Annotated in this window: 55 protein-coding genes and 2 pseudogenes (2 of these 57 cut by a window edge); 25 read left to right on the top strand and 32 right to left on the bottom strand. The window is 68.0% G+C overall.

What is annotated here, in order from left to right; translation table 11 throughout:
* Window positions 1-1178, bottom strand: partial view of a penicillin acylase family protein gene (locus tag IU452_RS26925; RefSeq protein WP_195111967.1) — the 5' portion only. 1039 nt of this gene lie to the left of the window's left edge; only the first 1178 of its 2217 coding nucleotides appear in the window; its start codon is at window positions 1176-1178; its stop codon lies off the left edge, out of view.
* A 186-nt stretch (window positions 1179-1364) separates the two neighbouring features.
* Window positions 1365-2009, bottom strand: a complete 645-nt coding sequence (locus tag IU452_RS26920) for a hypothetical protein (protein ID WP_195111966.1) — start codon at window positions 2007-2009, stop codon at window positions 1365-1367.
* Between the two features lie 128 nt (window positions 2010-2137).
* Between IU452_RS26920 and IU452_RS26915 the strand changes: the two genes are divergently transcribed.
* Together IU452_RS26915 and IU452_RS26910 are read left to right on the top strand one after the other, a co-directional pair.
* The gene (locus IU452_RS26915; protein WP_195111965.1) at window positions 2138-2407 is read left to right on the top strand and encodes a hypothetical protein; all 270 of its coding nucleotides are present in this window, start codon (window positions 2138-2140) and stop codon (window positions 2405-2407) included.
* A 331-nt stretch (window positions 2408-2738) separates the two neighbouring features.
* Window positions 2739-3005 carry a hypothetical protein gene (locus IU452_RS26910; protein ID WP_195111964.1) on the top strand — a complete coding sequence of 89 codons (267 nt, stop codon included), beginning with the start codon at window positions 2739-2741 and terminating at the stop codon, window positions 3003-3005.
* Window positions 3006-3193: 188 nt separating this feature from the next.
* Here IU452_RS26910 and IU452_RS26905 read toward each other — a convergent pair whose 3' ends face one another.
* Window positions 3194-3610, bottom strand: coding sequence for a VOC family protein (locus IU452_RS26905; protein ID WP_195111963.1), 417 nt, complete (start codon window positions 3608-3610; stop codon window positions 3194-3196).
* 214 nt (window positions 3611-3824) lie between these two features.
* On the opposite strand from IU452_RS26905, the gene IU452_RS26900 reads away from it, so the two are divergent.
* Entirely contained in the window at window positions 3825-4409 is a 585-nt protein-coding gene (locus IU452_RS26900) for a GrpB family protein (RefSeq protein ID WP_195111962.1), read from the top strand.
* Window positions 4410-4453: 44 nt separating this feature from the next.
* Here IU452_RS26900 and IU452_RS26895 read toward each other — a convergent pair whose 3' ends face one another.
* Window positions 4454-5593: an IS30 family transposase gene (locus IU452_RS26895; protein WP_195111961.1), complete on the bottom strand. Its 1140-nt coding sequence runs from the start codon at window positions 5591-5593 to the stop codon at window positions 4454-4456.
* Between the two features lie 178 nt (window positions 5594-5771).
* Between IU452_RS26895 and IU452_RS26890 the strand changes: the two genes are divergently transcribed.
* The 3 genes and pseudogenes from IU452_RS26890 (at window position 5772) to IU452_RS26880 (ending at window position 8378) form a co-directional block, all read left to right on the top strand.
* Window positions 5772-6314 carry a GNAT family N-acetyltransferase gene (locus IU452_RS26890; protein ID WP_195111960.1) on the top strand — a complete coding sequence of 181 codons (543 nt, stop codon included), beginning with the start codon at window positions 5772-5774 and terminating at the stop codon, window positions 6312-6314.
* Window positions 6315-6519: 205 nt separating this feature from the next.
* Window positions 6520-7256 (top strand): annotated as a pseudogene (locus IU452_RS26885) (alpha/beta hydrolase).
* Between the two features lie 306 nt (window positions 7257-7562).
* Window positions 7563-8378, top strand: coding sequence for a class I SAM-dependent methyltransferase (locus tag IU452_RS26880; RefSeq protein ID WP_195111959.1), 816 nt, complete (start codon window positions 7563-7565; stop codon window positions 8376-8378).
* A 12-nt stretch (window positions 8379-8390) separates the two neighbouring features.
* Here the strand turns inward: IU452_RS26880 and IU452_RS26875 are convergent, their stop codons facing one another.
* Both IU452_RS26875 and IU452_RS26870 read right to left on the bottom strand, forming a co-directional pair.
* Window positions 8391-8732 (bottom strand): hypothetical protein, encoded by a 342-nt coding sequence (locus IU452_RS26875; RefSeq protein WP_195111958.1) that lies wholly within the window; start codon window positions 8730-8732, stop codon window positions 8391-8393.
* A gap of 244 nt (window positions 8733-8976) precedes the next feature.
* Window positions 8977-9276 (bottom strand): hypothetical protein, encoded by a 300-nt coding sequence (locus IU452_RS26870; protein WP_195111957.1) that lies wholly within the window; start codon window positions 9274-9276, stop codon window positions 8977-8979.
* 389 nt (window positions 9277-9665) lie between these two features.
* On the opposite strand from IU452_RS26870, the gene IU452_RS26865 reads away from it, so the two are divergent.
* A complete protein-coding gene (locus tag IU452_RS26865) occupies window positions 9666-10151 on the top strand; it encodes a GNAT family N-acetyltransferase (protein ID WP_195111956.1) in 486 nt (161 codons plus the stop codon).
* Between the two features lie 145 nt (window positions 10152-10296).
* Complete coding sequence (locus IU452_RS26860) at window positions 10297-11052, top strand: hypothetical protein (RefSeq protein ID WP_195111955.1); 756 nt, start codon at window positions 10297-10299, stop codon at window positions 11050-11052.
* A gap of 185 nt (window positions 11053-11237) precedes the next feature.
* On the opposite strand, the gene IU452_RS26855 is transcribed toward IU452_RS26860, so the two are convergent.
* Together IU452_RS26855 and IU452_RS26850 are read right to left on the bottom strand one after the other, a co-directional pair.
* Window positions 11238-11999: an SDR family NAD(P)-dependent oxidoreductase gene (locus IU452_RS26855; protein WP_195111954.1), complete on the bottom strand. Its 762-nt coding sequence runs from the start codon at window positions 11997-11999 to the stop codon at window positions 11238-11240.
* A gap of 206 nt (window positions 12000-12205) precedes the next feature.
* Window positions 12206-12481, bottom strand: a complete 276-nt coding sequence (locus IU452_RS26850) for a helix-turn-helix domain-containing protein (protein WP_195111953.1) — start codon at window positions 12479-12481, stop codon at window positions 12206-12208.
* Between the two features lie 98 nt (window positions 12482-12579).
* Here IU452_RS26850 and IU452_RS26845 point away from each other — a divergent pair, with 98 nt between their 5' ends.
* Window positions 12580-13206, top strand: a complete 627-nt coding sequence (locus tag IU452_RS26845; RefSeq protein WP_195111952.1) for an alpha-ketoglutarate-dependent dioxygenase AlkB — start codon at window positions 12580-12582, stop codon at window positions 13204-13206.
* Window positions 13207-13256: 50 nt separating this feature from the next.
* Window positions 13257-13970: an HD domain-containing protein gene (locus IU452_RS26840; RefSeq protein WP_195111951.1), complete on the top strand. Its 714-nt coding sequence runs from the start codon at window positions 13257-13259 to the stop codon at window positions 13968-13970.
* A 58-nt stretch (window positions 13971-14028) separates the two neighbouring features.
* Here the strand turns inward: IU452_RS26840 and IU452_RS26835 are convergent, their stop codons facing one another.
* Complete coding sequence (locus tag IU452_RS26835) at window positions 14029-15258, bottom strand: FAD-dependent oxidoreductase (protein ID WP_195111950.1); 1230 nt, start codon at window positions 15256-15258, stop codon at window positions 14029-14031.
* Window positions 15259-15327: 69 nt separating this feature from the next.
* Entirely contained in the window at window positions 15328-15885 is a 558-nt protein-coding gene (locus IU452_RS26830; protein ID WP_195112041.1) for a DUF4334 domain-containing protein, read from the bottom strand.
* A 134-nt stretch (window positions 15886-16019) separates the two neighbouring features.
* On the opposite strand from IU452_RS26830, the gene IU452_RS26825 reads away from it, so the two are divergent.
* From IU452_RS26825 to IU452_RS26815, 3 genes are all read left to right on the top strand, one after another.
* Window positions 16020-16469, top strand: a complete 450-nt coding sequence (locus IU452_RS26825; protein ID WP_195111949.1) for an SgcJ/EcaC family oxidoreductase — start codon at window positions 16020-16022, stop codon at window positions 16467-16469.
* Between the two features lie 70 nt (window positions 16470-16539).
* Window positions 16540-17709 (top strand): serpin family protein, encoded by a 1170-nt coding sequence (locus IU452_RS26820; protein WP_195111948.1) that lies wholly within the window; start codon window positions 16540-16542, stop codon window positions 17707-17709.
* Window positions 17710-17828: 119 nt separating this feature from the next.
* A complete protein-coding gene (locus IU452_RS26815; RefSeq protein WP_195111947.1) occupies window positions 17829-19202 on the top strand; it encodes a serine hydrolase domain-containing protein in 1374 nt (457 codons plus the stop codon).
* 19 nt (window positions 19203-19221) lie between these two features.
* Here the strand turns inward: IU452_RS26815 and IU452_RS26810 are convergent, their stop codons facing one another.
* From IU452_RS26810 to IU452_RS26795, 4 genes are read right to left on the bottom strand one after another with little or no spacing between them, the layout of a single operon-like run.
* Window positions 19222-19479 carry a YciI family protein gene (locus tag IU452_RS26810; protein WP_324192839.1) on the bottom strand — a complete coding sequence of 86 codons (258 nt, stop codon included), beginning with the start codon at window positions 19477-19479 and terminating at the stop codon, window positions 19222-19224.
* Entirely contained in the window at window positions 19480-19986 is a 507-nt protein-coding gene (gene nusB, locus IU452_RS26805; protein WP_195111946.1) for a transcription antitermination factor NusB, read from the bottom strand.
* A gap of 10 nt (window positions 19987-19996) precedes the next feature.
* Entirely contained in the window at window positions 19997-20560 is a 564-nt protein-coding gene (efp, locus tag IU452_RS26800; protein ID WP_195111945.1) for an elongation factor P, read from the bottom strand.
* 54 nt (window positions 20561-20614) lie between these two features.
* Entirely contained in the window at window positions 20615-21736 is a 1122-nt protein-coding gene (locus IU452_RS26795) for a M24 family metallopeptidase (RefSeq protein ID WP_195111944.1), read from the bottom strand.
* A 198-nt stretch (window positions 21737-21934) separates the two neighbouring features.
* Between IU452_RS26795 and IU452_RS26790 the strand changes: the two genes are divergently transcribed.
* The 5 genes and pseudogenes from IU452_RS26790 to IU452_RS26765 all read left to right on the top strand — a co-directional run bounded on the left by IU452_RS26790 (window position 21935) and on the right by IU452_RS26765 (window position 28023).
* Window positions 21935-22384 carry an A24 family peptidase gene (locus tag IU452_RS26790; RefSeq protein ID WP_195111943.1) on the top strand — a complete coding sequence of 150 codons (450 nt, stop codon included), beginning with the start codon at window positions 21935-21937 and terminating at the stop codon, window positions 22382-22384.
* Window positions 22385-23154: 770 nt separating this feature from the next.
* A complete protein-coding gene (gene aroC, locus IU452_RS26780; protein ID WP_324192843.1) occupies window positions 23155-24360 on the top strand; it encodes a chorismate synthase in 1206 nt (401 codons plus the stop codon).
* Window positions 24357-24875, top strand: a pseudogene (locus IU452_RS38430) (shikimate kinase); the annotation flags it as partial. The gene aroC and the pseudogene IU452_RS38430, both read left to right, overlap by 4 nt.
* A gap of 1031 nt (window positions 24876-25906) precedes the next feature.
* Window positions 25907-27025, top strand: a complete 1119-nt coding sequence (aroB, locus tag IU452_RS26770; protein ID WP_195111940.1) for a 3-dehydroquinate synthase — start codon at window positions 25907-25909, stop codon at window positions 27023-27025.
* A gap of 149 nt (window positions 27026-27174) precedes the next feature.
* Window positions 27175-28023, top strand: coding sequence for an alpha/beta hydrolase (locus tag IU452_RS26765; RefSeq protein WP_324192838.1), 849 nt, complete (start codon window positions 27175-27177; stop codon window positions 28021-28023).
* 3 nt (window positions 28024-28026) lie between these two features.
* On the opposite strand, the gene IU452_RS26760 is transcribed toward IU452_RS26765, so the two are convergent.
* On the bottom strand, window positions 28027-29178 hold the full coding sequence (locus tag IU452_RS26760) for a cytochrome P450 (RefSeq protein WP_195111939.1): 1152 nt from the start codon (window positions 29176-29178) through the stop codon (window positions 28027-28029).
* 147 nt (window positions 29179-29325) lie between these two features.
* Between IU452_RS26760 and IU452_RS26755 the strand changes: the two genes are divergently transcribed.
* On the top strand, window positions 29326-29805 hold the full coding sequence (locus tag IU452_RS26755; protein ID WP_195111938.1) for a MarR family winged helix-turn-helix transcriptional regulator: 480 nt from the start codon (window positions 29326-29328) through the stop codon (window positions 29803-29805).
* Window positions 29806-29830: 25 nt separating this feature from the next.
* Here the strand turns inward: IU452_RS26755 and IU452_RS26750 are convergent, their stop codons facing one another.
* The 8 genes from IU452_RS26750 to IU452_RS26715 form a co-directional block, all read right to left on the bottom strand.
* The gene (locus IU452_RS26750; protein ID WP_228818784.1) at window positions 29831-30301 is read right to left on the bottom strand and encodes a B-4DMT family transporter; all 471 of its coding nucleotides are present in this window, start codon (window positions 30299-30301) and stop codon (window positions 29831-29833) included.
* A 38-nt stretch (window positions 30302-30339) separates the two neighbouring features.
* Window positions 30340-31185: a shikimate dehydrogenase gene (locus IU452_RS26745; protein WP_324192837.1), complete on the bottom strand. Its 846-nt coding sequence runs from the start codon at window positions 31183-31185 to the stop codon at window positions 30340-30342.
* On the bottom strand, window positions 31166-32800 hold the full coding sequence (mltG, locus tag IU452_RS26740) for an endolytic transglycosylase MltG (protein WP_195111935.1): 1635 nt from the start codon (window positions 32798-32800) through the stop codon (window positions 31166-31168). The genes IU452_RS26745 and mltG overlap by 20 nt, the downstream gene beginning before the upstream one ends.
* Window positions 32797-33399 (bottom strand): Holliday junction resolvase RuvX, encoded by a 603-nt coding sequence (gene ruvX / locus IU452_RS26735; protein ID WP_195111934.1) that lies wholly within the window; start codon window positions 33397-33399, stop codon window positions 32797-32799. Before ruvX ends, mltG begins: the two co-directional genes overlap by 4 nt.
* Window positions 33399-36065, bottom strand: coding sequence for an alanine--tRNA ligase (gene alaS / locus IU452_RS26730; protein WP_195112037.1), 2667 nt, complete (start codon window positions 36063-36065; stop codon window positions 33399-33401). The genes ruvX and alaS overlap by 1 nt, the downstream gene beginning before the upstream one ends.
* 64 nt (window positions 36066-36129) lie before the next feature.
* A complete protein-coding gene (locus tag IU452_RS26725) occupies window positions 36130-37476 on the bottom strand; it encodes a replication-associated recombination protein A (protein ID WP_195111933.1) in 1347 nt (448 codons plus the stop codon).
* Between the two features lie 286 nt (window positions 37477-37762).
* Window positions 37763-38854 carry a methyltransferase gene (locus IU452_RS26720; RefSeq protein ID WP_195111932.1) on the bottom strand — a complete coding sequence of 364 codons (1092 nt, stop codon included), beginning with the start codon at window positions 38852-38854 and terminating at the stop codon, window positions 37763-37765.
* Between the two features lie 130 nt (window positions 38855-38984).
* Window positions 38985-40154, bottom strand: a complete 1170-nt coding sequence (locus IU452_RS26715; RefSeq protein ID WP_195111931.1) for a phosphotransferase family protein — start codon at window positions 40152-40154, stop codon at window positions 38985-38987.
* A 252-nt stretch (window positions 40155-40406) separates the two neighbouring features.
* Between IU452_RS26715 and IU452_RS26710 the strand changes: the two genes are divergently transcribed.
* The gene (locus tag IU452_RS26710; protein ID WP_195111930.1) at window positions 40407-41663 is read left to right on the top strand and encodes a hypothetical protein; all 1257 of its coding nucleotides are present in this window, start codon (window positions 40407-40409) and stop codon (window positions 41661-41663) included.
* Here IU452_RS26710 and IU452_RS26705 read toward each other — a convergent pair whose 3' ends face one another.
* A complete protein-coding gene (locus IU452_RS26705) occupies window positions 41664-42623 on the bottom strand; it encodes a DUF389 domain-containing protein (RefSeq protein WP_195111929.1) in 960 nt (319 codons plus the stop codon).
* 75 nt (window positions 42624-42698) lie between these two features.
* Window positions 42699-44492 carry an aspartate--tRNA ligase gene (gene aspS, locus IU452_RS26700; protein WP_195111928.1) on the bottom strand — a complete coding sequence of 598 codons (1794 nt, stop codon included), beginning with the start codon at window positions 44490-44492 and terminating at the stop codon, window positions 42699-42701.
* A gap of 197 nt (window positions 44493-44689) precedes the next feature.
* Between aspS and IU452_RS26695 the strand changes: the two genes are divergently transcribed.
* Window positions 44690-45595, top strand: a complete 906-nt coding sequence (locus tag IU452_RS26695; RefSeq protein ID WP_195111927.1) for a neutral zinc metallopeptidase — start codon at window positions 44690-44692, stop codon at window positions 45593-45595.
* 1115 nt (window positions 45596-46710) lie between these two features.
* Here the strand turns inward: IU452_RS26695 and IU452_RS26690 are convergent.
* Window positions 46711-47163, bottom strand: a complete 453-nt coding sequence (locus IU452_RS26690) for a hypothetical protein (RefSeq protein ID WP_195111926.1) — start codon at window positions 47161-47163, stop codon at window positions 46711-46713.
* A 32-nt stretch (window positions 47164-47195) separates the two neighbouring features.
* Here IU452_RS26690 and IU452_RS26685 point away from each other — a divergent pair, with 32 nt between their 5' ends.
* Entirely contained in the window at window positions 47196-47603 is a 408-nt protein-coding gene (locus IU452_RS26685) for a hypothetical protein (RefSeq protein WP_195111925.1), read from the top strand.
* 45 nt (window positions 47604-47648) lie between these two features.
* Here IU452_RS26685 and IU452_RS26680 read toward each other — a convergent pair whose 3' ends face one another.
* The 4 genes from IU452_RS26680 to IU452_RS26665 form a co-directional block, all read right to left on the bottom strand.
* On the bottom strand, window positions 47649-48728 hold the full coding sequence (locus IU452_RS26680; protein WP_195111924.1) for a 2-oxoacid:ferredoxin oxidoreductase subunit beta: 1080 nt from the start codon (window positions 48726-48728) through the stop codon (window positions 47649-47651).
* A complete protein-coding gene (locus IU452_RS26675) occupies window positions 48728-50647 on the bottom strand; it encodes a 2-oxoacid:acceptor oxidoreductase subunit alpha (protein WP_195111923.1) in 1920 nt (639 codons plus the stop codon). Before IU452_RS26675 ends, IU452_RS26680 begins: the two co-directional genes overlap by 1 nt.
* 141 nt (window positions 50648-50788) lie before the next feature.
* Window positions 50789-51817, bottom strand: a complete 1029-nt coding sequence (locus tag IU452_RS26670; RefSeq protein WP_195111922.1) for an Rv2578c family radical SAM protein — start codon at window positions 51815-51817, stop codon at window positions 50789-50791.
* Window positions 51818-51848: 31 nt separating this feature from the next.
* Window positions 51849-52841, bottom strand: coding sequence for an NAD-dependent epimerase/dehydratase family protein (locus IU452_RS26665; protein ID WP_195111921.1), 993 nt, complete (start codon window positions 52839-52841; stop codon window positions 51849-51851).
* A gap of 191 nt (window positions 52842-53032) precedes the next feature.
* On the opposite strand from IU452_RS26665, the gene IU452_RS26660 reads away from it, so the two are divergent.
* Entirely contained in the window at window positions 53033-53356 is a 324-nt protein-coding gene (locus tag IU452_RS26660) for a type VII secretion target (RefSeq protein ID WP_195111920.1), read from the top strand.
* A 3-nt stretch (window positions 53357-53359) separates the two neighbouring features.
* On the top strand, window positions 53360-55018 hold the full coding sequence (locus tag IU452_RS26655; protein WP_195111919.1) for a hypothetical protein: 1659 nt from the start codon (window positions 53360-53362) through the stop codon (window positions 55016-55018).
* A 75-nt stretch (window positions 55019-55093) separates the two neighbouring features.
* On the opposite strand, the gene IU452_RS26650 is transcribed toward IU452_RS26655, so the two are convergent.
* Entirely contained in the window at window positions 55094-55855 is a 762-nt protein-coding gene (locus IU452_RS26650) for an SDR family oxidoreductase (RefSeq protein WP_195111918.1), read from the bottom strand.
* A gap of 176 nt (window positions 55856-56031) precedes the next feature.
* Between IU452_RS26650 and IU452_RS26645 the strand changes: the two genes are divergently transcribed.
* Window positions 56032-56904: a TIGR03619 family F420-dependent LLM class oxidoreductase gene (locus tag IU452_RS26645; protein ID WP_195111917.1), complete on the top strand. Its 873-nt coding sequence runs from the start codon at window positions 56032-56034 to the stop codon at window positions 56902-56904.
* 24 nt (window positions 56905-56928) lie between these two features.
* On the opposite strand, the gene IU452_RS26640 is transcribed toward IU452_RS26645, so the two are convergent.
* Window positions 56929-57077, bottom strand: the end of a protein-coding gene (locus tag IU452_RS26640) for a malate dehydrogenase (RefSeq protein ID WP_195111916.1). It continues 856 nt past the right edge of the window; the window shows 149 of its 1005 coding nt (coding positions 857-1005); its start codon lies beyond the right edge, outside the window — the gene reads right to left on this strand; the stop codon is at window positions 56929-56931.

Here is a 57077-nt window from a genome sequence, read left to right as displayed (position 1 = left end):
TTCGAGCTGTTGGCCTTGAATTCTGCCACCCGGATGTATTCCGCGTAGTCCCGAACCTTGGTGCGCAGAAAGCTTTGCTGCAGCGCCTCCACGGGTTTGTTCATCAGCGCGAACGCGATCCACTTGCCCCCCGCCGTGCCCACGATCGGGCCGTGATGCGTGGCGAAGGTGGTGAAGCTGCGATGGGCCCGTCCGCCGTCCGCCGTGCGATACGTCAACGTAATCGTCTTCGTCGTCACCGGCCGCAGCTCGGCGCCATACCGGTAGGAAAGGCTGCCATCCGCCGCCGTCACGATCGTCTCGGCGAACTCATCGACGTTATCGGCGCCGGTCGATGTGTGCATCCAGCCCACGTTCGCGTTGAAGCCCTGATAGAGGAAGAACTGCCCCCAGGTGGCTGCGCCGTAGGCGTTGAGTCCTTCGCCGCTCGTCACATGCTGTTCCGAGCGGAAGTAGAAGGTGGTGTGCGGGTTGATCAGCAGCAGCGCATTGCCGTCCTGCGTGTGGCTCGGCGCAATCGCGATACCGTTAGAGCCCGTGGGCTCGCGGAGCGGCAGCCCGGGCTCCGCGTCGGTTGGCGCCACCGCTTGGTTGCCGTAGAAGGTCTGGAGCCGGGTGAGCGACACCCGCGTGATGTCGCCGCCGATGCTGCCTTCGGTGAAGCTCAGCGCCATCCACGGCTCAAACCGCGTGATCACGAGTGGATGCACCTCGGGGTGCGTCGCGAGATAATAGTTCAGCCCGTCCGCCCACGCCTCCATCAGCTTGCGTAACCAGGCCGGGCTACTCGGATAGAGATCGCTCTTCAGGACCTCGGGGTCGACGAACAGCCGCTGGCGCAGGTCCTGCCAGATCGCGCTCTCGCCCTCGGCCTCGGCGAGCCGGCCAAGGTTGGTCAGATAGTTGGTTTCGATCCGGTTGAAGTCGTCCTCGGCCTGGGCATAGATCATCCCGAACACCGCATTGGCATCGGTCCTGCCATCGACATGCGCGATCCCCCAGTCATCGCGGGTGATCGTCACGTGCGCCGCTTGCATAAGCCAGCGGGCGAGATCGGGCGGGGTTCGCGCGGGAGCGGCGGTCGCGTGGGCGGAGGGCAGGCTCGCCACGACGGCGGCGCCTGCTGCTCCGCCCAGGAACTGGCGTCGGCTCAGCCCTTCGTTCTGTGCGTGGTTCATGAGGTGGTCCACTGATCGGTTGTCCGGCAACAATATCCGGCTCGGCTACCCCAAACGCCCGTAACCAGCAACCGAATCCGGATCGGCGTCGACCTCGCTGCGCACGAACTCCGCCTGGTCGCAGCACGTCCTCAATGGCCGCCGTGCAGGCGTTGGGAGCCCGTAGCCGTTGGCTCCCAGTTAGGTCTAGCCGCACATGTGGGAGTGGTTGATGCTGTGGCAGTCCTCCCGAGAACCGGGCGACGAGGAGTCAGGCATCACATAGTCCCAGCGATCGGGTACATCCGAATTCGGGACGGCCGCGCCGATACCGGCGCCAATGGCGGCGCCGATCAATGCTCCGGCGAAGCCGGTGACGATGACCAGCGGGCCCCCGACGATACCGATGGCCATACCGATGATGGCGCCGACGAACCCGCCGAGGGCGGCCCCTGCCCAGGTGCTGCGCTCTCTGGGCGAGCTTTGCTTCCAGTAGCCGATCGGTTCGGCCGTCAGGTGCGTGCCGGTTGCGTCGACCCGCGGCCGTAGCTCGACGGTGCCCTGCTCGAGTTCGACGGTCAGCGGCATACGGGCGACGATCGCACCCGTCCGATCGACGACATTCACAGCGTTTTCGGTCACCGTGAACCTGCCGCCGAATAGGTTGGCGGCCAGGCTCTTTCCGTCGGCCGACTTCGAGACTTCGAAGGTGACGCCGTGCTCCGCGCCGTGCACCGTATCCGGAAGTGCGCCGGCCGGTGCGGGTGCCGGCTCGGCGTGCGCGACGCTTCCCGCGGCGCCCGTGGCCGCGATGGTGAAGATGGCTGCCGCAGCAATCTTCTTGATTCTCATTGTGTTCCTCTGGCTCGACCCATCGTCGCGCGGAACGAAATCCTCTATCCGCAACGGAGAGCGGCTTTTTCGATCGCCTCTAGTCTCAACGAACTCTAATTTAGTGGCTCATCGTAGCGAAATGCACTGTGCTGCCCCGAATTTCATTGGCATCGGAAGGTCTGGCATATGCCGTCGGCTCCGCGCAAGACGTGTCGAACCCAGTCCACTCCATCGACAGCCATATGCCACTGCTGCCGTTGAATCGAGCCGAGGGGTCCGGCTCTGTTTGCTGCCGTCCTGGCGCAGCGAGCAGCTCGAACCTCAACGGCGACGGCAAAACGGACCTGATCACCGGACACGTCGGCACCGTTGTCGGCGCCGACGGTATCGCTGTACTGCTGAACACCACCCTCTGAACCCGGGCCACCATCGAGCCACGGGAGCCCGCACCCGTATCGGGGACGGCGTGAAGTGTCGCTGCGGACTCGTCTCGTCGGTCGGGCAAATCGCCCCGCTCGCAGTCTTTGCCGGGTAGAACCAAAGATCCTGCGCGGCGTCGACCTCGACAAACTCTAGGCTTCACGCCATCGTCAGACGTCAAGCTCGGTGAACGAGCGCCTGAGGCATACCGATTGGGCTTTAGGTTTTGGGTGCAAGAGGTGAGCACGTGGCGACCCGAGCGGGATCGACAACAGGGGATGCGCCATGCCGTGATGGATCCGTAGTCCCCGCAGATATTGGCCGGTGATGACCTACGACAAATGGCTACTCGACCACTGGCCCTCCTACGGCCGTAATCCGGAATACCTACGGATCACGTTCGGCTGGTCCTTGCTGCTCATCGTCGTGTTCTGCGTCCTCACCGACCCATGCCTGAGCGCTCGCCGCGACAACCGGCTACCCGACCTCGACCCCGCAGATCTGGCCCCGGATTACCCACCCACCGACATACCACCAAGGCCGATCCACCCACCCCACGCAAACCGGGAACCAGCAGCAGCGCAAAGAAACTGACACAGCTCGGCCCGCTGGCTACGCTGGCGAATTCCGACGTCGTCCCTCGGCGAACCGTGGCGTCGGTCGGGGGATCTGAGATCGGTTGATATCGGCGGAATCCGACGCCGCTGACCGGCGTGTCCCATCAGCTCGGCGTGGCTGCTGAACGCACGCTCATGCCCCGAATATCGTGCGCCGTCCCCTCGCTACTGGGCCGTGATGTTGAACATCCAGCTGATCCCGAACTGGTCCACGAGCGAGCCCGCCTCGTCGCCCCACACCTGCTGTTCGAGGGGCAGTGTTACGGTGCCGCCGACCGAAAGCTTCTCGAAATAGCCGCGGAGTTCGTCGTCGTCGCCACCGATGAAGACCGCAACGTTGTTACCTGGCCGATAGGGCGGGTGGCCGGGCCGGTCATCCGGGAAGTCCCATCCCATCAGCGTGTAGCCGGCCTGCGTGTCGAGCCGGGCGTGCATGACTTTGTCTGCGTGGGGCGATTCCGGTGAGCCGAAGTCCGCGACCGTTCCGATCGCCAACTCGCCGCCGAAGACCTCCCGATAGAACTCCATCGCTCGCCGCGCGTTGCCGTTGAACACGATGCATGGATTGACTCCAGAACTCACGTGACTCTCCTTCGTGACGCGACCGATCGGGCCGTCCGACGGTCACCAAGCCAACCTTTCAGATAAACACGACACCTTCTGTCGTGATTGTTGGTGAACCTCGGCACATGCATCGATCGATTGGGCTCTCGTACTGCTGCTGCGCCCGCAGGAACGCACTTGTGCTGCCGATTACCGCGCTGTCAGTCGGAGGAGACCGCCGATATGGTGGGGCATGGCGACTTCGGGCTCGGACGATGACCTTGCCGCCGCGACGATCGGCGAGTTGAAACCGTATGCGGTCCCGGTGGTTGTGGAGGATTACAACCCGGAATGGCCGGCCTGGTATGCCGCCGAAGCGGCGTCGGTGCGCGACACGCTCGGGTCGCTCGTGTTGCGCATCGAGCACACCGGTTCCACCTCGGTGCCTGGGCTGGCGGCCAAACCGGTCATCGATATCCTGCTGGTCGTCCCCGACACCACCGATGAGGCTGCCTACGTACCGCCGCTCGAGCGCGCGGGATACACGCTGCGCATTCGTGAACCGGACTGGTACCAGCATCGGTGCCTCATCCGACGGGTAGAAGACGGCGCACCGTACGACGTCAACCTCCATATCTTCTCACCGGAGCTCGGGGCTGCGGAGATCGAGCGAATGCTCGCCTTCCGCGACTGGCTGCGTACTCACGACGACGATCGCGCGTACTACGAAGCGGCCAAGCGGGAACTAACCCAACGCCGGTGGAAGTACGTGCAGCACTACGCCGACGCCAAAAGCGATGTCGTCGAGGAGATCCTGACCCGTGCCTTGGAAGGCTGATCATCTTGTCCACAACGCACTGTTCTGCCTGCGGCTTCAGGCGGTCATCGCAACGCGTCGTTGAGTGCTTCTGATGGTGTCTTGTAGCCGAGGGTTTGTCGAGGTCGTTGGTTGAGTTCGTCGGCGATGGCGTCGAGGTCGGCTTGGGTGTAGTCGCGCATGTCGACGGTGCGGGGAAGGTATTGGCGGACAAGACCGTTGGTGTTCTCGTTGCTGCCGCGCTGCCACGGGCTTTTCGGATCGCAGAAATAGACCGGGACCCCGGTAGCGACGGTGAACCGGGCGTGCTCGGCCATCTCGTGGCCCTGATCCCAGGTCAGCGTGCGCCGCACCGCGGCCGGGAGGGTGGTGATCTTCGCCGCGAGCGCGGCCGCGACGAGATCGGCGCGGTGCCCGTCGGGCAGCGCGACCAGCATCAGGAACCGGGTCGAGCGCTCGACCAGCGTCGCGATCGGGGTCATACCGCGGCCGAAGACCAAATCTCCTTCCCAGTGTCCGGGCACCGCACGATCATCGGCCTCGGCTGGCCGTGCGGAAATGCTGAGCACGCCGGGACGGCCCCCACGGCCGTCGGGCAGCCGGGCACCGACCGGGCGCCGCATCGCCCGGCGGGTGCGCAGATACCGGGTCAGCTCGTGGCGCAGGTCGCCGCGGGCCTGGACGAACAGCGACCGATAGATCGTCTCGTGCGACACATAACCCAGGGTGCTCTGCGGGTTTCGCCGCAGCCAGCCCGCGATCTGCTGCGGCGACCAGCGCCGCGCCAGCCGGTCGGCCACCAACGCCGCCAGCTCCGGCTGCTGGGACAGTTTCGTCGGTTTCGGCCGGACCGCCCGCGCCCACGCGGCCCGCTCTGCGACCAAGACCCGATACCGATCCCGGCCACCGTTGCCAGCGACCTCACGCGACACCGTCGACGCCGCCCGCCCCAGCCCGGCCGCGATCGACCGCAGCGACTCGCCGGCGGCCAGACCCCGCGAGATCTCTTCACGCTCAGCCAAACTCAACCGCAACCCACCGCGGCGGCGCGGTGCCGGCCGCACGCCGCCACACCGTTTGAGCAAGTCGCGGACGGTCGAGGGATGCCGGCGCATCTCGCGGGCCAGCACCTTCACCGCCTGCCCGGACCGCCACCGCCGCCACACCTCCTCGACCTCCGCCTCCGACAACGGCGATCTCGCCATCGCACACCACATCCCTCGACATCCGGAGAAACACAGCGTTGCGATGATCCCTTGAGAGCACACCGCATATCGCACGTTGACAGAACGAGAAGCCAGGAACCCGGCAAGACCCTCCTCGTCCTCGGCGACGAAGCTGGTGTGCCAGAAGTGATCGGGAACAGCGATCCAGAATGATTGGATGGTCACGCTCGAGACTCCCCGTTTGATCCTGCGTCGCTGGCGCGAGGAAGACGTTGCGCCCATGGCTGCCATCAATGCCGACCCCGAGGTCATGCGGTGGATCCGTGACGGTAGCGTCCGTGACGAACAGCAGACTCGCGACGGAGTCCGGGCATGGGAGAGCGAGTGGGAGTCACAGGGTTTCGGCCTGTTCGCCGTGGAGATCCGCTCCAGTGGCGAGCTGGCCGGGTTCACCGGCCTTTCGGTGCCCGCCTTCCTGCCGGAGGTACTGCCGGCGGTTCAGGTCGGCTGGCGGCTGGGACGTTCCCACTGGGGGCAGGGCTTGGCCACCGAGGCGGCTGCGGCCGCTGTACGGTTCGGGTTCGAAGAGCGAGAGCTGGAGCGGATCGTCAGCATCACTCAAGTGGGCAACGACGCCTCCGAACGGATCACGACCAAACTGGGGATGCATCAGATCCGGGAGACCGTCAATCCCACCTGCGGTCGGCGAGTACGGGTGTTCGAGTTGTCGTCGGACCGGTACGTCACAGCCACTCGTTGATGACGGCAACGAGAACGGTCGGAGCCACCGCAAAACGCGTTGGCGGACGACTGCGACCACTGCTACCTTTCCGGAGGCCGTGCCAGGGAACGAGGAGGTGGTATCCGTGAACGAAGTATCGACATGGGTGCTCTCCTCAGGGGTCGCGGTCGGGCGATAGATCGTCCGGGAGCGCCGTTCAACAGCACTCCCGAAAGGCACTCCCGTGCAATTCATTTCCGAACAGCGCCTCGACGAGGACAGTATCCTCGAGCGCAAATTCACCCTCGATGAGATCCCCGGCATCCTGTGGACACCCGCATCCGCATCCACACCGGTGCCGCTGATCCTGCTCGGCCATTCCGCCGTCGGACTGCAGAAGATGTACCCGCGATTGTGGCCAGGGCCCGGTGCGCCGTGGCGCAGGGCTACGCGGCGGCCGCCATCGAGCTCCCCGGCAGCGGTGAGCGGCCCCGTTCCGCCGCTGTCGATCAGACCCGCGCCGACCTGCACCGGGCGCTGGCCGCTGGCGATCCGGTCACCGACGACATCGTCGACCGACTCATCCTCCCACTGGTCGACCAGGCGGTCCCGGAATGGCGGGCCGCCCTCGACGCCCTTCTCGCGCTGCCCGAGATCGGCGGCCCGGTCGGGTATTCAGGCGGGGTGGTCTTCATCGGCACCCGGCTCGCGGTGGTCGAGCCGCGCATCACGGCCGCCGTCCTGTTCGCGGGGAGTTACGTGCCCCGCACCATCTTCGAGGAGGCCCGGCAGGTCACCATTCCGCTGCACGTTCTGCTGCAGTGGGACGACGAGGGAAACGATCGGCAGATGGCCCCGGACCTGTTCGACGCCTTCGGCTCCGAGGAGAAGACGCTGCACGCCAATATGGGCGGGCACACCGGCGTCCCGCAGCACGCAGGGGAAGAGGGGAACCGGTTCTTCGCCAGGCACCTGAAGTGAGGCGGGGCCGTCAGGCCACCTGCAGACAATAGAGCCGTCGGCCAGGATGCCGCTATCGAGGACAGGTCCCGGCCTCCTCGATAGCGGTCGCCGCAGTCAACGCACTGGCATGCCGCTGGTCGCGCGTTGACCAGTTGCCCATAGTGGTTGGCTGGCACGGCTTGCGAACGTACGGAAATGCCGATGAGCGGAAGTTCCAAAGCCCCTCGTTCGAAGTTGTTCTAGCAGTGTGGATTCGATCACGTTGCACCGGCGAAGCCCGGTAAACCAACCCTCGGCTCATGACACCGGGCATAGCGTCTGGGCATGAGCTGGTCTTCACCAATTTCCTCGCCGGGTGACCCGTACTACACGCTGCCGAACGAATGGGATTTCGCCGACGAACGCCTTGCCCTGCTCGGCGCGGCCTATGACCCAGGCAGTATCGCGCTCGCGCAACGGCTGGGCGTGAGTGCGGGATGGCGATGCCTGGAAGCCGGAGCTGGCGGCGGGTCCTTCGCACGATGGCAGTGTAGTGCCGTACTGCCCGGCGGTCGGGTGCTCGCGGTCGATGCCGACCCGCGCCATCTCGCCGACCTCCCCGGCCTCGGCGGTGAAGTGGCCCAGCTCGACCTCGTCGCCGACGACATCCCCGAACGGGCATTCGATTTCGTCCACACCAGATTCGTACTGCTGCACATTGCCGACAGGGACATTGTGGTGGAGCGATTGGCCCGAGCGCTGGCACCGGGCGGCGTTCTCATGCTCGAAGAAGGCGATGGGCTCGGCGTACTCGATGAGATGCCGGGTGCATTCGGCGAAGTCTGGCGTGCCTTCGCGCGCTCGACCGAAATCGCGGGCGCGAGCCAATCGTGGGCCCGGAACCTGCCCGCGCAGTTGGAGGCGCTCGGACTCGTCGATGTTCATGCCGAGGCGGAGATCCCGATGTTTCGCGGAGGCTCACCGATGGCGCGCATGTGGAACCTCACCTGGGGACAAGCCCACGACACCTTGGTCGCTCTTGGTGTCCGACCCGAGGTGATTGCCGCCGCGCAGGCCGAGCTGGAAGACGAACAGCGATGGCTGTACGCCCCACCCACAGTCCGTGCATGGGCCCGCCGAGACGACATACCCGATCTGTGAGCGGACCGTCCGCTATTGCCGCTGGGCGCGCGGTCCGGAGCAGCCGCGCGGGACCGCTTCGGCCAGCCCTCCCCGGCTACTTGCGGGCTGCCGCCGCGACAGGGCGAGCACGAGCCCGCGGATCGCGGCGGCGACCAGCAGGAACGCGGCCGCGATCCCGGTGCCGAGAAATGTTCCCCAGAGGATGACGAAGGGACCGATGTAGCCGACCTGCGGCCAGAATCCGCACGGCCCGACGTCTCCGGGGATCGTGGCGCACTCCGGGTGGTCGTTCATGGCGAACACGATGATCGCGAGTATCGACAGGCCGAGTGCCCCAAGCAACGCGAACAACAGCCCTTTGAGCAACCACATGGGGGCCACTGTACAAAAGGCCCGCGCTAATGCACGGACCTTCGTCGTACCATTGGATTCGGTTGTCAGACAGCGGGTTCCGGGTCGGCGTCCCCGCTCGAGGTCCTGCGGAACACAGCGAGATTACCCCCGTCGGACGTCCTCCTGCCGCTTGCGGTCGAGCAAGGGTGGGTCGATCCTTTGCACGGCCAGCGCTCGATGGCCGTTACAGTTTCAACGGCCACATGTGAGTCAGGCGGCAAGTCTAATTGCCCGACATGTCCTGGCCCTGCTGGCCAAGGACGAAGCCCCCTTGGCCGTTGGCGTCCACTCCTGTGTCGAGGATCTTGTCGTCCAGGAGGGCGGCGGCCTGCTGGTCCAGGAAGACCCGTGATCCTTCAGCAGTCACGACCTGGTCTTGTTCGGCCGGTGCCGCGGTGACCGCGGCCTGCAGCGTCTGGGCGTCGTCCGCCACGAAGAATCGCAGTCCGGCATCCTCTGGTGCGCCCTGCGCGGACGTGATATTGCGAACGGCCTCGATGGCGGTGGGGGTAAGTATCAACATGGTGTCCGGTTCCTTTCGCTGTCGTGACAGTCAGCCAGGTCGATGGCGAACTACGGTTCCGCAGGCCAGTCTCCAACCCCCGATGACCGTCCGTGTCGGCAGCTGACACCGGCGATCTTCCCGGGAGTAGCCATTGGCTGCTTCGTGAAACTATCTTTTTTTGTGCCGGTCTCATTTCCCCTGCTCCGGGGCAGATTGTTCCTCGTCACACCCTCTCGACCAGCGGTCGGCGGTCTGAGCTTCCCTGAACGGTAACTGTGACCATCGCCGGCGGACCTGGGCCGACTCGACGAGTTCGAAGACCATCACCGGGTGGTCGACCGAATACTCAGCAGCCCAAGGGATTTAATGAGTGGGATCGCATGTAGGTCCGAGATAGCTTCTGGTCCATGAGGATCCGCGAGTACAGCCCGTCCGACTGGCCCCAGGTTTGGCCCATTATTCGTGACATCGTGCGCTCCGGTGAGACGTTCGCCTACGACCCGGCGATGACCGAGGAGCAGGCGCACGACATCTGGGTGATGGGGCCGCCTGCGACCACCGTCGTCGCCGTGATCGGCGACCGTGTGGTGGGCACCGCCAACGCGTATGCGAATCGGCCCGGGCCGGGCGCGCACGTGTCGACTGCCAGCTTCATGGTCGCCGCCGATGCCCGCGGCCGAGGCGTTGGTGCGGCACTGTGTCGGCATGTGATGGGGTGGGCGGAGGACCGCGGCTTCGCCGGCATGCAATTCAATGCTGTGGCCGAATCCAATCACCGGGCGGTCGATGTCTATAAGCGGTTGGGCTTCGAGATCGTGGGCACCGTGCCTGGGGCGTTCCGCCACCCCACGCTCGGCAGAGTCGGCCTGTATGTCATGTACCGCGAGTTCTGAACTGTCGGGCGTGAGCAGGGCGGCCACTCGGCCCTCTCGACGCGCTAGAGGGTGTCCTGCGTCAAGGTGTTGGCGCGCTCGCTGCTGTGGTTGTCTTCGAAACCACCCGGCGCCCCATCCGCTCCGCGGTCGGGAACGAATGACGATGGTGACTTTTCAGACTCGTGGCCGCAGCGCCATCGCACTAGCCGCCGCGGGGGCACTCCTCGCCTTCCCGACGGTCCTCATCCCCGCTGCCGACGCTGCCCCCGTGTCCGCTTGGGTCCACACCCAGTCCCAACGCCAAGGCGAGTCCCCGCTCGGCGGCATCGGGATGACCCTTGACTTGGACTCGGCGATCGACCTCGCCGCCCACGGCATCAAGGTCGACCGCGACATCCGCCTGACGGTCGGCAAGGGCAGCAAGATCACATACGGAAAGAAGGTCACCGGTGGCACGGTGCGCCTTCATGGCCGTATTCAACTGTCCAAGGACAACAAAAAGACCACGATCTCGAACATGGTCTACGACCTCGAGACCGGTGTCCTGGCTGGCAAGTTCGGATCCAAATCCAACGTTCACATCGCGACGGTCAGGCATCCGGGCAGCGTCCAGGTCGTCACGCACGAGGGCCAAGCGACAGCCACGCTGAAACTGGTGGACCAAGGCACGATCGAACTTTCGCCCGATTTCTTTGCCGCCCTCGACGAGGCTCTCGGCACCACCCTGTCCACCGACATGGACGTCAGCACCGGAATCGACGTCGACGCCACCTTGGATGTAGACGTCAACCTGGCGAACGGGCAAGAGCTCAACACCGATCTGATCACCGCGCTCGGCCTGGACGACGATATCGACACCAGCCTCGGCCTCGAAGCCCTACTGGAGACCGACCTCGACGTTGACACCGAATTGTTCTAACAGCGAGAAGGCTGGTAGACAGCAGCCAGGAACCCTTGACGCTCTAGACCGGTGTCTTGCGTCAACAATTTGGCAGGATTCGGACGGGGTTGGCAACCTATCGGATTGGCGACTCCCTTCACGTCGAAGCCGACGCGCCCCGGTCTGGGTTGTCGCCGTCGGCGTGGGGCCGAATGGGTTACCGGTCAGACTTGTTCGGTGGGGCGAATCACCATCTCGTTGACGGCCGTCCCGCGTGGCCGGCTCACGACGTAGTGGACCGCGTCGGCGATATCGGTGGCCTGCAGCGACTCCGCGTCGCCGGACTGGCGGAGGATGGTCGATCTGATCTCCGGACGGTTGTGGTCGACCAGTTCCGTGGCGACCCTGCCCGGCTCGATCAGTGAGATCCGCACGTGGCGTCCGGTGACCTCCTGTCGCAGCGCTTCGCTGAACGCGCCGACGGCATGCTTGGTGGCGGAGTAGACCGCGTTTCCCTGCACGGCTTTCCGCCCAGCAGTGGAGCTGATGTTGACCATGTCGGCGACCTGCCGGGGACCGGTCTCGGCCGCCCGCAGCAGGTGCGGCAGCGCCGCCTGCGCGCAGTACATCGTGCCGAGCAGGTTGATGCCGACCATCTGCCGCCATTCGGTGACCGGCGCATCCAGCACCGGGCCCACCAGCGCCACGCCGGCGTTGTTGACCAGGATGTCGAGACGGCCGAACTCGGTGACGGTGCGTTCGACGGCGCCACGGGCCTGCTCCTCGTCTGCTACGTCGGCACCGAGCGCCAGCGCCGAGCCGCCGCCGTCACCGATCTTGGCCGAAAGCGCGGTCAACCGATCGAGCCGCCGCGCCACGAGCGCCACCGCCGCGCCCTGCTGGGCAAGCAGGAGCGCCGTCGCCTCGCCGATGCCGCTGGATGCGCCGGTGACCAGGGCGACCGTTCCGTTCAATGAGCCCGCCATGATTCCTCCCAGATGTACGACCGCGGTGTGTCTGCTCCCGTGCGGTATTCGGTCCGGCTGAACATCACAATGTGCCGAAAGGAGCTCCTGCGCTCCTCCTGATGCGTACTCCATGCGCCGTTAACCAGTATGTTGCCGCATCGAGTCCAGGGAAAAGGGAAAGTTCTTCCTGGGAACGCCAGTACCATCCGCTGCGCGGGCGTTCTTCAGCTGGATCGACCCTGTAGGTACACGGTCTTGGGTGTTCGGTCGCCGAGGGTTTGGTGGGGGCCGCTGGGGCGCGGTTCGAGGGCTTTCGCACCCGCGTCCAGGAATGCCTGCTTCCACTTGGTCACCGCCATTGCGGACACCCCGCGCCGCCGCGCGGCCTCCGACACGCTCATCTCACCTTTGAGCACCGATAGCACGATCCGGACCTTGTCCTCGACCGGAATCCTCGCCTTCGCCGTCCGTGCCGTCTGCGCGTCTCCTTGTCGGCTCATGAAGCCAGGACCTCAAACCTGGCGACCCTGCCACGAAGCTCGACGCACTAGAAGGGATATCACTTGAACATATGTTCGAAGCGTCGTAGATTCGGGGCATGTCGATACCGCTGCAGGGGTCGCTGCTGGACGGCTTCGGTGATGTCGGAGTCGGATCGCTGGCCGGGCTGCGTCGGACGGTCCTCGGGGACGGGGCCTGGGTGGATGTGCTTCCCGGGTGGCTGAGTGGGGCGGATCTGTTGTTCGAGCGGTTGGCCGCGGGGGTGCCGTGGCGGGCGGATCGGCGGCAGATGTACGACCGGATGGTGGATGTGCCGCGGTTGCTGCGGTTCTACGGCGAGGACGAGGTGCTGCCGGATCCGGTTCTCGATCAGGCGCGCGAGGCATTGGGCGCGCACTATCGCGACGAACTCGGTGAGCCGTTCCGCACCGCGGGGCTGTGCTTCTACCGCGACGGGAACGACAGCGTGGCATGGCACGGGGATACCGGTGGACGGGGCTCGACCGTCGACACCATGGTGGCGATCGTGTCGGTGGGGGCGGCGCGGGCGTTGCTGCTGCGGCCGCGCGGTGGTGGGTCGAGCGTTCGCTATCGAGTCGGGCATGGGGATCTGATCGTCATGGGCGGGTCGTGCCAGCGCACGTGGGAGCATGCCGTGCCGAAGACCAGACGATCGGTGGGTCCGCGCATCAGTATTCAGTTCCGCCCGCGTGGGGTGCGGTGATCAAGGGATCCATTGGCGAAATCGTCGGTGGTGCCCGATAGATTGGCGGTATGAGCACCGTTGGGGCGGGAATCTTGTCCGTGATGCCGTTGCACACCATCAGTGAGGTCCACGGGGAAAGCGGGCTGCGACAGCGCCTGGAGCTGGAGACCGAGAAACTGCCCGCGCCCGAAAAGGTCGCCGATGCTTTGGATCTGGCCACCGAACTGCATCGAGACGACCGGTACGGTCGCGAGCCCTATCTGAACCACCTACTGCGCGTGGCGATCCGGATCGTCAGTCACTACGAGGTCCGCGACACCGAGGTGGTGGTGGCGGGCCTGCTGCACGATTCGGTGGAGGACCACGCTCCCGAACTGGCCGGTGAGCGCTCGGGCTCCCCCGTCGATGCCGCCTTGGCCGAGGTGCGCGACCGCTTCGGCGATCGCGTCGCGAATCTCGTGGCCGCCGTGACCAATCCGGCCCGCGAGCCGGGCGTGGACCGGCACGTGCAGTACCGCGAGCACGTCGCCGCCAGCCTGGATCGCGAGCCGTGGGCGCGGGTGGTGAAGATTTCCGACTTCACCGACAACGGCGTGGGCATCCTCTACGCCACCGGACCGGTCATGCACCGCCTGGCCACCAAATATCGCCCGCTCACCGACATCTACCGCGACCTGGTGACCCGCCCGGACACTCCGCTGGTCGACCACGTCAAACAACACATTCTCGACCAACTCGACCGCGCCGACGAGAGATTCCACGCCATCCTCAGCGACGCCTGAATCCCCTGAGGCCTTGGGTAAGCAGCGTGGTCCGCATCCCGATCGAGCAGGATCGTTCTCAGGGGCGGCGGGCGAAATCCGGTGCGTGCTCGGGCAATATGCCGCGCGCGACAAGGAACGGGGGAAGGCTGCGGATCACCGGTAGGCGGCGGAACACCCGCAGCGGCACCGGGGTCCGGTCGGAATTGGAGACGTTCAACCGGCCGGAGACCGCGGGGCCGATGGCCACGGCGTGCATGAAGCGTTGCATCCGCTGCGTGACGACGGTCGGTAGGGTGCGCCGGCGCTGCACGCGCGCCAGATCGGCCACACTCACCTGATGGGACAGCAGTTTCGGAACCAGGATCCGGGCCGCCGCGACGGCGTCCTGCACGGCCAGGTTGATGCCGACGCCGCCCACCGGTGACATGGCATGGGCCGCATCGCCCAGACACAGGAAGCCGTCGGTATACCAGCGGTCGAGCCGGTCGAGCTTCACGTCGAGCAGCCTCACCTCATCCCAGTCCCGCACCGCCTCGATCCGGTCGGCCAGCCACGGCACGGCGTCGGCCATGGTGCGCATGATCTCGGTGACCGGGCCGCGGCGCAGTGCGGGATCGCTGCCCTTGGCGATGAGGGTGGCGCACTGCCAGTAGTCGCCGCGGTCGAGCATGATTGCCACCCGGTCGGCCGTCAGCACCGGGACCGCGCCCGCGGGGTCGGTATCGTGGCGCGGAATCCGGAACCACCACACATCGAACGGCGTTGCCCACCTGTGGGATCCGAGCCCCGCGGCGGCCCTCAGCACCGAGCCGCGACCGTCGCAGGCCAGCGTCAGATCGGCGCGGATCTCGCCGGTATCGCCGTCGTCGGTCCGATAGCGCACGCCGACCACGCGGCCGCCCTCGCGCACGAGATCGGTGGCCTCGGTGTGCATCCGCAACCGGAAACTCGGCTCCTGGTCGGCGGCGCGGGCGAGCAGATCCAGCAGATCCCACTGCGGGACCATGGCGATGTATTTGTGCCTGCCCGGCAGATTCTCGAAGCTCGCGAAGGTGAACATCCGCCCGCGCAAGGGCAGTTGGACCGCGGTGAGCCGCCGCTGCGGCAGCTTGGCGAACTCCTCGCCGAGACCCAACTCGTCCAACAGGTCCAGCGTGGTCGGATGGACGGTGTCGCCGCGGAAATCTCGCAGGAAGTCATCGTGTTTCTCGAGCACGGTCACGTCGACCCCGGCACGGGCCGCCAACAGGGCGAAAACGATTCCGGCAGGGCCGCCGCCGGCGACCAGACAGGTCGTGCGTTCCATCGGGACACCCTCTTCGGTCCGCGTCGCAAATACCGGTTCCCTCGATGGTAGGCGGCGCGGCGGGCCGGATCAGGTGTTCTCGCGGCGCAGGATGAAAAAGTAGGGGGCCGTCATGCCGCGCAGATCCATGACGCCGAGCAGGGTTTCGTCGTCCACGAGACGAAAGATGTCGATGATCGGCAGGTGATCGTAAATCATTGCGGCGCTGACCTTTCCGCGGTACTCCAGATCACGCAGCCGGGCCCGGGGCGTGCGGGTGCGCAGCAGCGGGCGCAGAACGGGCAGCAGGGCGCGGGCCGCCCGGATACCCGCCATCGGGATGCGGCCCGCGAGGGCAAGCGGGACGCGGCGCGGATCGATCGGGAACACGGCCCCGTCCGAACCCGCGAACAACAGCGGCTGCACGGCCTCGGACCCGTCGAATTGCTTACCGTACCAACCCGATTCGAGCAGCACTCCGGCCCACGGGTGACCCGTGTCCAGTTCGTCGCCGCGCCAGCGCCCGGTGGTGATCTCATCGACACGCACCGCGGGCAGGCTGTCGAACAATTCCCACGCCTGCTGCGGCGTGCAGCCACCGACCTGCAGCCCGCGCAGACGCGCGGCGGGCGTTTCGACGCGGGCCATCTCGTCCTCCTCGACGTAGCGACCGAATGACACATTCGCCCTCACGATATCTCACGACGGGTCCGATGACGGTGATCGAGACCACTGGAATCGCCGCTGGACCTGAAGTGTGGTTGAGGAGCAACGATGAGTGCATGACCGCAGTACGCAGCAACGCCCCTCGCGTCGAGGACACCACCGTCGACCACACCGACGATATCGCCGCCATCCGCGCGATCGTCGGCAATGTCGAAGCGGGCTACAACACCAACGACGCCGAGCTGATGATCGCCGACTTCACCGCCAACGCCGCCGTCGTCAATGCGGTGGGCACGCTGCTGACCGGACGCGATGCGCTGCTCGACAGCAGCCGCGCCGGGCTGGCCGGATTTCTGAAGGACGAGTACGTCCGCTACGACGTCATCGATGTGACGTTCCTGCGCCCGGACGTCGCCCTCGCCCACAAGGTCGCCCGCACCACCACCGCAGAGGGCGAGCTCATCGACCAGGAGCCCGCCATGATCGCGCTGTATGTGCTGGTGAAACAGGACGGCCGCTGGTGGGCAGCGGCACGTCAGAACACCCTGATCCCCCGGGCTGCCTGAGGCTCGGGCATGCCCCCGCCGGTTTCCGTACACCCCCGGCGGGGGCATTCGGCGTCGGTAGGCTGGTCTTGTGCAGACGAGCCTGCAGCCGCATGTGGCCGCCGCCAATGATCTGACCGGGCGGTGGTGCGCGGTGGCGGGCACCGACGATTTCGTGCTGTCCGGATGTGGCCTGTGGCCGCTGCTGAGCGTGCTGGCCGGGGCCGCCGATGAATCGGCGCGGTCGGAACTGGCTGCGGCGGTGGGGCTTCCGGCCGACGCCGCACAGGACGGTGCGCTGCGGCTGCTGGCCGAATTGCGAGACGCCGAAACCGTGGCGGCCGCCCTCGGTGTGTGGGTGCGCGCGGATATCGAGTTACACCGGGAGTGGGTGCGGGCGCTGCCCGCCGGGACCGTCGACAAACTCACCGGACAGGAGGCGCTCGATGCCTGGGCGGCTCGGCACACCGATGGGCTCATCCGGCGCTTCCCGCTGCAACTGACCCCGCAGGAGCTGATGGTGCTGGCCACCGCGGTAGTCGCGCGGACCGCATGGTTGCAGCCGTTCCACGACGATGTGCTCGAACCGCAGGACGGGCCGTGGCGGGGGCATCGCGGGCCGGGACTGTCGCGCGATTCGAAACGGCTCGACGACGCCGCGATCCTGGCCGGACCGACGCCGGTGACGCGGGTCGTGGTGCGGGGCACCGGCGACCTCGACGTGCATCTGTTCCTGGGCGACGGCACGCCGGGCGAGGTGCTCGGCATCGGGCTCGCCGCGTTGGACGGAACGATCGAGGCCCGTTCGGATCTGCCCGTCGGCACCGAGGGGCCGGGCCTGATCGTGCGCGAAACCCGTGCCGTCGCCGACACCCTGCGCATCGAACTGCCCCCGTTCGAGATTCGCTCCTCGCATGGGCTGCTCCAGCACGCCGACCTGTTCGGCCTGCGCACCGCGACCGACAGCAGCCGCCAACATTTCCCGGCCATCTCCCCCACCCCGCTCTACGTCGCCCAGGCCGGTCAGGATGCCTTGGCCCGCTTCACCCGGGAGGGTTTCGAAGCCGCCGCGGTCACGGCGATCACCCTGGCCCGAGCCGCCGCATTCCGCCCGCACACCACCAGAGAAATCTCCGCAACCTTCGATCGGCCCTTCGGCTTTCTCGCCGTACACCGCCCGACCGGACTGGTCATCGTGGCGGGCTGGCTCGCACAGCCACCGACTCGAGTTCCGGAGTCGTCGATAGGCGGCACGGATTAGTTCGTCGCCCATCTCGCACACCCTGGGGATCCATGTCTGCCTACCCGCCACTTGGCGAACAGTGTGCGGTATAGCGCACAGTGTTCGAATAAGGAACACTGTACGGAAAGGATGTCCTCATGACCTTCGATATCGAGCGCTGGCAGGCCCGGCTGGATGATCTACGCGCCGCCCACCACGTCCCGGGTGCGACGCTCGCCGTGCTCGTCGACGGCGAGGTCCACGAGTTGGCCACCGGGGTGCTCCACCGCGGGACCGGTGTCACGGCGACACCGGATTCGGTGTTCCAGTCCGGTTCGATCGCCAAGCTCTACACGGCGACGCTGGTGATGCAGTTGGTCGAATCGGGTGCGGTGGACCTGGATTCGCCTGTCGCGGCGGTCCTGCCCGAATTCGCGACCGCGGACCCGCAGGCCACAGACACCATCACCGTCCGGCAGCTGCTCTCCCATACGGGCGGGCTCACCTGCGATTTCACCTTCGACAGCGGCCGCGGCGACGATTGTCTGCAGCGCTATGTCGCCGCCGCCCGCGAGGTGGCACTGGATTGCCCACCGGGAGCGGCGATCTCGTACTCGAGCGTCGGCTACAACGTGCTGGGTCGTCTCGTCGAGGTGCTGACCGGGCTGAGCTGGGACGACGCGGTGAAGCAGCGGTTGGCTGCCCCGCTCGGGCTCACCCATACGATGACCCTGCCGGAGGAGGCGCTGCGTTTCCGGGTCGCGATGGGCCATTCCGGCGAACCCGGCCGAGATCCCGAACCGGTACCGGCCTGGGATCTCATGCCGCGCAGCGCGGGACCCTACGGACGGGTGCTGGTCACGGCCGCGGATATGGTTCGTTTCGCGCGACTGCATCTCGACGGCGGTCTCACGCCGGACGGCACGCGGGTTCTCGCCGCGGAAACCGTTGCGGCCATGCAGCGTCGCGAGGTCGATGTACCCGACAAATGGACGGTCAGCGCCGACGGATGGGGACTGGGCTGGACCCTGTACGACTGGGACGGCGTGGCAGGCTACGGCCACGACGGCGCCGCCACCGGGCAATACTCCTATCTGCGGGTAGTGCCGTCGGCGGGTGTCGTTGTCGCGCTGATGACCAACGGTGGCGGGGCGCGCCGGCTCTACAGCACCCTGTTCCGCGAACTGCTCGCCGAACTGGCCGATGTCCGCATGCCCGACTCCTTCGCCCCGCCCGCACAGCCACCGGTCGTCGACATGAGCCCACTCACCGGCGTGTACGAGCGCGAAGGTGTGATCATCACGATCACCGACGATCCGGTCCCGCACCTGCGGTACGAATTCGTGGGCGGCATGAAGGACTTCTCGCCGCCGCTGGAGGCGGAACTGGTGCCGGTATCCCAGGGGGTGTTCGCGGGCGCCGGGGCCGGAGCGTTCGCCGAGGCGTGGATGCCGGTGGTGTTCGCGGCCCTGCCGGACGGAACACCCTGCTGCTACATCGGAATGCGTTGCGCACCCAAGGTTGCCGCGTGAGCGACGACCACCGGCACGGTCAGCCGGTGATCTCCCACTCGTAGACCGTCACTTCGGAGGCGCCGGTGGTGTGGATGGGGTCGGTGAAGACCAGATCCTTTGCCGCGGTGAGATCTTCGGCCAGGACGACATACGCGCCGCCGCTACCGTCGGTGAAACGACCGGTGCAGTCGAGCCGCCCCTGGGCACGGACGTCGGCGAGCCAGTCGCGGTGGGGCTGGATGACGGCGTCGTCCCACCGCGGGGTGCGCAGGGCCATGACGAGGTACTTACGCACCTACGCCTCACCGTCGCGTGGGGTGCGGGTCGCGGCGGCCGCGGCACGCACCTGGGGTGCCACCAGCACCACCTGGCCGAGCACGCCGTTGACGAAGCCCGGCGAATCGTCGGTGGACAGCTCCTTGGCCAGCTCCACCGCCTCGTCGACGGCCACCACCGGCGGGACGTCGTTGGCGTGGAACAACTCCCACACCGCGACCCGCAGGATGGCGCGGTCGACGGCGGGCAGCCGCGACAGCGTCCAATCCTGCAGGTAGGACTCGATGGTGCCGTCGACCCGGTCGAGATCGTCGGCGACGCCCTCGACCAGGGTTTGGGTGTAGGGGTTCACCGGTGCCACCGACTCGTCCCGCACCGCCAGCTGCGCGCGCTCGGCGAGCAGCTCGGCGGGGTCGACGTCGCGGGCCTCGGCCTCGAACAGCAGGTCCACCGCGCGGCGGCGGGCCTTGTGCCGGGCACCGAGTTTCTTGTACGAGGACTTCTTGTCCCCGGGCTGATCCGCCACAGTCACCAGATTAGGCGTTGACGCGGCCGAGGTAGCTGCCGTCGCGCGAGTCGATCTTCAGCTTGTCGCCCTGGTTGATGAACAGCGGGACCTGCACCTCGGCGCCGGTCTCCAGGGTCGCGGGCTTGGTGCCCGCGCTGGAGCGGTCGCCCTGCAGGCCGGGCTCGGTGTGGGTGACCTCGAGCTCCACGGTGACGGGCAGCTCGACGTAGAGCACCTCGCCGTCGTGCATCGCGACCTGCACCGGCATGTTCTCCAGCAGGAACTTCGCGCTGTCGCCGAGCACCTTGTCACCAATGTGGATCTGGTCGTAGGTGTCGCCATCCATGAAGATGTAGTCCGACCCGTCGTGGTACAGGTAGGTCATATCGCGGCGGTCGACGGTGGCGACCTCCACCTTGACGCCCGCGTTGAAGGTCTTGTCGACCACCTTGCCGGAGAGGACGTTCTTCAGCTTCGTTCGCACGAACGCCGGACCCTTACCCGGCTTGACGTGCTGGAATTCGACGATCTGCTGCAGCTGATTGTCGATCTTCAGCACGAGGCCGTTCTTGAAGTCGCTCGTGTCCGCCACTGTCCTCGGGTCTCCTTGTTGTTAAATCAAACACCGTCGTAGGGCAACCGTGCGTCAGTCGACCACGGTCAGGTCTTTACTCGTTAGCGTGAGCAGTTCGGGGCCCCCCTCGCGAACCACGAGCGTATCCTCGATCCGCACACCGCCGCGGCCGGGGAAGTACACACCTGGCTCGACGGTCACCGCCACGCCACCGAGCAGTGTACCTGTGCCCGTTTTGGAGATTCCGGGCGCTTCGTGGATCTGCAGGCCGACACCGTGCCCGAGCCCGTGCACGAACAGCTCGCCGTGCCCGGCCGCCTCGATGATCGAGCGGGCGGCGGCGTCCACGGCCTTGCACTCCACGCCCGGTTTCAGTGCGTTCCGTCCCGCCCGCTGCGACTCACGCACCAGCTCGTACACCTCGCGCTGCCAGTCGCTGGGCGTGCCGAGCACCAGGGTACGGGTCATGTCGGAGTGGTAGCCGTCGACCACCGCGCCGAAGTCGAGTTTGACGAAATCGCCGGGCGCCAGCACCGCCTCGGTCGGACGGTGATGGGGCACGGCGGAATTGGCGCCGGTGGCGACGATCGTTTCGAAGGCGACGGCCTGTGCGCCACGCTCGAACATCAGCCATTCCAGCTCGCGTGCCACCTGCCGCTCGGTGCGCCCGGGGCGCAGGCTGCCGCGCTCGAGCAAGGCCGCCAGGGCCGAGTCCGCGGCGGCGCAGGCAGCCCGCAGCCGGTCGACCTCGTAGGCGTCCTTCACCAGGCGCAGCTGCTCCACCAGACCGGGGGTGCGGACCAGTTCGAGGCCCGCGCCCCATTCGATGAAGCTGCGGTGCTGGTCGACGGTGACGACGTGGCTTTCGAAACCGACGCGGCCGGTCTGCCACTCCCCCGCCAGCTCCACCAGCCGCCGGGCGCTGGACCGCGCGATCTCCGCGCGCAGATCCGGGACCTGCTCGGCCACCTGGGTCGCGTAGCGGCCGTCGGTGCAGATCACGGTGCGGTCCTCGGCGCCGTCCCAGGAATAGACCAATAGCGCCGCATTGGATCCGGTGAAACCGGTCAGATATCTGATATTCACCAGATCGGTCACCAGCAGGGCATCGACCCCGTTCTCCACCAACAGGTCCCGCAGCGCGGCCCGCCGGGCCGCATGATCGGGACGGTGCGCGCCGTGATCAGCAGACATGGTTTCCACGCTACCGCTGACCGGTCCGCAATCCCCATTCCGCTCACAGTCGCGCGAATGTCGCGCCCTCGTGTGCGAGCGGGGCGAATCCCGTCTGCCGGGCCCTTTCGGAGTCACGGGTTGTTCACATCCGTTGGGGTTGTCCACATTTCGTGTTCGCACGGCCCACCGGACGAATCTCCGGCGCACGATCAGGACATGACTGTCATCGCGCTCGCTTTACTGACCCTCTGGTGCACGGTGCTGAGCCTCATCGATCTGCGCACCCGCCGGCTACCCGACCTGTTGACCCTCCCCGGTGCGCTGGCGATCCTCGGCTATGCGATGGCAACGGGCCGCTTCGCCGCCGCGGCCGCCGGCGCCCTGCTGCTGTTCATGCCGTATCTGCTCGTCCATCTGGCGGCACCGTGCGCCTTCGGCGCCGGAGATGTGAAACTCGCGCTCGGCCTCGGCGCAGCCGCCGCCTGCGGTGGCGCACCGGCATGGGCGTGGGCCGCCGTCGCCGCCCCAGCGCTCACGGGGGCGGCCGGTGTCGTGGCGGTCGTCGCGCACGCCCGGCGCGCCCGCGCCTCACCCGCCGAACTCTCCCTACCTCATGGGCCTTCGATGTGCCTGGCAACTGTCGTCGCGCTGTTGACCACCCCTTAGCGATCACGATGGCCCTTCGCTTCGCTCAGGGATGAAAGAGTAAGGACCGCTCAGGGATGAAAGAGAAGGACCGGTCAGGAATGAGAGATAGCGGCCCGCAGGCACCCACCTCTCACCCCCGGCAAGCACCCACCTCCCACACCCGGCAAACACTCACCTCCCACCCCGGCAGGCACTCACCTCCCACACCCGACAGGCACCCACCTCCCACACGCGGCAAGCACCCACCTCCCACACGCGGCAAGCACCCACCTCCCACACCCGACAGGCACCCACCTCCCACACCCGACAGGCACCCACCTCCCACACGCGGCAAGCACCCACCTCCCACACGCGGCAAGCACCCACCTCCCACACCCGGCAAGCACCCACCTCCCGCACCCGGCAAGCACCCACCTCCCACCCCGACAGGCACTCACCTCCCACACGCGACAGGCACCCACCTCCCACACCCGACAGGCACCCACCTCCCACACCCGACAGGCACCCACCTCCCACACCCGACAGGCACCCACCTCCCACACCCGACAGGCACCCACCTCTCACCCCAGCAGGCACCCACCTCTCACCCCAGCAGGCATTCACCTCCCACCCCGGCAGGCATTCACCTCTCATCCCTGAGCGAAGCGAAGGGGCGCTGGCCGCCGCTGGCGAATCTCGGGCATCGGCCGTGGTCGGGGGCGACGCGCGCGACCGCGACCGCGCTCCGTCGCGCCGTGCGGGTGGCCCACATGACCGGGTGACCGTGCTGACGTGGAAAGATGGAGTCCGTGTTGCGCTGGATAACTGCCGGAGAATCCCATGGTCCCGCCCTTGTCGCGATCCTCGAGGGGATGGTGGCCGGAGTCGAGGTGACCTCCGCCGATATTGCCGCGCAACTGGCGCGCCGCCGCCTGGGCTACGGGCGCGGCGCCCGGATGAAGTTCGAGGCCGACAAGGTCACCGTCATCGGCGGTGTCCGGCACGGCCGCACCATGGGTGGTCCGATCGCTATCGAGATCGGCAACTCCGAGTGGCCGAAGTGGACGCAGGTCATGGCCTCCGATCCGGTCGACGAGGCCGAACTGGCCGAGCTGGCCCGCAACGCGCCGCTGACCCGGCCGCGGCCCGGGCACGCCGACTACTCCGGCATGCTCAAATACGGCTTCGACGACGCCCGGCCGGTGCTCGAGCGGGCCAGCGCCCGCGAGACCGCGGCCCGTGTCGCCGCCGGCACCGTGGCGCGGCAGTTCCTGCGGCAGGCGCTGGGTGTCGAGGTCGTCTCGCACGTGGTGTCCATCGGAACCGCCCAGGCCGCAGCCGGTTTGGTGCCGACGGCCGCGGATCTGGCCGCCATCGACGAGAGTCCGGTGCGTGCCTTCGACAAGCAGGCCGAGGCGGCGATGATCGCCGAGATCGAGGCCGCCAAGAAGGACGGCGACACGCTCGGCGGCGTCGTCGAGGTCGTGGTCGAGGGGCTGCCGGTCGGGCTGGGCTCGTTCACCAGCGGCGAGAACCGCCTCGACGCGCGGCTGGCCGGGGCGCTCATGGGGATTCAGGCCATCAAGGGCGTCGAGGTCGGCGACGGTTTCGAGACCGCGCGCCGGCGCGGCAGCCAGGCCCACGACGAGATGCGGCCCGGCCCCGACGGCGTGCTGCGCTCCACCAACCGGGCCGGTGGCCTCGAGGGCGGCATGACCAACGGGGAGCCGCTGCGGGTGCGCGCGGCGATGAAGCCGATCTCGACCGTGCCGCGGGCGCTGTCGACGGTGGACATGTCCACCGGCGAAGAGGCCGCCGCCATCCATCAGCGCTCGGACGTGTGCGCGGTCCCGGCCGCCGGTGTGGTGGCCGAGGCGATGGTCGCGCTGGTGGTCGCGCAGGCGGCGCTGGAGAAGTTCGGGGGCGATTCGCTGCCGGAGACGGTCGAGAACCTCACCAGCTACCTGAAGCGGATCAACGCCCGCCCGCACATCCCGGGCACCGTGACGTCATGATCGTGCAGACCGACCCGCGCCGGCCGTGCGTGGTGCTGGTCGGGCCGCCGGGGGCGGGCAAGTCGACGATCGGCCGCAAGCTCGCCAAGGAACTCGGCGTCGAACTGTTCGACACCGACGCCGGGATCGAGGCGGAGACCGGACGGACGATCCCCGAGATCTTCGCCGACGACGGCGAACCCGAGTTCCGGCGCATCGAGGAGCGGGTAGTGCGCCGCGCCGTGCTGTCCCACACCGGTGTGGTGTCACTCGGTGGTGGCGCGGTGCTGTCGTCGGCCACGCGTGAACTGCTGCGCGGGCGCACCGTGGTCTATCTGGAAATCAGTGTGGCCGAAGGACTCCGGCGCACCGGCGCCGGTACCAACCGGCCGCTGCTGACCGGTGACGACCCGGGCGCCAAGTACCGCGCCCTGATGCGCGAGCGCCGCCCCTTCTACCGGGAGGTGGCCAGCGTGCGGGTGCGCACCGACGGCCGCAGCCCCGGCCGGGTGGTCCGCAACATCATGGCGAGGCTGGATCTGCAACCGGCCGAACCCAAGCCGACCTCCGCTCCACCGCGTCCCGTCGACGGCGAGGGCACCAGCCGCCGCGCCCGCGCGCGACGCCGTCGCCGTGGTCAATCGAAATACACGGGCGTGCAAACGAATTCGACGACTGCGACCACCGATCGGGACGCACCCGCCGCGGCACCGGACGAAGCCGCAGGAACAATGAACGCCGAGGCCCCAGCCACGAACTCGACCGGCCCACGCCGTCGTTCCCGCCGCTCGCGACGCGGGGGGCGGCGCCGCTCGGGCACTGTCACCACAGCGGATTCGCCTGCCGACAGCGGCCTATCGCGCTCTTCGGGTGCAACCACACCAGCGACCGGAGCAGCGCCGACGTCCCCAGAACCCGCGAATTCACCACCACCGTCCGGTCGCGGTAACACGGGCGAGAACCAGCGAACCGCAACGAACTCGGACGAGACGCATTCCGAACCGGATGCGGCCCCCCAAGTCTCGAAGGCCGAGCAAGGCGGCCGACGCCGCCGCAAGCGTGGTGTGCGTCGCGCCGCCGGTGCGCCCGGCGAAACCGTTCCGACGGGACGGCATCCAGCACAGCCCGCCGACGGCCGAGCAAGCCAGTCCACGCCCGCTTTCGATACCGCGAATCCTGTTGCTCCCCAGCAACATTCCGTCGCCGGCCAGAACAACCGTCGATCCCGTCGCACCGCAACCCGCCCGGCCGGTCCACCGACCGGCGCCCCGGCCCATACCGCGTACTCGACCGAGGCGCGGTCACGCTCCCCGCGGCAACGGCCATCCGACACCACGGCCGACGCCGAGGTCAGCGGTCCCTCCGCATCGAACCCGGCCGCACCACCGAATTCGGCCACCGACGCCGATGCCGCAGCGCACCCGACCCGGCGGCTCGCAGACCCGGCATCGGTGGGCGGATCGGCGTCCTTCGTCGCTGGCACGGAGCTGAATCCGGTGGGCGGAAGGCAGAGGCATCATGTCTCAGCACAGTCCCTACGAGCACGAGAAGAATCGGAGCAGCACACATGAGTGAGCCGACCCGCATCGAGGTCCGCGCGGCCGACCCGTACCCGGTGATCATCGGGCGTGGACTGCTGGGCGATCTGGTCGAGCAGGTCACCGGCCGGTCCGGTGTGCGTACCGTCGCGATCTTTCACCAGCCGCCGCTGACCGAGACCGCCGAGGTGGTGCGGAAGGCGTTGGCGGACAAGGGACTCGACGCGCATCGCATCGAGATCCCCGACGCCGAGGCCGGTAAGGATCTGCCGGTGGCCGGATTCTGCTGGGAGGTGCTGGGGCGCATCGGGCTCACCCGTCAGGATGTGGTGATCAGCCTGGGTGGTGGCGCCGCCACCGATCTGGCCGGATTCGTGGCCGCGACCTGGATGCGCGGGGTAAATATCGTGCACGTGCCGACCACACTGCTGGCAATGGTCGACGCCGCGGTGGGCGGTAAGACCGGGATCAACACCGAGGCCGGTAAGAATCTGGTCGGCTGCTTCCATGAGCCCGCGGCGGTGCTGGTCGATCTGGCGACGCTGGAGACGGTGCCGCGCAACGAGATCGTGGCCGGGATGGCCGAGATCATCAAGGCCGGATTCATCGCCGACCCGGTGATCCTGGACCTGATCGAGCGCGACCCGCAGGCGGCCCTCGACCCGACCGGCGACGTGCTGCCGGAGCTGGTGCGCCGCGCCGTTCAGGTGAAGGCCGACGTGGTGTCGGCCGACCTGAAGGAGGCGAGCCTGCGCGAAATCCTCAATTACGGCCACACTCTCGGCCACGCCATCGAGCGCCGCGAGCGGTACCGCTGGCGCCACGGCGCGGCCGTGTCGGTGGGCCTGGTGTTCGCCGCGGAACTGGGCCGGTTGGCCGGGCGCCTCGACGACGCCACCGCCGACCGCCACCGCACGGTCCTGGAAAGCGTCGGCCTCCCCACCACGTACGACGCCGACGCTCTCCCCCAACTGCTGGACACCATGCAGACCGACAAGAAGACCCGCTCGGGCGTCCTCCGTTTCGTGGTCCTCGACGGCCTGGCCAAACCCGGCCGCCTCGAGGGCCCCGACCCCTCCCTCCTGGCCGCCGCCTACGCGACCATCGCCCGCGAGGACAACCCGACGAACGGCCCCATTCTCCTGTAAGCCCAATCACGTGCCCTGCCGGTAGGTACTTATTGCCCCACGTCGCGGCCGTGCCTACGCTGTCCTCGACTGCGAACACTGTACGCATAAATCGTTGGGGGGTACCGGGGTTGACGTCCGAGCATCACACTCAAGGCGACACCGTCTGGGTGACGACGTCCGATGGGCGCAGGCTGCACGCGATGGTGCTTCCCGGCCCGGAGGGGTCGCGCGCGCCGACAATCGTTTTCGAGGCCGGCGCGGCGGCCAGCAGATCCACGTGGGCGCTGGTCCAGCCATTGGTCGGGCAATGGGCGCGAGCGATCGTTTACGACCGGTCCGGGTTCGGTCGCAGCGCGCCCGACCCGCGCTCGCGGACCTTGGACAGGATGTCCGGCGACCTCGGCGAGGTGCTCGACCACTTCGGCGCAGGGCCATACGTATTGGTCGCGCACAGTGCAGGCGCCCCGATCACCCGCACCGCAGCCGCCGCGAACCCGGACCGAATCGCCGGACTCGTCCTGGTCGACCCGACGGACGAAGGCCTGGACCTCTTGTTCGGCCCCGCTTTTCGTAGGTCGGAACGACGGACCATCGCCCTCGGGCTCGTAGCGGCACGAATGAAGTTGCTGCGCCCCTTCTTCCGATCGCTGACCGCGCCCCTCCCCCCGGACGCCCGCCGGGACATGCGGCGGGAGGGATTCACGGTTCAGGCGATGAAGACCTTCGCGGCCCAGGAGCGCACATTCCTCGACGAGCTGGCCGCTTATCGAGAGAATCCGCCGAATCTGCGCGACCTTCCGGTCACGGTGATCTCTGGGGGACGCGCCGGGAACGGCATGAATGACGAGCTCCGCGCCATCCTCAACAACGTGCACGCCCTCCGTGCAGCCCAGTCCCCCAAAGGACGCCACGTCGTCGCCGAGCACTCCGGTCATTACCCGCTGCTCTCCGAACCCCACCTTGTCGCCGACGAGATCCGCCGACTGGTCGACACGACCATCCACACGACGGACTGAACGTCAGCCGTTCAAGTCGACCGGGAGGGCGGTCAGCCTGCTGCCTTGGATGCCGCCCAGATCGGTTTGGCGCAGGGCGGAGTACGGCACGGCCAGGCGGGCGCGCGGGAAGCTGGTCCGGACGGTTTCGGCGAGGGCGCGGAGTTCCCATTGCGCGAGGTGTGCGCCGGTGCAGTAATGGGGACCGGCACCGAAGGTCAGGTCCGGACCGGGCCGACGGCCGGGAGTGGTGTTGATGCCCTGGATGTCGATGAGCAGTGGAGAGCGGGCGGGGAGGCTTATCCCGGCGAAGTCGACGTCGCCAGAGGTGAAGCGCCAGAGGGTGAATGGCGCCGGTGGGTGCAGGCGCAGTGTGTCGCGGACGAGCTCGTCGGTCGGCAGGTCGTCGGTTCCGCGGAGGAGGCGCGCGAGCAGAAACCCGAGGGCCGGATCGGTGGTCAGTTGACCGGCGTAGATCAGAGTGAACAACAGATAATGCAGTTGGGCTTCGGTGATTTCGTCGCCGAGCCTGTCGCGTAACTCGACGGCGAGACCATCGCGTTCCCCGTGCAACGCGGCGGTGGCCAAGTCCGTGAAGGCCGCCATGGCCTTGCCGGTCTCTTCGGGGTCGAAGCTGTAGCTGTACATGCCCTGGCAGGCGGCGATGGCCTGGTCGATGCGGTCGAGGGGGATCCCGAGCACGTCGCAGACCACGGTGAGCGGGTACCGAGTGGCGAAGTCGGCCATCAAGTCGACCGTCTCGCCGGAGCGTGCGCATTCGGTCAACAGGTCGTGGGCGAACGTCTTCATCCGCTCTGCGTAGCCGCGCATCCGCTGTGCCGTGAAGAGCGGGGCGTGCGCCCGGCGCAGGCGCGCATGCACCGGGCCGTCGGCGGTGGTGAGCGAAAGCTGCTCGGCGGCAAGGGGTTCCAGCCCCGCGGCCCGGCGGTCCCAGTGGGCCGGCGCATAGGCCGGATCCTTGACGAGCATCGGGTGGACGAGCGCCTGCCGAGCGAGGGCTTCGTCGGTGACGATCCACACCGGTCCCCCGGCGGGGGCTTCGGCCCGCACGATCGGCCCGGCGGCCCGCAGGACAGCACGAGCGGGGTGCGGATCGTCGATACCGCGGGTGGTGGCCGCGAACGGGTCGATGGCGATTTCCGGAGCACAGGTCATCGAATCTCCTCGAAGGCTTCGCCCGCGAGCGCGGGCCGGATCTCCGCCGCCGGAGTATGATAGCTGCGCGACGAAGTTACTGTGTGACACAGTGAAGATAGCACGGATTCGCTGCGTCACGCAGCGATATGAGAGGAGACAGCCACTGTGGCGGAGCCGGATCAGGATCGGGAAACCCTGCTCGGCAAGATCATCAGGGGCGCAGTGCCGAGCTGGGCCGTGCGAGTGGTGCAGCTCAACGGTGTCGTCGCCGATCAGTTGGGCGTGACCGACTCCGATGTGCAGTGTCTACACGCGCTCGACCAATACGGCCCGGCCACGCCGGGAGCTCTGGCCGAGCGGGTGAATCTGACCACCGGCTCCGCCTCGCGCATGATCGACCGGCTGGTTGCCGCCGGATATGTGCGCCGGGTGCCCGATCCCAGCGACCGCAGGCGGGTCCTCATCGAACCGACGCGGGAGGGTATGGACCGGGTCGCCGCCGCCTACGCCGGACTGATCGCGCGCACCCGAGACGATCTCGAGGAGTTCACCGACGACGAGATCCGGGTGATTCTGCGTTTCCTCGAGGCCGCGGAGCGCGCTACGGCCGACGAGGCTCGGCGGCTGCGATCGGCACGCTCCTGACTGTGTGCCGCACCGACGGCGGTGCTCAGGCGGCAGACGTCGCCACCGGTGCGGCCGACTCTGCCTTGCGGGTTTCGCGGCCCGCCAGGAAGCGGCCCAGGGCGACACCGGCCATGCCGGGAATGAAGATCAGCAGGATGATGAATGCGGCGCCCGCGGTCACCTCGAAGAACAGGCCGTTACCGCCGAGGTCGAACCCGGGGACGTAGCCGAGAAGCCACGACGCCACACCGCTGCCGAGGCCGCCGGCAATGCCCGCCTTCAGCCAGCGCATGGTGAGGTCCTCGCCGCCGCGTTCGGGATCCGGATTGGCGCGGCGGTCGCTGCGGCCGTCGACCAGGCCCCACGCGAGTCCGGCCCCGACCAGCACGATCAGGCACAGGATCCGCATCCATGCCCCGTGCGTCGGCCAGTAGATCATCGCGAAGCCCAACACGGTCCGCAGGACAACGGTCAGCGCCCCGAGGACTGTGGCGCGCAACACCCACGCATTCATGGTGATCACCCTAACCTGCCGCACGACTCGGAAAAACCTCACGCGTCGAGCGCCGCCGCCATCGCCTCCCGTGGAGCGGGTCGGCCGGTGAACTGCTCCACCTGTCCGTAGGCCTGATTCAGCAACATCTGCAGACCGCTGATCACGGTGTGTCCCGCCCGCGTCACCGCCTCGGCCAGCGGTGTCGGCCACGGGTTGTAGATGGCGTCGAGCACCACCGGGGCCGCCGCGACCACCCCGGCCACGGGCGCGGCGCCGCCGGCGGGCACGGTGCTCACCACCGCATCGGCCGACTCGCAGGCGGCGCGCAGCAGATCGGGTTCGAAGGCGATCACGGCGACCGACATACCCAGTCGCTCGGCCAGTTCCCGGGTGCTCGCGGCCCGCATCGCATCGCGGGCAACGACGGTCACGGCCTCCGCGCCCAGTTCCGACAGCGCCAGCAGCGCCGGGCGGGCCGTGCCCCCGGCACCCAGCACCACCGCGCGCCCCACCTTCTCGACACCGCCGCCCTGCAGTGCGCCGCGCACCCCGTCCACATCGGTGCAGTCGGCGCGCCAGCCGGAGCCAGTGCGCACCAACGTATTCGCCGAACCCACGAGTACTGCGCGCTCGGTCCGCTCGTCGGCATAGGCCAGGGCCGCCACCTTGCCGGGCATCGTCACCGACAGCCCCACCCATTCCGGGCCGAGCCCATCGACCAGGCCGGGCAGCTGTTCACCGGTGCATTCGATGCGCTCGTAACTCCAGTCCAAGCCGAGAGCCCGATAGGCCGCCAGATGCAGCTGCGGCGAACGGGAATGCGCGATCGGGCTGCCCAGTACGGCGGCGCGGCGGTGACCGCCGGGTGTGGCCCGGTCGCGTTCAGTTGGGGCGTTTACCACTGTCCAGAATTCCGCTCTGCTGGGCGCGCAGCACATTGCGCTGATGTTCGCTGAAACTGTCGGTGAACAAGGTGGTCCCCTGTTTGTCGACGGTTACGAAATACAACCACGGGCCGGGTGTCGGATTCTCCACCGCACGCAGGGCATCCAGCGACGGCGAGGAGATCGGCGTGGCGGGCAACCCGGTCATGGCGTAGGTGTTCCACGGCGTCGGGCGGGCCCGATCGGCGTCGGTGGTGGCGACCTCGGTGCGGTCGAGGGTGTAGTTCACCGTCGAATCGAATTCCAGTTTCTGGTTGTCGGCCAACCGGTTCACGATCACCCGGGCCACCTTCGGCATGTCGTTGGGTCGCGCTTCCCGTTCGACCAGCGACGCGGCGATCAGCGTCTGGTACGGGTTCATCTTGTTCGGCGACCCCGCCGTCCCCGACTGCAGCAGCCCCGTGGTCTCGTAGCTGGCGGTGCTCTGCGAGACCAGCTGCTTCAGGATCTGTTCGGGGCTGAGGGTGGGATCGAAATTCCACGTACCCGCGGCGATCAACCCCTCCAGCTGACGGCTGCGGTCGGGCACCTGCCGCACCGCGTCCATCGCCCACCCCGGCACGCCCAGGGCCGCCAGATCCGTACTCGACCCGGCCGCGTCGAGCTGCTCGTAGGTGACGCACTTCTTGGCGGCGCCGGAGCCGTAGCAGCTGGCGTCGGCGACCTTGCGATAGATGCCCTCGTTGCGGGCGCCGGTGTTCACATCGGTGGAATCGTGCAGCCGCTTGCCCTCGGAGATCACCACATTGCCGACCCGATTGGCCTTGTTCAGCAGGGCGGCCACCGCATCGACGCCCTTGCTGTGGGTGGGGACGGCGTAATAGCCGGGCTGGACAGAGGTGATGCCCGAATTGCGCACGGCGGCCTCGTAGAACGCGCCCGTGCTGGCGACCACGCCCTTGTCGAACATGGTCTTCGCGATCTGCTGGGAGGTGTCGCCGGGCTGTACCGACACCACGGTGATCGGGCCGGGCGGTCCGGCGAAATCCTCGGGGCCGCCCAGCTTGGCGATGAACTTGTATCCGGCATAACCACCGGCGGCCACGAACAGCGCCACGAATACACAGCCGAGAATCAGCAGGTTGCGGCGGCGCCGCTTCCGCTCGGCGGCCTTGCGTGAGGCCACTCGGGAGCGGCGGCCGCGCTGCGTCTGACCGCGCAATCCGCCCCGTCCGCCCGTGGACCGCTGTCCCGAGCGCCCGTCGGCATCGCGACCGGCGGACCGGCCGCGGGGGTCCGGTTTCGCCGCGCGGCCGCGGCTGCGCCGCCCGGCCGGTTGATCGTCGTCGTCCCAATAGTCCTCGGGGTCGCCGTCATCCCACTCGTCCACCCGACCGGCCGCTCGGGAGCGTCCGCTACGGACCGGAGGTTCCTGGTCGTCGGTGTAGCGCGGGATGACCGTGGTGTCGTCCTCGTAGTCGTCCCAGTCGTCGGGCGCCGCATGCCGGGCGCCGATGCCGCGGATCCCGCGCGGGTCGGTGTCGTCGTCCCAGTCCCGGTCGGCACGCCGGTACCGCCGCTCCTCGGTGCGCTGCCGATAGCGCTCCTCAGCACGGGTCCAGCGGTCGTTCATCCGACCACCTCGCCGCCTGCGTCATCGGCCGACTTCAACACCGCACTCCGTTCGTCCAACCATCCTTGCAGGATCGAGACGGCCGCCGCCTGGTCGATCATCTGCCGCTGGCCACGTGCGCGAACTCCGCTGTCCCGCAATGCACGTGCTGCAGACACCGTAGTCAAACGTTCGTCGGAAAGTCGTATCGGCACACCAGGAATCACACGCCGCAAACTGTTGGCGAAGGCGACGGCAAGCTTCGCCGACGCGCCGTTCTCCCCGCGCAGCGTACGTGGCAGACCGACGATCACCTCGACGGCCTCGTATTCCCGCACAATTTCGGCAATCCTGGCGATATCGGCTGCGACGCCGTCGCGCGACCGATCGCCCTTGCGGGCGCGCGCCACCGTCTCCACCGGAGTCGCCAGAATTCCGTCCGGATCGCTGGCGGCGACCCCGATCCGGACGGTACCCACATCGATGGCGATCCGTCGCCCGCGACCGGGATCGGTTGCGGCACTGGGCCGCTCCGCGGTGGACGCGGCATGGTGGCGCGCCCCGGCATTCGCGCCGGGGCCGGGTTGCTCCGACGTCTCCGAATTCTCGGAACTGTCCATCAGCCGGCGAGCTCGGCCACCCGTGCCCGCACCGCGGCCAGCCCGGCCGCGATTCCCGACGGATCCGATCCCGCGCCCTGCGCCATCTCCGGCTTGCCGCCGCCGCGGCCGGCGATGCTGGGCCCGAAGCTGCCGACCAGGTCACCGGCCTTGAAGCCGAGCTCCTGAGCGGGCTTGTTGACCGTGACCACGAACGGCACCTTGCCGTCGGCATTGCCGAGCAGCACCACGACGGCGGGCTCGCTGCCGAAGCGGCCGCGGATATCGGTGGCCAGCGTGCGCAGGTCACCCCCGCCCACACCCTCGGGCGCGGCCGCGGCGACCAGCAGCACGCGGCCGACCCGCTGGGCCTGCTCGACGTACTGACCGGCCGAGGACAGCACGGCCGCGAGTTTGGTGCGCTCGAGTTCCTTCTCGGCGACCTTCAAACGCTCCACCAACTGCTCGACCCGGGTGGGCACCTCCTCGGTGGGCACCTTCAGGGCGGAGGCGACACCGGCGAGCAGGGCGCGTTCCTTGGCCAGGTACTTGTAGGAGTCCAGGCCCACGAACGCCTCCACGCGGCGCACGCCGGAACCGACCGACGACTCGCCGAGCACGGTGATCGGGCCGATCTGCGAGGAGTGCTCGACGTGGGTGCCGCCGCACAGCTCCATCGAGAACGGGCCGCCGATCTCCACCACGCGCACCTGGTCGCCGTAGTTCTCGCCGAACAGCGCCAGCGCACCCATCGCCTTGGCCTTGGGCAGGTCGGTGACGAAGGTGTTGACCGGGAAGTCGGCGCCGACGGCGTCGTTGGACACCGCCTCGATATCGGCCTTCTGCGATTCCGACAGCTGGCCCTGCCAGTTGAAGTCGAAACGCAGGTAGCCCGGCTTGTTGAGGGAACCGGCCTGCACCGCGTTGGGGCCGAGGATCTGCCGCAGCGCGGCGTGCACCATGTGCGTGCCGGAGTGGCCTTGGGTGGCACCGCGGCGCCACGCCGGATCGACCTGGGCGAGCACGGTGTCGCCCTCGGTGATCTGGCCCTCTTCGACGGTGGTCTTGTGCACCCACAGCTTCTTGGCGATCTTCTGCACGTCGTTGACGCGCAGCTTCAACCCGGAGGCGGTGATCGCGCCGCGGTCGGCGATCTGGCCACCGGCCTCGGCATAGAGCGGGCTGCGATCCAGGATCACCTCGACGTCCTGACCGGCCACCGCGGTCGGCACGCGCACGCCGCCGGAGATCAGGGCGAGAACCTTTGCCTCGGTGGCGAGTTCGTCGAAACCGGTGAACTCGGTGGCCCCGCGGTCGACCAGTTCCTTGTAGATGGACAGGTCGGCGTGGGCGTGCTTGCGGGCCTGCGCGTCCTCCTTGGCGCGCTGACGCTGCTCGGCCATCAGCGAGCGGAAGCCCGCCTCGTCCACCTCGAGGCCGGCCTCGGCAGCCATCTCCAGGGTGAGATCGATCGGGAAGCCGTAGGTGTCGTGCAGGGTGAACGCGTCGGAGCCGGCGATCTTCTTCCCGCCCTTGGCCTTCACCTGGTCGACGGTTTCGTCGAACAGTTTGGTGCCGGTGTTGAGGGTCTTGAGGAATGCGGTCTCCTCACCGACCGCGACATTCTCGATGCGCTTGAAGTCGGTGGCCAGCTCCGGATACGAGGGCGACATGAGGTCGCTGACGACCGCCATGAACTGGCCCATCACCGGCTTGTCCGCGCCCAGCAGCCGGGCCGAGCGCACGATGCGGCGCAGCAGGCGGCGCAGCACGTAGCCGCGGCCGTCGTTGCCGGGGTTGACGCCGTCGGAGATCAGCATGGCCGCGCTGCGGGCATGGTCGGCGATCACCCGGAAGCGCACGTCGTCGGCGTGCTCGACGCCATAGGACTTACCGGTCAGCTCCTCGGCCTTGCCGATGATCGGGCGCAGCAGATCGGTCTCGTAGACGTTGTCCACGCCCTGCAGCAGCATCGCCACTCGCTCGACACCCATGCCGGTGTCGATGTTCTTCTTCGGCAGCGAACCGATCGGCGGGTGGCCCTCCTTCGGGCTCAGCTCGCCGCGGACGTCCTGCATGAACACGAGGTTCCAGATCTCGAGGTACCGGTCCTCGTCGGCGACCGGCCCGCCGTCCTGGCCGTATTCGGGGCCGCGGTCGAAGTAGATCTCCGAGCACGGGCCGCCCGGGCCGGGCACGCCCATATCCCAGTAGTTGTCCTTGCCGTCGCGGAACTGGATGCGCTCCTTCGGAATTCCCGCGACGCGGTGCCAGATCTCGGCGGCCTCCGGATCGTCCTGATAGGCGGTTACCCAGATGCGGTCGGGGTCGAAGCCGAAACCGCCGTCCTCCTGCGACTTGGAGATCAGCTCCCAGGCGAGGGTGATGGCCCCCTCCTTGAAATAGTCGCCGAAGGAGAAGTTTCCGGCCATCTGGAAGAACGTGTTGTGCCGGGTGGTGACGCCCACCTCTTCGATATCACCGGTGCGCACACACTTCTGCACGCTGGTCGCCCGCGTGTACGGCGGCGCCTCCTGGCCCAGGAAGTACGGCTTGAACTGGACCATGCCTGCGTTGACGAACAGCAGGTTGGGGTCCGGCAGGATCAGCGAGGCACTGGGGACCTCGGTATGCCCGGCACGGACGAAATGCTCCAGGAAGCGCCGTCGAATCTCGTGGGTCTGCACAACCATCCAGCCTACCGGGAACCGTCCATCGAGTTTTCGGCGACCACAGGGCACCCACCACCGTCTATCTACCTCGCACGATGCGGCGCAGCTTGGTCACGCGAGGACCGACCTCGCGCTCGTAACCATGGTCGGTGGGGTGGTAGTAGTCGGCGCCGATCAGCTCGTCGGGCGGATACTGCTGGGCCAGGACGCCGTCGGGGTGGTCGTGCGGATACTTGTAGCCCTGGGCGTTTCCGAGCTTGGCGGCGCCCGCGTAGTGACCGTCGCGCAGATGGGGTGGGACGGCACCGGCCTTGCCCTTACCGATGTCGGCCAGGGCGGCGCCGACGGCCGCCGCGACCGCACCCGATTTCGGTGCCGTGGCGACGTGAATGGTGGCGTGGGCCAAGGCGAGCTGCGCCTCGGGCATGCCGACCAGCTGCACGACCTGGGCGGCGGCGACGGCGGTCTGCAGGGCGGTCGGATCGGCCATGCCGACGTCCTCGCTGGCCTGGATCATCAGGCGGCGGGCGATGAAGCGGGGGTCCTCGCCCGCGCTGATCATGCGGGCCAGATAGTGCAGGGCGGCGTCGACGTCGGAGCCGCGCAGGGATTTGATGAAGGCGCTGATCACGTCGTAGTGCTGATCTCCGGCGCGGTCGTAGCGCACGGCGGCCTTGTCGACGCTGGCCTCCACCAGATCCACGTCGACCGTCCCGTCCAGCGAGGACTCCGCCGAGGCCTCTAATGCGGTCAGCGCCCGGCGCGCGTCGCCACCCGCGATCCGCACGATGTGATCCAGCGCCGCCTCGGTGACGGTGTACTCGCCGCTCAGCCCGCGCTCGTCCTCGATGGCGCGTTGCAGTACCGCGCGAATGTCGTTGTCGGACAACGAGTGCAGCTGCAACACCAGCGACCGCGACAGCAGCGGTGACACCACCGAGAACGACGGATTCTCCGTGGTCGCGCCGACCAGCAGCACCACCCGGTTCTCCACCGCCGCCAGCAGCGCGTCCTGCTGGGTCTTGGAGAACCGGTGCACCTCGTCGATGAACAGGACGGTCTGCTCCCCCGCGAGCAGTCGCCGCCGCGCCACATCGATGACCGCGCGGACCTCCTTGACCCCTGCCGACAACGCCGACAACGCCTCGAACCGGCGGCCGGTCGCCTGGGAGATCAGCGACGCGAGCGTCGTCTTTCCCGTGCCGGGTGGTCCGTACAACAACACCGACGCCGCTCCCGACCCCTCGACCAGCCGCCGCAGCGGCGAGCCGGGACCCAGCAGATGCTGCTGTCCCACCACCTCGTCCAGGCTCGCCGGACGCATCCGCACCGCCAACGGCGCCTGATCGCCCGCGCCGCGGAACTCGACCGCAACCCCTCCCGCCACGGGCTCCACCACCGGCGCCTCGAACAAGCCATCGCTCACGATTCCGACGGTACAGCCCAGGTCCGACAGGATGGCTCCCGGCCAAAAGCACGCCGGGAACCAGGAGCAGCACGCCGGGAATCAGGAGCAGCACGCTAGGAACCAGGGGCGGCACGCCGGGGAACCAGGGAGCAGCACGCCGAGCACCAGGGAGCAGCACGCCGAGCACCAGGGAGCAGCCGCCGGGAACCAGGGGCGGCACGCCGGGAGTCCAGGAGGGCAGCACGCCGGAAGTGATTGATCTTCACATCCCTGTTGTCCGGCCGCCAGGCCGGACAACAGGGGCTCAGACCGGGCGGGCCTCGAGGATGGTGTCCATGCTGGCGGTGGGGATGCGGCGGAGCAGTTCGAAGCCGTTGGCGGCGAGGAAGTCGCGGTACTCCTGTTCGGTGCGTTCGCGGCCGCCCGCGGAAACCATCATCTCCAGGTCCAGCAGGTTGCCGAAGGTGCGGCGGTTGCCCGACGGCAGGACCAGTTCGATCAGCAGCAGGCGTGCGGAATCCGTCATGGCCGCGCGGGCGTTGGCCAGGATTCGTGCCGCCTGCTCATCGGGCCAGTCGTGAATGATGTGCTTGAGGATGTAGGCGTCGCCGCCCTTGGGCACCTCCCCGAAGAACGATCCGCTGACCACCGTGCAACGGTCGGCCAGTCCGAGCTCGGCGAGCCGTTGTGGTACCGGCGCCACCACCTCGGGCAGATCGAACAGCACTCCTCGGGCCCGCGGTGTCCTGGTGAGAATCTCGGTGAGCAACCGGCCGCGACCACCGGCGATGTCGACAATGGTGCCGAATGCCGAAAAGTCGTAGGCGGCCAGCGTCGGCTCCAATGTCATCTCCGAGATCCCGGTCATCGCGGAGTCGAACAGCTCACCGAACTCGCGGTCCTTCTGGATGTAGTCGAAGAACGGCATCCCGTACAGCTGGTTCGTCGCGACCTCACCGGTGCGGACGGTCGAGGGCAGCAATCCCCAGAGCCCGAGGTGTCTGGCATCGCCGAAGAAGCGCAGACCGCCCCGCACCGACACCGGGGCGTCGCTACGCAGCGGCTGCCCCAGCCGGGTCAGGCGGTAGGTCTCGCCACGACAAGCGAATATTCCCTCGCTCACCAGTGGTCGCAGCAGTCGGCGCAGCGCATCCGGCCGGGCACCCACACGCGCCGCCAGCTCGTCGAGCCGCAGCGGTCCTGCGGCGAGCGCATCGGCGACGCCGAGTTCGGCCGTGGCATACAGGGCTTGGGACAGGAAGGCGCCCTGGACGATCTCGAGCAGCGCCACCGGCGGCGGCACGCTGCGGCGGTGCACGGCGGTCAGCGCGTTACGGAAGCGTTCCAGAACCTGCAGAACGGGTAGGGGCGGAACCTTGGACCGGCGAATGGCCATGACGGACTCTCTCTACGCGCGAACGAAACGACGAAGGGTTGATCGACCGGAACCCCCACGTCCAGTCTCGCCCCGGACCTCGCGTCACCGTGCGGAATGCCCGAATACCGCAGCCCCGACTCCGCTACCCCTACTCCTCCCAGTACTCCTCGAGCGACGCCGACACGTGTTCGGCGAAGTCGCCCAGCGGATCGTCGCCGGTGCAGCGGGCGTCCTCGGCGAGGGCGGCCCAGCGGTTGATCAGCGCCGCCGACCGCGGGACCGACAGGCCGTGCTCGCGCGCGGCGGCGATGCGGGTGTGGTCGGCGGGCAGGAACCAGAACGTGGTCAGCCACACCCAGATGAGGCGTGCCTCCAGGATCCGCTCGGCCAGCAGCGCGTCGTCGGCCAGCGCCGGCCACACGCCGACCACCTCCGAACGCCACGCCTCCACCATCTGCCGGGCGCGTTCGCGCGACAGCTCGAAATCGCACAGGCAGCCCGGGAAGGACACCAGCGCATAGGCGATATCCAGGGTGGCGTCGCGGAACCCGCCCCACTCGTAGTCGAGGAACCGGGCGCCCTCCTCGTTGAGGATCACGTTGTCCGGGCACAGGTCCGACGGGCTGAACGCGCGGAAGCGTCCGGCCGAGAACAGCCGATTGCCGCGCACGATCCGCTCGGCGATCTCGCCGGGAACCTCGAGACCCATATCGCGCAGCAGCAGCCGGGGCACCTCGTTGATCGCGGCCTCCGCCTGCTGGGCGATGCCGTCGATGCGATGCGACACATCGACACGCCGCAGCAGGGCGACGAAATCGGCCTCCCGGCCGACCGTCGCGGCATGCATCCTGCCCAGCGCCTGCGCGAACGCCATCAGCGCATTGCGGCTGGCCGGTTCGACGCCGGTCTGCAGCACCGAAGTCAGCGAGGTGTTCTCGCCGAGGTCGCTGAGGATCAGCAGCCGGTCGGGCAGGCTGTGCGCGAGCAGATAGGCGCCGGGCCGATGTCGGCTCGAGAGGGCGGTGGTGAACTGATAGGACACCGCCTCTCGCAGGAAGGCGGAGTCGATACTCGCGACACCGGGGGCGAGGCCACCGATCCGACGATCGTGCGCGGAACCGCGGACCTGCTTCACGATCAGGGTCCGAGGAAGTGAAAAGGCGTTCTCCGCCACACGCACACGTAATACCGTCGTCCTACCACTGCCACTGAGTTCGATCGGATCGCTCAGCTTTACCGGAGCACCCATTCGCTTTGTGAGCAACTGTTGTGCCGCGGACACGACTTCGGCGGCGCGTTCGGCCAATAGTGCGGTCATCGGATCCCAAGTTACTCGCATCAGGTCACTTTCAGCGAGCGGTTGCGCATCCTTTCGCGCGTCGCTCGGCGTGTCTTTGTGAAGGGTTCGCTACCGCGCATGATGCTCGACGGGTATCGCGATCGCTTCACGTCCGGTCCGTCGCGGACACCGCAGTGCCGGTTGCTTGACACTTCCTGGCCGGTCCGGTTGTCTCATCGTCAACTGCTCTGCGCCACACCGCAACCCAGGTGATCGGAAAGGCCCCCGACAATGTCCGACTCTCCGCAGTCAGCGCCCGGCGACACGCCCGCCGAGGGTGGTGACGAGCGGTCCACGGCAGGCTCGGGACAGCATCAGAATCCGGCCCAACCCGACGCGCCCGGCGGCGCTCGCGGCGGTGGGCACGGACGGCACCAGATGCCCGGCCCTGCCGGATACCCGCAGTTCGAGGGGCCGGGTGCGCCACAGTACGGCAGCGAACCCGTCGAACCGCCGCCACCGATGCCCGCTGCGGTCCCGCCCCCGCCGCCCGTGACCGGCGCCCCACCACCACCGCCGGTATCGGGAGCGAGCGCGCCGCCGAGCGGGTCACCTGGTCACGGATCGCCCCAGGGGTATCCCGGCGGGGCACCGACCGGCGCTCCCGGCGGCACTCCGCCGGGCGGATACTCGCCTCCCGGCGAGGGTTCGCCCGGCGCGTATCCCCCACCGGGACAAGCTTCGCCCGGTGCATATCCCCCGCCCGGCGAACCTCAGCACGGCGCATATCCCCCGCCCGGCGAAGCTCAATACGGCGGCCCATACCCGCCGCCGGGTGACGCTCCGCCCGGGGCCATGCCGCCGCCCGGATGGGCGCCTCCGCCCGGAGCCCCGGGTTACGCCGGTCAGCCCTACGGGGCTCCGGCCCAGCCGCAGGGCCTCGGCATCGGTCGCGCGCTCGGCTACGGCTGGGATCACTTCCGCGCCAATCCGATTCCGTGGATCGCCATCACACTCGTCGGTTTCGTCGCCTATTTGGCGGTCACACTCGTGGTCCGGGTAGGCGAGGTGAATTCGCTCCTGCCGGTGCTGCTGATCTTCCTGGCGGTCACGGTCGTGGTGTGGCTGCTGCAGGCGGCCATGATTCGCGGGGCCCTCTACGAAACCGATGGCACACCACCCGATTTCCAAGGCTTCTTCGGCTTCGTGAATGCGGGCAATGTGCTGCTGACCGCGCTGATCGTCTTCGCCGCCGCCTGCGTGGCCGCGCTGTGCCTGGTCTTCCCGGCGATCATCGTCGGATACCTGTGCATGTTCTCGCTGCACTTCGTGATCGATCAGGATCAGGATCCGTTCACCGCCGTCAAATCCAGTGTGCAACTGGTGGTCGCGAACTGGGTGCCGACACTGCTGCTGGCGCTGGCCGTGCTCGTGATGACCGTCGCGGGCGCCCTGCTGTGCGGCCTGGGCCTGCTGATCGCCGGGCCGGTGTCGGCCATCGCGGTGACCTACGCCTACCGCTTCCTCACCGGCAGGACGATCGCCTGATCAAGCGTCGTCGGACAACCACCAGCGCTTGAGCCGATCGATCGGCCCGGCCTCCCGGCCGTGGTGCGGGCGCAACTGCAGCACGATGACCCCCGCCGCCACGATGCCGACCATGTTCACCCCGAGCTGACCGACCGACATCAACGCCTCACGCCATTCGCCGAGGGTGATCGCCACCGCCGCGAAACCGGCCGCCGGAATCGTCGTCACCGAGATGAACACGCCCACCAGCGCCGACGATTTCGAGGTGACCAGCGACAGCATGCCCGCCGCTCCCGCCAGCAGCGCCACCACCAGCGAGAACGGCCCCACCTCATAGATGAAGTCGACGTTGTGGATGTCCCTGACCCCGCTCAGGGTTATCCACTCCAGCCGTTCCCACAGCAGCGACGCCACGATGGCGACGGCCATCGCCACCGGGAACCCGATCAGCAGCGCCAGCGCCGAGCGCCGCGCCAGCCGGAAGTCCCGGCGCACGATCGAAACCGCCACCGCCGCAAGCGGCCCGAACTCCGGGCCGACCACCATCGCCCCGACCACCGTCACCGGGGAGTCGGTGGCCACGCCGACCACCGCGAGCAGGCACGCGATCGTCATGAAGGCCAGGAAGGTCGGACTGAGCGTGGACTCCTCGTGGGTCTGGGCGATCAGCTCCTCCCACACCACCGCGTCGGAGGGATCGCCCGGCGCCGCCTCCACCGCCTTCTCGGCCACGTCCGACAGCGCCGTCTCCACCGGAGTCAGCATGATGCCGCCGTCGCGCCGGATGCCCAGTTCGCACAGCACCCCGAGCACATCGTTGGCCGATTCCCGGGCGACGTCGGCCTCGATGACATCGCCGACCGGTTCGACGGCCGCGCCGCGCTGCACGGTGACCAGCGTTGCTCCCTGATCCGACCGCAGCGCGGCCAGGGCGGCGTCGGTCGACTCCGGCGGGCAGATCACACGCAGGTGCAGCACCGTATCCCCTCGTCGTCCACGGGTCTCCGGTACAGATCCATACCGGCCGGTGCAGATTACCGGTTCACGCCACGATTACTCGGGACCGTCACCGATCGGGTTGCCGTCCTCGTCGAGCACCACGTCCAGGCCCGCCTCCTTGCGCTGCTGCGGGGTGATCGGGCTGGGCGCCTCGGTCAGCGGGTCGACGCCGCCGCCGGACTTCGGGAAGGCGATGACCTCGCGGATCGAATCCATGCCCGACAGCAGCGCGGTGATGCGGTCCCAGCCGAAGGCGATGCCGCCGTGCGGGGGCGCGCCGAAGGCGAAGGCGTCGAGCAGGAAGCCGAACTTCTCCTGCGCCTCGTCGTGGCCGATGCCCATCACCTTGAACACCCGCTCCTGCACGTCGCGGCGGTGGATGCGGATGCTGCCGCCACCGATCTCGTGACCGTTGCAGACGATGTCGTAGGCGTAGGCCAGCGCCGAACCCGGATCGGTGTCGAAGGTGTCCAGCGACTCCGGCTTGGGCGAGGTGAACGCGTGGTGCACCGCGGTCCAGGCCGAATGGCCCAGGGCCACATCGCCGCTGGCGGTGGCCTCGGCGGCGGGTTCGAACAGCGGGGCGTCCACGATCCATACGAACGCCCAGGCGTTCTCGTCGATCAGGCCGCACTTGCGGGCGATCTCGCCGCGGGCGGCACCGAGCAGCGCGCGGCTCGGCTTGACCTCACCGGCGGCGAAGAAGATGCAGTCTCCCGGCACCGCGCCGACATGCTTGGCCAGGCCCTCGCGTTCGGCCTCGCTCAGGTTCTTGGCGACCGGGCCGCCGAGGGTGCCGTCCTCGCCGACCAGGACGTAGGCCAGGCCCCTGGCGCCGCGCTGCTTGGCCCACTCCTGCCACTTGTCCAGTTCGCGGCGGGGCTGGTTCGCACCGCCCGGCATGACGACCGCACCCACGTAGGGGGCCTGGAACACCCGGAAGGGGGTGTCCTTGAAGTACTCCGCGCATTCGGTGATCTCCACCCCGAAGCGCAGATCGGGCTTATCGCTGCCGAAGCGGCGCATGGCCTCGGCGTAGGTCATGTGCGGGATCGGCGTGGGAATGTCGTGGCCGATCAGCTTCCACAGCGCGACCAGGATGTCCTCGGCCAGCAGGATCACATCCTCCTGGGTCACGAAGCTCATCTCGAGGTCGAGCTGGGTGAACTCCGGCTGGCGGTCGGCGCGGAAGTCCTCGTCTCGGTAGCAGCGCGCGATCTGGTAGTAGCGCTCGATGCCCGAGACCATCAGCAACTGCTTGAACAGCTGCGGGCTCTGCGGCAGCGCATAGAACTTGCCGGGCTGCAGGCGCGCGGGGACCAGGAAGTCGCGGGCGCCCTCCGGGGTGGAGCGGGTCATGGTCGGGGTCTCGACCTCGACGAAGGCGTGTTTCGCCAGCACCTCGCGGGCCGCGGCGTTGACCTTCGACCGCAGCCGGATCGCGTGGGCCGGGCCCTCGCGGCGCAGGTCGAGGTAGCGGTACTTCAGCCGGGTCTCCTCACCAGGCTGCTCGTCCAGCTGGAACGGCAGCGGCGCGGACTCGTTGAGCACCTCGAGCGTGCTGACGTTGACCTCGATCTCACCGGTCGGCAGGTTCGGGTTCTCGCTGCCGGCCGGACGCTGCTCCACCACGCCCGTCACCAGCACGCAGTACTCGGCGCGCAGCCGGTGCGCCTGCTCGGCCGCGGCACCCTCGCGGAACACCACCTGCGCCACACCGGACGCATCGCGCAGATCGATGAAGATCACCCCACCGTGGTCTCGCCGCCGGGCCACCCAGCCGGTGAGGGTGACGGTCTGACCGGCGTGCTCGCTTCGCAGCGAACCAGCCAAGTGGGTGCGCAGCACGGGATTCCTTTCGACGACTCCGGGCACCCGGGCGATGTGACCAGGTGCAGCCCCATCGTAGTGAGACCCGATCCCCGACCGAAAACCGATATCCGACCGCGACGTGTCAAGCTTGTCCCAAGGCCGCACCGAGACCGCTGCAGGTGCGCCCGGACCGAACCACACGCCAACTTCGGACGTAGACGAGAGAGCGCACGATGACCTTCAACGAGGGCATGCAGATCGATCCCGATCAGGCTTCGTCAGGCGGCATGGGGCCGAAGCTCGCACTCGGCGGTGGTGGCGGTCTGATCGTGCTCGTCCTGGCGCTGCTGTTCGGCGTCAACCCCGGGAATGTGCTGGACAACTTGACCGGGGGCGGTGGCGGCGACAAAGGCGGCGCAGTCGATACCTCGATGTGCAAGACGGGCGCGGATGCCAACAGATACGTCCAATGCAGGGTGGTGGCGACAGCGCAGAGCCTCAGCGGCATTTGGACAATCCAACTTCCCCGACAGACCGGTAGGCAATACGCCAAACCGGGACTCACGCTGTTCACCGGCGCAGTCAGTACCGGTTGCGGCAATGCGACCAGCGCGGTAGGCCCGTTCTACTGCCCGGCCGACCGTAATACGTACTTCGATACGGGGTTCTTTCAGGAGCTGGTCGACAAGTTCGGCGCCAGCGGCGGACCGCTGGCCCAGGAGTATGTGGTCGCTCACGAGTTCGGCCACCACCTCCAGAACCTCCTCGGCGACTCGGGTCGCGCGCAGCGGGATCCGAAGGGACCCCAGTCCGGATCGGTTCGTCTGGAACTGCAGGCCGACTGTTACGCGGGAATTTGGGCATACTACGCGGACAAGCAACCGATGCCCGGCAGCAACCAGCCCTATCTGAAGCCATTGACAGACAAGGATGTTCAGGACGCGCTGTCAGCGGCGGCCGCGGTCGGTGACGACCGGATCCAGAAGGCAGCCACCGGGCGAGTGAACCCCGAAGGATGGACACACGGCTCAGCGGCCGAACGTCAGAAGTGGTTCCTCGCCGGCTACAAAACCGGGCAGGTGCGAGCCTGTGACACCTTCTCGGCCGCTGACCTGAACAACCCACCTGCGTTTCGCTGACCCGAGCAAAAATAACCTATCCGGTGCGGACAGAGAATCACGGTGTGGCGCTGTGGAATAGGCTTGCACCATATCACCTCACGCGCTATGGTGACCGTACTTAACTATATGAGAAACGGGAGGGGAAATGACTTTCAACGATGGCAATGATATTGATCCATGCCGCGTCATGGTAGATGGCCATTATCCTGACGGATGCCCGCAAGACCCTCCGTATGGAGACCCTCCACCGGACAGCAACCACAACACCCTGATGTCGATGGTTCCGGATTCGCTCCATCATCCGCTCGGGCTCCATCTATCGCCGTGGGCAGCGACCGCGTCAATGGCGCTGCTTGCGGGCACCTTCGTTATCTCCTCCTACCGTCGAGCCCTAGGCCGAATGCTTGCTTCCCAACTGTTAGCGCCTTTCATGACAAAAAGCGTCTACGACGGTCCAGATCGTAAAAGCGCGACAAAGTACCAACTTTAGCAACAACCAATGCATTGCACGATGCGTGACAATGTCGGGCGAAAGCAAGATGGAACTCAGCCCTCATCCACACTTCGGATGAGGGCTGAGTTCCGTTGCAGTCGAGTTCTTGCGCTACTCGCGACTGCCAGGACGCCCCGTTCGCTGACGCATATCGTCGAATGTCCTCCGCAGTCCAGCGGCGCGTCGCATGCGAATCCGCCGGTCGACAGGCCAGAATCACCAAGGCGACGATGTGTCGGATGAGGAGGACGGTTCATGCGCAAGCTCACGGCCGCAAGACAATTCGCGCTCGGCCGCACAGTAGCGACCGGCTTGGTCCTGGCCACCGCGCTGTTCGGCAGCCCCGCCGTCCTCGCCACCGCAGACGAACCCGCACCCCCGCCTCCCGCCGAAACACCCGCTGCTCCCGCACCCCAGGACGCACCTCCAGCTCCCCAAGCCGCCCCGCCTGCGCCACCGGCCGAGCCATCCGCCGCCCCGGCAGCGCAAGACACACCTCCACCACCTCAGGCCGCCCCGCCCACACCACCGGCCCCAGCCGCCGAACCACCCGCTGCGGCCGCAGCCCCCCAGGCCCCCACACCTCCGGATGCACCTGCGGCACAACCAGTGCCCGCACCTTCGGCCCCAGTGCCCGCCTCTACACCACCGGACGCAGCCGCCGCACAACCAGCACCCGCGCCTGCCGCACCGGCGCCCGACGCCGCGCCACCTCCACCTGCGGCGCCAGCCCCTGAACCCCCAGCGCCCGCAGCTGCACCACCAGACGCAGCCGCCGCACAACCAGCACCCGCGCCAGCGGCACCAGCGCCCGAAGCCCCGGCGCCCGCACCTGCACCACCGGGCCCAGCCGCTGCCCCACCGCCCCCCGCGCCTGCCGCACCGGCTCCTGAACCTTCGGCGGCCGCACCCGCGTCACCGACGCCCGCGCCTGCACCTCCGGCCCCGGCCGTGGAACCGCCAGCTGCGCCCGCACCGCAAGATGCGCCTGCGGCACCTCAGGCTCCTGTACCGCCGCCTGCTCCTGAGCCCGCACCCCCGGCGCCCGCCGCGCCTGCGGCACCGGCTGCTCCCCCGGCTCCTGCGCCGCCACCGCCACCGCCGTCTGCGCCCGCGCCGATTTCGATGTTGCTCACCACGATTCCCGTGGGGTGGGAGGGGCGGACGGATGTGGGGCCGATTCTCGAGGTGCATGCGGATGGGCGGGCGGTGAAGAGTCTCGATGCGGCCAGTCCGGATCGGAAGGTGGGGACCGCACCGCAGAAGGTGAACGGGCGGATTCCGCCGGAGGCGATGGCGACGGCGATGGCCGAGGCCAGAGAGCTTGCCACGGCGGATATGGGCATGCCGAAGGAAGGGGATCACAGCAGTACGCTGCTGGACTTCCTGGGCGCCACCCCGGATCAGGATGTGCACCTGGTGGTCTACTCGCCCGGGTCGAGCGAGGGGCTCAGCGATGAGCAGGAGGCCAACCGCCGACGCTTCGACGATCTGTGCAAGAAACTGCTCGACTCGTTCGTCCCGGATCGCTGACCGGATATCGGTGCCGCCCCGATCGGGGCGGCACCGAGCCGAACGTCAGCCGACCGTCCAGGTCTCCTTACCGGTGAGCAACTGCTGCAACGTATTCGGGCCCACCGGCTTCCGCTCGCGGGCGGTCGTGGTCTGGGCGCGCACGCCGTCGTCGTAGGTGGGGCGGGAGACACTGCGGAAGATGCCGACCGGCACATGCGAGAGCCCCTGGTCGGACAGGCGCGACAGCGCGAAGGCGTATTCCGGATCCTCGGCGTAGGCGTCGTGGACGACGATGTCGGCTTCGGCGACCGCGTCGGCACGCGCCACCTCGAGCCCGAAACCGCTGCGCACCACGGCGAATTCACCCTCCGCACCGAACCGGATCGGCTCCCCGTGCCGCAATCGGATCAAATGCGATTCCGCATTCTCCCGGCGCAGCGCATCGAAGGACCCGTCGTTGAAGATCGGGCAGTCCTGCAGGATCTCCACGAACGAGGTGCCACGATGTTCGGCGGCGGCACGCAGCACCTCGGTCAGCCCGGCGCGATCCGAATCCAGCGCCCGCGCCGCGAAACTGGCCTCGGCGCCCAGCGCCACCGACAGCGTGTTGAACGGATGGTCCACCGAACCCATCGGCGTCGACTTGGTGACCTTGCCCTCTTCCGAGGTCGGCGAGTACTGGCCCTTGGTGAGACCGTAGATCCGGTTGTTGAACAACAGGATCGTCATATTCACATTGCGCCGCAACGCGTGGATGAGGTGGTTGCCGCCGATCGACAGCGCATCACCGTCGCCGGTCACCACCCACACCGACAGATCCGGCCGAGTCACCGCCAGTCCCGTCGCGATCGCGGGGGCGCGCCCGTGAATCGAATGGATCCCGTAGGCGTCGAGGTAGTACGGGAACCGGCTCGAACACCCGATGCCGGAGACGAACATCAGGTTCTCCCGGCGCAATCCGAGATCGGCCAGGAAACTGCGCACCGTGGCGAGGATGACGTAATCGCCGCACCCGGGGCACCAGCGCACCTCCTGATCGGAGGTGTAGTCCTTGACCTTCTGCGGCCCGTCCGCCCCCGGCACGCCGGACAGCCCGGTCAGGCCCAGATCGGTTCCGACGAGCGAGGTTTCCACGATGGTCATCACTTGCCCCCTGTCGTGCGATATGTGGCCCGCGCTCGCGCGTCGAAGGCCTTGTCCTGTTCCATCTCCGCGATGGAGCCGTCGAGTGCCGCGTCGATGACGCCGACGAGTTCCTGCGCCGAGAACGCGGTCCCGGCGATCTTGGTCCACGGCTGGACGTCGACCAGATAGCGGGCGCGCAGCAGCATGGCCAGCTGGCCGCCGTTCATCTCGGGCGCGACCACCGTGCGATAGCGGCGCAGCACCTCACCGGTATTGGGCGGCAACGGGTTCAGATGCCGCAGATGTGCCTGCGCCACCGGCACCCCGCGCCGCCGGGCCCGCCGGCACGCCTCCCCGATCGGACCGTAGGAGCTGCCCCATCCGATCAGCAGCAGTTCGGCGCGGCCGTCGGGATCGTCGACCTCGAGTTCGGGAACCGTGATGCCGTCGATCTTGGCCTGCCGCAACCGGACCATGAGCTCGTGATTGGCCGGATCGTAGGAGATATTGCCGCTGCCGTCGGCCTTCTCGAGGCCGCCGATCCGGTGCGCGCGGCCCTTGGTGCCCGGCACGGCGAGCGGCCGGGCCAGGGTCTCGGGGTCGCGCGCGTAGGGCTGGAAGGAATCGCCGTCGGCCGCCTCGGATTCGAATCCGGGATCGATCGGCTCGAGATCGGCGACGGCCGGAATCGACCACGGCTCCGAACCATTGGCGATCGCGCCGTCGGACAGCAGCAGCACCGGCGTGCGATAGGTGAGCGCGATCCGCGCCGCCTCCAGCGCGGTGGCGAAACAGTCGGCCGGGGAACGCGGCGCGACCACCGCGACCGGCGATTCACCGTTACGCCCGTACAGCGCCTGCAGCAGATCGGCCTGTTCGGTCTTGGTCGGCAGACCGGTGGACGGCCCGCCGCGCTGCACATCGACGATCAGCAGCGGCAGCTCGGTCATCACGGCCAGGCCGATCGTCTCACTCTTGAGCGCAAGGCCCGGACCGGAGGTGCTGGTGACGCCGAGCGAACCACCGAGCGAAGCGCCCAGGGCCGCACCGATTCCCGCGATCTCGTCCTCGGCCTGGAATGTGGTGACACCGAAGTTCTTGTGCTTGCTCAGCTCGTGCAGGATATCCGAGGCCGGGGTGATCGGATAGGTGCCGAGGAATACCGGCAGGCCCGACAGCTGCCCGGCCGTGACGATGCCGTAGGCGAGCGCGGTGTTGCCGGTGATCTGGCGATAGGTGCCCGGTGCCAGAGTGGCGGGCGCGACCTCGTAGGTGGTGGCGAAGGCCTCGGTGGTTTCGCCGTAGTTCCAGCCGGCCCGGAAGGCCAGGATATTGGCCTCGGCGATATCCGGTTTGGCGGCGAACTTCTCGCGCATGAACTGTTCGGTGCCGCCGATCGGCCGCCCGTACATCCACGACAGCAGGCCCAGCGCGAACATATTCTTCGCGCGCTGCCCGTCCTTCTTGCCCACGCCTGCCGGTTCGGTGGCGGCCATGGTCAGCGAGGTCATCGGCACCTGGTGCACAACGAAATCCGACAGCGTATCGTCGCCGAGCGGGTCGGCGCCGTAGCCCACCTTGGCCAGATTGCGCTTGGTGAACTCGTCGGTGTTGACGATCACCGTGGCGCCCCGCGCGAGATCCTCCAGATTGGCCTTGAGCGCAGCGGGATTCATCGCCACCAGTACATCGGGCTGGTCGCCCGCGGTGAGGATGTCGTAGTCGGCGATCTGGATCTGGAACGACGACACGCCGGGAAGGGTGCCCTGCGGCGCTCTGATCTCGGCCGGAAAGTTCGGCATGGTGGCCAGGTCGTTGCCGAAAGCGGCCGCCTCGTGGGTGAACCGGTCGCCCGTCAGCTGCATGCCGTCGCCGGAGTCGCCGGCGAAGCGGATGACGACCCTCTCCAATTTCTCTGTGCGCGCCAGATCAACCATGCGCCTGCATCACTTCCTCGTCGGTATGAGGTACCACACGCCAAATTACTCCGCCGCACCCCTCGGTCACACCCGAGAAGTGTTGGGTACTACCTGATTCGGCCGCGCCGGTTGCACGGGCCGCAAACACGGGGCACTGCGTCAAGCGAACAGGGCGAGCTGTGGGTCGGGCCGGGATACCTCGTCGTCGCGATCCGGCGTAGTCGCGGGCCGGCGCGCCGACGGGTCCCGGTCGAGTCCGTGCCGAGCGAGCAACGGCTCGATCCGACCGCGTAGCCACGCAGAATACTCCGGTGTGACGTACGCCCCACGACCGTACAGCTGCCGGTATTTCCGCAGCAGCGCCGGGTGGTGGGTGGCCAGCCATTCCAGGAACCAGCCGCGGGTGCTGCCGCGCAGATGCATCGGAAAGGCCACCGCACTCGCCGCACCCGCGTCGGCGAGGGCGGCGAACATCGCGTCCAGATGTGCGGTGCCGTCGGTCAGATACGGAATGACCGGCGCGACCAGGACGGTGACCGCGAATCCGGCGTCGGCCAGCGCCCGCACGAGCTCGAGCCGGGCCCGCGGCGAGGGGGTCCCCGGCTCCAGGCTGCGGTGCAGATCCTGGTCGAGAATGGCGATGGAGACCGCCAGGCTGACCGGCACCACCCCCGACGCCTGCGTCAGCAGCGGTAGGTCGCGGCGCAGCAGCGTGCCCTTGGTGAGGATCGAAAACGGTGTGCCCGAATCGGTCAGCGCGCGAATGATGCCCGGCATCAGCCGATAGCGACCCTCGGCCCGCTGGTACGGGTCGGTATTGGTGCCCAGCGCCACCGTCTCGCGCCGCCACGACCGGCGATGCAACTCGCGGCGCAGCACCGCGGCCACATTGGTCTTCACCACGATCTGGGTGTCGAAGTCGCGACCGGCGTCCAGGTCCAGATATTCGTGGGTGCTGCGCGCGAAGCAGTACCGGCAGGCGTGCGAACAGCCGCGCATCGGGTTGATCGTCCAGTTGAACGACAACCCCGACCCCTGCGGGATCCTGTTCAGCGCGCTCTTGCACAGCACCTCGTGGAATGTGACGCCCTCGAACTCCGGGGTCTGGACGCTGCGCACGAAACCAGCCCGCTCGAGTCCGGGGAGGGCCCCGTCATCGGCATCCAGGGTCTGGCTCTGCCACCGCACCCCTCCAGTCGAACATCTGTTCTAAGCAGTGTCAAGCAATGCTGCGCGTTTCCGGTTCCAGGGGCCGGCCGTTATAGAAGGCGATCAGATCGCGGACCGTCTGCTCGGTCGGCCGCGGCCGATAGCCGAGTTCGGCCGCCGCCTTGGCGCCGTCGACCTGGGGCGCGCACAGCAGCGCACCCATCGCCGCGCGTGAGACGCGGTCGCTGCCCAGCAGCTTGCCGATCGGCTCGAGCACCGGCAGCGCGGCCGAGATCACCTGTGCGGGAATGGCGAACCGCGGCCCCCGCTTGCCGTTGACCGCGGCGGCCAGCTGGGTCAGTTCCAGCATCGAGACCATCGCGCCGGGCAGCAGATAATTCTCTCCGGTCCGGCCACGTTCCCCCGCCAGGATCAGCCCGGCCGCCACGTCGCGCACGTCCACCAGATCGAAGCCGCCGCCGATCATGACCGGCACCCGACCGCGCGCCGCATCCCAGAGGGTGCAATTGATTCGGGAGGCGGTGTTGTCGATGGGGCCGTACACGCCGGTCGGATTGCAGATCACCGCGTCCAGGCCCGCATCGATCACCTTGCGCAGCTCCACCTCGCCCTGCCACTTGGAGCGGTCGTACACCGGCAGGTCCGGACCCACCGACCGCGCGGACCGCTCATCGATGCGGCCGCCGCAGGTGTACTGGTCGAAAGCATGAATAGAGCTGGCGTGCACCATGCGCCGGACACCGACCGCACGGGCGGCCTCGGCGACCACCCGCACCCCTTCGGTGTTCACCCGCCAGGCCAGATCGTTGCGATGGGCCAGCGTGATCACCGCGACCAGGTGATACACCACCTCGGCCCCGTCGAGCGCCGAGCGCATCGAGGCGGGATCGAGCACGTCACCGTTCACCCAGGTAACCTGCGGATCGACGGCGCCTTCGGGCCGGACCCGATCGATGGCGGTCACCTCGTGACCGCGCTGCACCAAATGGTGGAGCAGATTCGTTCCGAGGAAACCGGCTGCCCCGGTGACTGCGACCTTCATGGGATCGAGAATATAGAACCCGTTCTAATTTGCAACAAGTTCCAGTTTGTTTTCTTCCCGGCCCGTTGGCTCGAAACCTGTCCGCCGGGTCGGCTATATTGAGGCCCAGTCGCCGCCGGTAAACGGTTGCGACTCGGGCAATTCAGACGTTCACGAAGGCAGATGATCACGACGACTGGGGGGCAGACTCGATGAGTGATGTCTACGCGGAGACCGACGCGGTCCGCGCATTCGCCGGGACGCACGAGGGCGTGGCGGCCGAAATCGCCGGTGCGGCCAACTTCGACACGGTCAAGCAGGTGGCCGCGATGACCCCGGTGTTCGGCGTCATCGGCGCGGACTATCTGGCCATGTTCGCCGCCGCACAGGTGTTGCACGCCAGGGACATCAACGACCTGGCCGCCAAGTACGACCATCTGGGGAAGGCGGCATTCGGCACGGCGGCGGTGTTCGACAGCACCGACGAGGCGTCCTCGGCGGCGCTCGGGGCCATCGCCAACGGGATCGGGGGATAACGAGTGAGAACAGTCGACGGGCACGACACCGGAGTCATCGGCGCGCCGTCCGCGGCGACCGGTCCGGCGGCCGCGCCCACGATGGCGGAGGCGACCCAGCACGGGCCCATCCTGGATATGCCGCTGCCGCAGTTGCCGGCCGATCTCCCGCCGATCGAGCCGCCCGCATTCACGCTGGCGCGCAAGGAGTTCGACGACAACGGTTCCGCATCGCTCGGCACCCCGCACCTGCCGGGGATGGGCACCGGTGCCGCGCCCGACGCCTCGGCCGCGGTCCAGCCGGGCGCCCTCGGCGATGCGGCTTCACCTCTGATGGGTGCCGCGCACAACGCGCTCGACGGCGCACAGGGCGCATTGGACACCACCCATGCGGCCGCGCAGGGCGTGCTCGACGGTGCTCAGACGGCACTGAGCAATGCGGGTGGCGGTGCCGCAGCGGCGATGCAGCAGGCTGGTTCGCCCGCCGCGGCCGCAGCAGCGGCCGCGCCCACGCTGCCGCCCCTGCCCGCCGATCCGATCGGCGCTCTGATGAACGGCGCGGCGCTGCCCGCGCTGCCGGGCATCGATATGCTCTTCAAGCCGTTCCTGGATCTGCTGTCCGGCTTCGGCACGGGCGTCATGGGCGCGCTCAACCCGGCCACCATCCTCAATCAGTCCTCCCAGGTCATCCAGAGCGCCATGCAGGTCGGCATGGGCGCGCTGAAATCCGTCGATCAGGTCTGGCAGGGGCAGGCCGCGCGCAGTGCGCAGGCCGCCGGCCAACAGGCGCAGGTCCACGGTGAGGACACCAGCCAGCGCGGCCTGGACATCTCCAAGCTCACCGAGGAGGCCGCCGCGGTCGTGCAGCGCGGCAATGTGCAGCTGACCGCGGTGGCGAATGCGTTCGCCGCGGAGGCCACCGCGCTCGCCCCGGTCATCCTCACTCCGCCCGCGCAGGCCACGCTGATGGCCAGCGCCACCGAACATCTCGGCCAGGCGGTGGCCATCGTGAACGCCACGCGCGGCGAATTGGCGGGCTACACCGGCCAATTGACGGGCGTGGTGCAGCAGATCCTCGGCACGGGCGGTGGACCGAATCCGGCCGAGGTCGCCCAGGCGGTGGCGCAGAACGTCGGCCAGCCGATCATGGAACAGGCCCAGCAGCTGCTGTCGGGCGGCGGTGTGGATACCCAGACCGCGGGCCTCGGCGGCGATCTGCCCGGATCGACCACACCCGGTGCGGCGTCGACGCATTCGGCCTCGTTCGGCGGCAACGGCGCACATCCCGGGTCCTCCGGGGGCGGAGCCGGTGGCGGCGCGATCGGCAGCTTCGGCGGCAGGTCCGGCGGCGGGTCCGGCAGCAGCAGCGGGTCCGGCGCGAAACCCGGCCCGGGCGCCTCGGTGCCCGGGCGCCCCGGTATGGGCGTTCCCGGCATGCCGTTCGGTCCCGGTATGCCCGGCACACCGGGCCAGGGCATGGCCGGTTCCGGATTCCTCGGCGGCGCACCCGCCGCGGCCGGTCAGCGCCGCGACGAGGACGAGCACTCGCGCACCGTGCAGCCCTACCAGAGCCCCACGGGCAACAGCGATCTCACCGGCCCGCTGGGCGAATCGGCCCCGGAGGTCATCGGGCAGACCCACTCCGACGAGATCATCAACGATTACGAGATGGATCAGCTCTGAATCGCCCTATCGGCCAATGACTTCGGCCCGGACCGGCAGCGGTCCGGGCCGAAGTCATTGATCGGCCGGCAGGATTCAGAACACCGTCGGCCGCCCCTGCGCATCGATGCCGCCGTCGATCACGAACTGGGCGCCATGGATGTAGGTGGCCTGCGGACCGAGCAGATAGGCGATGAGCGAGGCGATCTCGCCGGGTTCGGCCATCCGGGGGATGGGGGAGGTGAAGTTCCGGATGAGGTCGCCGTAGCGCGGGTCGTCGAGGCCCGAGCGCATCAGCGGCGTATCGACGGGTCCCGGGGCGACGGTGTTGAGGCGGACACCGGCGGCGGCCCAGTCCACTGCACGCTGGCGCACCGCGACGGTGAGCGCGTTCTTCGACCAGGCATAGGCCAGATGCCCGGCATAGTCACCCGCGGGCTCCAGCGCCTTTTCCAGCGCAGCCCGGTCCGCATCGGCGGCAAGTGGATTCTCGGCCCACCTCACCTGGGTCGACGCGATCGAGGAAACCACCACGGCCGCAGGCGATTCCCCCTTGCGCAGGGCGGGCAGCAGGCCGTCGAGGACGGCGACCGCCGCGCGGTAGTTGATGTCGATCAGCCGAACCGGGTCGGGGGTGTGCGGACCGACCCCGGCGCACAGCACGGCTCCGTCGAGGACGCCGCCACAGCGCTCCAGCACCCCGTCGACCGCCGCCGCACATCCCTCGGGCACGGCGAGATCGGCGGTGACCTCGGCATCGTGCAGGTCCACGCCGATGATGTCGTGTCCGGCCGCCGCCAGTGCGGCGGCGGTGGCGGCGCCGATACCCGACGCGGACCCGGTGATGGCAATCGTCATCGCAACTCCTTCGGAACGAGCGCAGCGGTCGGCGCGATTAGAACAGGTTCCCCGATACTGGGCAATGCCGCCTCTCGGCCAGCGGGCGCCCCGAACGGCTGACAGCGCGGAAGAGTCCCGCTACCATCCCGATCAGAATTAGAATCTGTTCTAGTTTCTTGCCGAGAGGACCATCGATGCGCTTCACCTACGCGGAGGCGATGACCGATCCCGCGCACTACATCCCGCTGGCGCAGGCCGCGGAGGCCGCCGGGTTCCACAGCATGTCGATCGCCGACAGCATCGCCTACCCGGCCGAATCGGATTCGACCTACCCGTACACCCCCGACGGCTCGCGCGAATTCCTGGACGGGAAGCCGTTCATCGAGGCGTTCGTGCTGTCGGCGGCGCTGGCGGCCGCCACGACCCGGCTGCGGTTCACCCCCTTCGTGATCAAACTGCCGATCCGGCCGCCGGTCCTGGTCGCCAAGCAGGCCGGTTCACTGGCGTACCTGAGCGGCAACCGCTTCTCCCTCGGTGTGGGAATCAGCCCGTGGCCGGAGGACTTCCAGATCATGGGCGTGCCGTTCGAGAAGCGGGGCAAGCGGATGGACGAGTGCATCGAGATCGTGCGCGGCCTGTGCCGCGGCGACTACTTCGAATTCCACGGCGAGTTCTACGACATCCCGAAGATCAAGCTCACTCCCGCGCCGACCGAACCGCTGCCGATCCTGGTCGGTGGGCACAGCGACGCCGCCCTGCGCCGCGCGGTCCGGCTCTGCGACGGCTGGATGCACGCCGGCGGGGATGCCGCCGAACTCGACCGCATGCTGGCCAGGCTGACCGAATTGCGCAGCGAGCGCGACAGTTCCGCACCGTTCGAGATCCACGCGGCCTCGCTGGACGCCTACACCCCCGACGGCATCAAACGCCTCGAGGACAAGGGCGTCACCGATGTGATCGTCGGCTTCCGCTACCCCTACTCCCCCGGCCCGGACACCGAACCCCTCTCCACCAAGATCACCAATATCGAGCGGTACGCCGAAGCGGTCATCGCCAAGTGCGATTGACGGAGAGAACACGCCCGGGGGCGGCTACCGGCGCTTGGCGAATCCCAGGTCGATGACCGCATCGCGCTCGGACTGCAGTTCGGCGACGCTGAGACCGATGCGCTCGCGGGAGAATTCATCGATCTCGAGGTCGGGGACGATGGTGTACTCGCCGTTCAGGCAGGTGACGGGAA

Source organism: Nocardia transvalensis, from assembly GCF_015477765.1.
GTDB classification, from domain to species: Bacteria; Actinomycetota; Actinomycetes; order Mycobacteriales; family Mycobacteriaceae; genus Nocardia; species Nocardia transvalensis_A.
Note: the sequence above shows the minus strand (reverse complement) of the source record. Positions and strands in the feature narration are given on the sequence as shown.

Coding starts and splice junctions, on each gene's coding strand:
- IU452_RS26920 (WP_195111966.1), bottom strand. CDS start 2,009: ATGAGAATCAAGAAGATTGCTGCGGCAGCCATCTTCACCATCGCGGCC.
- IU452_RS26910 (WP_195111964.1), top strand. CDS start 2,739: ATGACCTACGACAAATGGCTACTCGACCACTGGCCCTCCTACGGCCGT.
- IU452_RS26900 (WP_195111962.1), top strand. CDS start 3,825: ATGGCGACTTCGGGCTCGGACGATGACCTTGCCGCCGCGACGATCGGC.
- IU452_RS26895 (WP_195111961.1), bottom strand. CDS start 5,593: ATGGCGAGATCGCCGTTGTCGGAGGCGGAGGTCGAGGAGGTGTGGCGG.
- IU452_RS26890 (WP_195111960.1), top strand. CDS start 5,772: ATGGTCACGCTCGAGACTCCCCGTTTGATCCTGCGTCGCTGGCGCGAG.
- IU452_RS26880 (WP_195111959.1), top strand. CDS start 7,563: ATGAGCTGGTCTTCACCAATTTCCTCGCCGGGTGACCCGTACTACACG.
- IU452_RS26875 (WP_195111958.1), bottom strand. CDS start 8,732: ATGTGGTTGCTCAAAGGGCTGTTGTTCGCGTTGCTTGGGGCACTCGGC.
- IU452_RS26870 (WP_195111957.1), bottom strand. CDS start 9,276: ATGTTGATACTTACCCCCACCGCCATCGAGGCCGTTCGCAATATCACG.
- IU452_RS26865 (WP_195111956.1), top strand. CDS start 9,666: ATGAGGATCCGCGAGTACAGCCCGTCCGACTGGCCCCAGGTTTGGCCC.
- IU452_RS26860 (WP_195111955.1), top strand. CDS start 10,297: ATGGTGACTTTTCAGACTCGTGGCCGCAGCGCCATCGCACTAGCCGCC.
- IU452_RS26855 (WP_195111954.1), bottom strand. CDS start 11,999: ATGGCGGGCTCATTGAACGGAACGGTCGCCCTGGTCACCGGCGCATCC.
- IU452_RS26850 (WP_195111953.1), bottom strand. CDS start 12,481: ATGAGCCGACAAGGAGACGCGCAGACGGCACGGACGGCGAAGGCGAGG.
- IU452_RS26845 (WP_195111952.1), top strand. CDS start 12,580: ATGTCGATACCGCTGCAGGGGTCGCTGCTGGACGGCTTCGGTGATGTC.
- IU452_RS26840 (WP_195111951.1), top strand. CDS start 13,257: ATGAGCACCGTTGGGGCGGGAATCTTGTCCGTGATGCCGTTGCACACC.
- IU452_RS26835 (WP_195111950.1), bottom strand. CDS start 15,258: ATGGAACGCACGACCTGTCTGGTCGCCGGCGGCGGCCCTGCCGGAATC.
- IU452_RS26830 (WP_195112041.1), bottom strand. CDS start 15,885: ATGGCCCGCGTCGAAACGCCCGCCGCGCGTCTGCGCGGGCTGCAGGTC.
- IU452_RS26825 (WP_195111949.1), top strand. CDS start 16,020: ATGACCGCAGTACGCAGCAACGCCCCTCGCGTCGAGGACACCACCGTC.
- IU452_RS26815 (WP_195111947.1), top strand. CDS start 17,829: ATGACCTTCGATATCGAGCGCTGGCAGGCCCGGCTGGATGATCTACGC.
- IU452_RS26795 (WP_195111944.1), bottom strand. CDS start 21,736: ATGTCTGCTGATCACGGCGCGCACCGTCCCGATCATGCGGCCCGGCGG.
- IU452_RS26790 (WP_195111943.1), top strand. CDS start 21,935: ATGACTGTCATCGCGCTCGCTTTACTGACCCTCTGGTGCACGGTGCTG.
- aroB (WP_195111940.1), top strand. CDS start 25,907: ATGAGTGAGCCGACCCGCATCGAGGTCCGCGCGGCCGACCCGTACCCG.
- IU452_RS26760 (WP_195111939.1), bottom strand. CDS start 29,178: ATGACCTGTGCTCCGGAAATCGCCATCGACCCGTTCGCGGCCACCACC.
- IU452_RS26750 (WP_228818784.1), bottom strand. CDS start 30,301: ATGAATGCGTGGGTGTTGCGCGCCACAGTCCTCGGGGCGCTGACCGTT.
- mltG (WP_195111935.1), bottom strand. CDS start 32,800: ATGAACGACCGCTGGACCCGTGCTGAGGAGCGCTATCGGCAGCGCACC.
- ruvX (WP_195111934.1), bottom strand. CDS start 33,399: ATGGACAGTTCCGAGAATTCGGAGACGTCGGAGCAACCCGGCCCCGGC.
- IU452_RS26720 (WP_195111932.1), bottom strand. CDS start 38,854: ATGGCCATTCGCCGGTCCAAGGTTCCGCCCCTACCCGTTCTGCAGGTT.
- IU452_RS26715 (WP_195111931.1), bottom strand. CDS start 40,154: ATGACCGCACTATTGGCCGAACGCGCCGCCGAAGTCGTGTCCGCGGCA.
- IU452_RS26710 (WP_195111930.1), top strand. CDS start 40,407: ATGTCCGACTCTCCGCAGTCAGCGCCCGGCGACACGCCCGCCGAGGGT.
- IU452_RS26695 (WP_195111927.1), top strand. CDS start 44,690: ATGACCTTCAACGAGGGCATGCAGATCGATCCCGATCAGGCTTCGTCA.
- IU452_RS26685 (WP_195111925.1), top strand. CDS start 47,196: ATGTTGCTCACCACGATTCCCGTGGGGTGGGAGGGGCGGACGGATGTG.
- IU452_RS26680 (WP_195111924.1), bottom strand. CDS start 48,728: ATGACCATCGTGGAAACCTCGCTCGTCGGAACCGATCTGGGCCTGACC.
- IU452_RS26675 (WP_195111923.1), bottom strand. CDS start 50,647: ATGGTTGATCTGGCGCGCACAGAGAAATTGGAGAGGGTCGTCATCCGC.
- IU452_RS26665 (WP_195111921.1), bottom strand. CDS start 52,841: ATGAAGGTCGCAGTCACCGGGGCAGCCGGTTTCCTCGGAACGAATCTG.
- IU452_RS26660 (WP_195111920.1), top strand. CDS start 53,033: ATGAGTGATGTCTACGCGGAGACCGACGCGGTCCGCGCATTCGCCGGG.
- IU452_RS26650 (WP_195111918.1), bottom strand. CDS start 55,855: ATGACGATTGCCATCACCGGGTCCGCGTCGGGTATCGGCGCCGCCACC.
- IU452_RS26645 (WP_195111917.1), top strand. CDS start 56,032: ATGCGCTTCACCTACGCGGAGGCGATGACCGATCCCGCGCACTACATC.